We start from the raw sequence: 56,989 nt of genomic DNA, 5'->3' as shown, positions 1-56,989 counted from the left end.
TCTCCGTCACCTATGGCGCGGGCGGTTCCACCAAGGCGCCGACGCTGGATGCGGTGCGCCGGATGATCGGTGACAGTCATCTGCCGACCGCCGCGCACCTGACCTGCGTGGATGCCAGCCGTGACGACGTACATCAGGTCGTTGAAGAGTTTCGCAATGCTGGCGTTCGCCATTTCGTGGCGCTGCGCGGCGATCCGTCGACCGGTATCGGCACGGACTACAGGCCGCATCCGCAAGGTTACGAGAATGCCGCCGCTCTGGTGAAGGGGCTACGCGATATCAGCGATTTCGAGGTTTCCGTTTCTGCCTATCCCGAAAAGCACCCGGAGAGCGCCAGCGATGCGGTCGATATCGATATGCTGAAGCGCAAGGCGGACAACGGCGCAACGCGGGCGCTGACGCAGTTCTTCTTCGATAATGACGTGTTCGAGCGCTACATGGAGCGGGTTACGGCTGCCGGTATCACCATTCCGGTGGTTCCGGGTATCATGCCGATCCAGAACCTGACCCAGCTCAAGCGTTTCGCCGGCCGCTGCGGTACCAGTGTGCCCAGTTTTCTGGATGAGCGTTTTGCAGGTTATGATGACGATCTCGAGGGACGCGCCCGCGTTGCGGCGGAAGTTGCTGCCGAGCAAATCGCTGATCTTCAACGGCGCGGTGTCAACGAGTTCCATATCTACACGATGAACCGTGCGCCGCTGGTCGATGCGGTGCTTGAGAACCTCGGTCTTGAGCGTTTGCGCCGCAGCGCCGCCTGATTTCAGATATTCCATTTACGACTTGAAAAAAGCGCAGGCCCGACAGGACCTGCGCTTTTCAAACTCGTGTCATCTACGGTTCTTTTCTGCGTTTGGTCTTCACGTCTCGTCAGATGAAAAGCATCATCGCTACGAACAAAAACGCCAAACCGACTGCCAAGGCATTGAGAGATTTTGTAAGTCCCATGGGTGCCTCCTGTTGTTGACAGGTTCGATAATATGACCGTTTTGTGGCACTTGAAAAGCGGTTTCTGTGATGCGGTGCAGCATGCTTTGTCGCCGCTTAAAAAAGTAATTTCTGTAATTCATTGAAAATAAAAGATTATTTTCTCATCACGCAGTGCTTCATATCTTTAAAAAAAGTAAATGACCGGGGTGTTATCCCCAGTCATCCGGTCGAGATTAACAGTTTAAGCCTTGATTCCGGCCGATAGATTAAAGGCCCGAAGGTGCGATTAACACAGGTTAAAGCGCCTGGAGAAGTGCCTGGGTCGGCCATCCATCCGCAGGGATTCCGAGACGCTGCTGTTCCTTCTGGATGGCGACGCGGGTGCCGGAACCGAGAATTCCGTCCACCTTGCCAACATCGTGGCCGCGCGCTTCAAGCTTGGTCTGCAACTCTTTCATCGTCGCGTCATCGAAGCCCGGATCGGGATTGCCCTTGTTATAAACAGGGGCGCCCATCAGACGGTTGGCGAAATAGGCAGCCGAGGTCGTGTAGATGAACGACTGGTTCCATTCCAGATAGATGTTGAAGTTGGGATAGGTGAGGAAGGTCGGTCCCTTGCGGCCCTGCGGCATGATGAGGGCTGCGGGCAGGGAGGCGAAATTTTTGTTACCGTCGCGCGGGGTCACGCCAAGGGTAAACCAGTCACCGGCGGTAAGCGAACCGCCAAGGCCGGATTTTTCCCAGGGCAGGTTTTCCGGTACGGAAACTTCCTGCATCCAGGGTTCGCCCTTCTTGAAGCCGAGGTGCTGGATGAATTTCGCCGCCGTGAGGATCGCATCCGGTGCGCTGCTCTTGACGTTGACATGGCCATCGCCATCACCATCGATGCCGAAGGCGATGATGTCCTTGGGCAGCATCTGTACCTGGCCGATTTCACCGGCCCACGCACCCGTGTTGGACGTGGGGTCGAGATCGCCGTGCTGGACCATTTCGATGAGGGCCAGCAATTGCGGACGGAAGAGTTCCGGGCGGCGGCAATCGTGCGAGAGGGTCACCAGCGCGTTACGGGTGTTGAAATCGCCCTGGACGGCGCCGAAATCGGTCTCCATGGCCCAGAAGGCAGCAATGACGCCAGCCGGTATGCCGAATTCGTTCTCGGCACGGGCAAAGGTCGACGAGAGCTCCTGCAGCTTCTTGCGGCCGATATCGAGACGGGCCTGGCTGACGGTGCGCTGGGAAAATTCGAGGAAGGTCTGGCGGAAGACGCCCTGTGCGCGGTCACGCGAAAGCACTTTGGGGTCTATCTGCGCGCCGGCCAGCGCCTTTTCGATGGCAGCGGCCGGAACACCCTTGGCAGCGGCCTCAGCCTTCACGCCCTCAAGAAATGCGCCGAGATCACCGCCGCAGGCAACCTGCTTTGGATCGTCAGGCGAGGCCACAGGCGGTGTGGCAAGGGCGGAGCCGGTGGAGAGAAGCGACAGAGCGGCGGCAAAAATGATGCTGCGCGACCGAAAAGTGGGCATGGGAATTTCCTCGATAGGTTGTTAGCCCGCTTTACCCACATGTTTGCGACAAAAAAACGGGTCCAGCGATCTGCCGGTGCAGAAGAACGCCGATTTTTCGAATGTGTTGCTTCTTGGCCGTATTATTTGGCCGAAGCGATCCATTTCCGCCAGTTTTTCTCACTTCCGGCGAAGACATTGATGTCGGTTGGGCCGTTGACACCCGGCACGACGCCGGTGGCCGTATATTGCCAGAAGGCCCACTGCCGGTCTTCGTAAATCTTGGCGGGATGCGCGGCGACGGAGCGCACCCAGAAATGGTAATTCTTGAACTGGCCAACGAGGTTGTCGCGGTGGAAGTCGACCGAGGTGTAGATGATCGGGCGCTTGCCGTAATGGGCCTCGAGGCGGTCGAGGAAACGCTGCATCTCGGCACGGACGATGCCAGGAGCCGGGCGCGTCTTGCAGGTGGGGGAGGAGGGGTTCCATTCCACATCGAGAACCGGCGGCAGGGTGACGGCTTCCTTTGGCACGTTGCTGATGAACCAGTCGGCCTGAGCGTCCGCTGTCGAGCAGAAGTAGTAGAAATGGTATGGCGCGTGCAGGATATCTGCCGCCGCCGCACTGCGCCAATGGTCGCTGAATTTCGGATCGATGCGGTCTGAGCCTTCGGTGGCCTTGATGAAGACGAAGGAAACGCCGGATTTGCGAACGGTCCGCCAGTCGACGTCGCCATTCCATTTGGACACGTCGATGCCATGCACCTCGTGGCGATGCGGGTTGTTCGTGCCAAAATCCTGTGGGTCGGTATCGGAGAATTTCGGCTTGGAAACAGAAGCCGTTTCAAGCAGGTCATAGCTCGTGGACGTACAACCGCCGATCAACAACATAGCCGACAAAAGTGCCGATAGACGCAGCCGCATTGGAACCCTGATGAATTATTGTTGCCCATCCACGGCCGCAAAATGGCGCGCCGCATCTCCCGATTTACCCATAACATGGTAAACAAGCCGTTATGGCAAGAGGCAGTGGCCTTTTTTCGGCTCGCAAGTCGCTGGATTCCAAGAGATTTGCGGTCTTTCAGGCGAGCGAAATGCCTGAGCACCTCACTGGCGTATACTTGTAGGACCGTCGGCTGGCAGCGTCTCGCCCGCATTTGCAGAGGCGAGGCGCCGTAACCCTTGAAGATCAGGCGTCTGTCAGAATGCGGCTGACTTTTGGCTGCACTTCGGCGACCGGAAGCGTGATGACGGCCCGCCAGGCGTAACCCCGGGCAATCTCCTCGAATTCGAGATTACCGTCAAAACGGCCTGCCATGTTGGCCAGAACGTAACGGAGATTGGCGCGGGGCGCGACGTGGAAGCGGGTGAGCCATGCCTGCAAAAGTGCGCGGAACCACTTGGGCAATTGTTCCTGCTGGCCGAAATCGACGATGTGCAGCGAGCCGCCGGGCTTGAGAGCTGTCAGCGCCTGTTCGATCGCCTTTTCCCAGTCCGGTATCATCGAAAGCGCATAGGGGATCATGACTCGGTCGAAACCGTCCGGCTGACCGAATTCTGCGGCGCGGAAAGCGGTGGCGTCGGCCACGCGCAGAACGGGGCGTTCCGTCTTTCCGGTAAAATTCTCGGATGCGGTCAGCAGCATTTCGGCGGAGATATCGAGACCGAACAGTCTTGCTTCCGGAAACTTGCGGCTGGCCAGCAGCAGGTTGCGGCCGGTACCGCAGCCGACTTCAAGCAGCGTGCCACCCTTGGGCACGTCGAGGCCGGAAATGGTCCTGTCGCGGCCCAGAAGGTAATATTTGCGGGTAATATCGTAGATATGCCGCTGGTGGCGATACATGCGGTCCATCAGGCTCGCATGCGCCTCATCCGCAAGGCCGACATTCTCGCCGATGGTTTTCATGCCAGAGCCCTCTGATAGATATGGAAGCCGCCATAGATGGCCGAACGGTCCATGGCGTTGAGCTCATTGGAGCGTTCCTCGAGATAGATCCACTGGTTGCGGATATCGGCCGAGAGACGGCCTTCGATCACGCTCTTTTCGGCAGCGGTGCGGAAGATGACGCGGGCGCCGGGAGCGGCGGTGCGGCTGATCTGCGACCACAATTCGTTGAGCTGCACATCCGTCATCCAGTCCTGCGCATCGAGCAGAATGTAGCGATCGACGCCGTTTGCCGGCTTTTTGGAAAGCAGCTCGGTATAGGTGGCGTGGTGCACGGCAACGCGGGCGGTGTTGTTGCGGATCGTCTCGTAATATTCCCGCTTGAGATAAGCGGGCAGGGCACCCTCATGCGGCTCGGGATAACGGCGCGCGAAGGCCTGCCAGGCGAAATAATTGTCGCTGAGCGGAAAGTTGCAGGCAAGCTTTTCAAGCCGCTCCTTGAGGACGGAGGCGACTGTGCCGTCGTTGGAAAGGCTTGCCAGCTCGTCATATTGGCGGGGCGGAATGCCAAGGCCGAACAGCGAACTTTTTCGCTTCGTCAGCCAGCGCACCACCGGCTTGTCGAACAGCGGTGCGACCTTGCTGTCGAAGAATCGACGCTGTTCATCCAGCGTGCGGCTATTGGCCATTTCGGTCAGCTTGACGCCGTGCAGGCGCGCCATAAGGTGGCCGGCGCCGATGAAACGGCCGAGCAGACCGGTGCGGTATATGTTCCTGTCGAATACCGAGATGCGGCGACGGCCGGACAGGGTGCGCTTCGACCAGTAGGCCTTGGTCGTGTCGTCGAGATGGTCGGCGATGAAGCGGTCGTAGCCGTGACTATTGCTGCGCGTATTGGCGCGGCCGAACTGGCGAACCACATCCTGATGGGCCGGGAGATGGCGGAAAGCCGCAAGCTTCAGTTTGTTGAGGGCGATGTGATGCGGGTTAAGATCCACCACATCGATGCTGGCAGGGTTGCGGGAGAGGTAGGCAAGCATGTTGCAGCCGCCCGAGCCGATGGTGACGATGCGGTGGCCTTCAGCAAGCTCCATCGCTTCCATATCGATTTCCGGGTCTTCCCAGATTTGCGGATAAACCAGACCGGAAAAGAGAACCCCGAAGAACCGTTCGGAAAAACCGCTTTTCGAGAGCGCCTTGTGCTGGAGCAATGCGGACTTCAGTTTCGTATTCTTGCTGAAGCCGGTCTTGGGTGCCGCACTCGTCATATGTTCACCTCTCAATAGATTGAGAGGCGTCTACAGTCACGACGCTACAGTTTGATGACAGGGGTTGTGGGCCGACGTAACGAATCGAAAAGGCGGTGTGAAACCAACTCAGGTCTCAAGCTTAGATTTGGATGTGACGTCGTCCTCGGGCTTGTACAGAGGATCCAACCACATATCGTAAAATCAAAAGCTTGCAGATCCCAGGGACAAGCCCGAGGAGACGAAAGTGACGTGCTCGACGTTTTTAAGAAAAGCTGCTTTGCTGCATTGCAGTCCCGGCGCTGCTCAAAGGCTTACTTTCGCAGAACGTGCAGCATGCCCTTGCGCTTGGCGTCGTAATAATAACCGCGTGCATAAAGCCTGACAGCATTGTCCCGGTTGTTGTCGGCAACAAGCCAGGCGCCGCTCAGATATTTGACGGCATATTTGAGGTTGGTTTCGGCATCGAACAGGCCAGAGGCGGGACCATCAAAGCCCATGGAGCGGGCCGTGGCGTGCTTGATCTGCATCAGGCCGAAGTGGCCGCCATTATAGGCGCCGGGATTGTATCTGCTTTCACGCTGCACCACGCGATGCACCAGATCTTCCGGCACATTATACATGACAGCGTATTTCGAAATAAGCCCGCTCAGCTTTTCACGTCCGGCCGGCGCGGATTTGTACGGCGCCGTCATCGTTTCGTTCTGCCGGATAGCGGCAAGGGCGGCGTTGGTCGGACCGGCCGCATAGGCCAGAACCGTGCTGTCCGGCTTCGGCAGGGGAATGACTTTCCGTTCCGCGGTCAGTTCGGTACCGATCGACGGCGTTCCGGGCGGCGGCGGTGCGGGCGGGAAGCTGCCCTTGACGGCAACCACCTGCGGCAGGTCGGCGGCAGAGTTGTGGGCCGCCGGTTTCGCGGCGGCACTTGCGGTTTCGATCGCTGCGGCTGCCGGCGTTGCGGCGTGCGGTGCAAGAGCCGCAGCCGTCGTCGGCGCGGCTGTCGTTACTGTTGCCTGCGCGACCTCTGTCTGTTGTTGCTGCGGCTGCATCTGGGTTGGACTTGCCACTGCAGCTGCAATTTCGGCAGCCGGCGGCAGCGCCACGCGGCCACCCTTGACGGCGGCGACGGTTGGAAGCGATTCGGGCTGGGAAGAGGCTGCCACTTCAGTGGCATGTGCTGCCGGTGCGGCGGTATCAGCCGGGGTACCAGCCGTTTCCGACTGTGCGGAGGCTTGTGCCGGTGCGGTTTGGTTGACTGCAGCTATTTTCGGGCCGTTCGGCCCTTCCTTTGCGGCATATTCGACGCTGGTACATCCGGCCAAAGCCAGTGCAAGGCCCACCGTGGAAGACAGAAGAAGTGCGCTTCTTCCGCGGAATTTTGCCGAATTTCGCATGTTGCCGCCTTCGTTATGCCTGTCTGTCGATACCCCCGCGTCGAGCGAAGCAGGCAGTGTCCCATCGAGCCTTCATTAACCTATTGTAAGGATAGCGGCAAGCCGGGACGTGGCGTCGTGGTTTTTCAGGCGGCGATGCGGCGGTATCCGGCGCTGACGGCACGGCCAGAAATGAAGTGAGTGCGGTATTTCGGCCGGATTTTTTTGTTGCCGGACATGCGGCGCACCAGTGCCAGCGTGGAGCCGGCGAAGAGTGCCTGCGCTGCCAGAATGCCAAGTGCCAGCAACAGGATTGCTGCCTGCGCTACGGCCAGCGTTTCGACCGCATTGCCGGAGGTGGAAACGAATTGCGGCAACAGTGCCAGGAAGAACATGAAATAGCGCGGACGCAACGCTGCAATGGCGTAGCAATCACGGAAAATGCCGCTGGATGATTTGCCGGGCAGATTGTCATTGTCTGCATTGGCTGCCTGGGCGGCGGGGGTGGCAAAGGTCCATAACAGGAAAAGAATCAGCCAGCCGATACCCGTCCACTGAACGATTTCCACAAAGGCATGCGGCAGATAGGCAAGGCCAGCCGCTGGAATCGCAGATATCGTCATGGCTGTGACGATGCCAAGCGAGCCGCCAGTGACGGAGGCAAACACCGTTTTTCTGCCGCGGATAGCAGCATAGGAGGCGACAGAGAATACAAGGGGAGAGGGAAGTGCGAACACAACGGCACATGCTGCACAAAAAACCAGCCACGCCTGTCCAGACATTCTCTTCCTCCTTGCCCTCCCTGTCGCCGCTTTCTCCAGCCTATCGTAAAATTAGGCCGCTGTGAACGGTTGACCGACGTGTTCCATCACTTCGGTAAACCATTTTGCAGACAGGTCGAAATGCTTTCCGCCCTTGATACGCGGAAACTCGATGGTCCGCAATTTACCCTTTTGGTCTTCGTCGTGGCCGGTGACGCCCGAAACCTTGTTCAGCGCGCTTTCGACGGCAAGATCGACCATGCCCTGGATGAGGCGCAGATCATCGCCATTGGCGGGAGCGGAGCGGGCGAAGTAACCGGATTTCTGGACCATGGAGCGTTCGGCGCCGATGAGGCCGGCGAATTGCTTCTGGAACCAGCCGCCGACATTGATGGTGTCGATCTTCACATGGCCGAAGGCATCGCGCTTGACGGCTTCACCGGCGGCTTCGCGTTCGGCAACGATGGAATCGAGCCCCGCACCTTCGGAAACGAACAACGTGACGTAGCCGTGTTTGTCCATGATCGCCTTCAGCCGTTCGGCTTCCGCTTCGATGTCAAACGCCATTTCCGGCAGGTAGATGCCGTCTATGTTCTTCATCTGCGTGTTCATCATCAGTCCTTCGACATATTCATTGCCGTTGGTCTTCTGGATGTAGGCGCGGGCGGTCGCAGCCGTCAGCCAGCCGCAATGGCGGCCCATGACTTCGTGGATGACAAAGGTCTTCGGCGCAGCACTCTGCTCGTTGCTGACATTGTCGAAGAAGGAAGCGCCCACTTCGGCCGCGGTCCATGCGCCGAGCGACTGCCTGATCGGAACCACGTCGTTATCCACGGTCTTCGGCAGCCCGACGACGGTCAGATCGTAACCGTTGGCGCCGAGATAGGCGGCAAGGTCGGCGGCCGTCGTGTTGGTGTCGTCGCCGCCGATTGTGTGGAGAATGGTGATGCCGTCGGCAGCCAGCCGTTCGGCGGCAACGCGCAGCGGATTTTCACCCTCTTTCACCAGCCCGCGCTTGGCACAATCGGCAGCGTTGGTGAGCTTTACGCGGCTGTTGCCGATCGGCGATCCGCCATAACGGTGCAGCAGATGCGCCTTTTCGCGCATGTCCTTGTTGATCTCGATCCGGTCGCCCAGAAGCACGCCCTGATAGCCGGAACGATAGGCCACAATGTCAATATCAGGCGCGACGTCGCTATAACGCTCGATCAGGCCGCCAACGGCTGAAGAGAGACAGGGAGCAAGCGCCACCTGCGGTCAGCATTGCGACTTTCTGTTTGGCCATTGTGGCTCTCCTTTGCTTGGATAGAAAGATATGTCTGGCAAATGGATGCGACAGCCACGTGTAGGTGTAAAGTGAATTTATCACGAAAAATGCCGATTTCTCGCGGCTTTTCAGCAGCTTGGGCAAAGAAGCCGAATATAATCGTTTCAATCGCCTCCAACCTTGCACCAGGCTTCGCCGTCTGTGGAAAACCGTTGCTCTCCCGTTTGCCGCCCCCTTGCTCCTGAAGAAAAACTGTCGCAAAAATGAATAAAAGTTAATGCCGCAGCGGCGCCGCGCATATTGCATTCACGGCGATATGCCGTCATGCTTGGCGTCATGATGTTCGATTTCGCCTGTTTGCATATTTCATCCCTGTGGGAACGGCTGCTCGGCGCGATCGGTGACGCGGCAGGCAGCACGCTCGGTCGCGTGGTAGAGGCGATCCGCACCCTTTTCGAGGGAGATCCGGAGACCCGCCGCAAGGTTTCTTTTTCCGTGGCCATTATCGCGCTGTCGGCAAAGATGGCCAAGGCAGACGGTGTCGTGAACGATGCCGAAGTGCGCGCCTTCCGGCAGATTTTCGATTTTCCTGAAGAAGAAGCCAGAAACGTTGCCCGCCTTTATAATCTCGCACGCCAGGACGTTGCGGGATACGAGGCCTATGCCGAGCGTCTTGCCGGTCTTTGCGGCTCCGGCCATGACAATTGCGAGATGCTGGAAAGCGTCATCGATGGCCTGTTCCACATCGCCAAGGCAGACGGCTTGATCCACGAGCGGGAACTGGCGTTCCTCGGCCGTATCGCGGAAATCTTCCATATTACCGAAGATCATTTCGAAACGATCATGGCACGGCACGTCCATATGGATGGGCGCGATCCCTATCGCGTGCTTGGCGTTTCGCCCTCGGACGACTTTCTGGATATTCGCAAGCGTTACCGTTCGCTGGTTGCCGAGCACCATCCGGACAAGCTCATCGCGCGCGGTGTGCCGATGGAATTGCACGCTGCCGCGAATGAGCGTATGGCGGCTCTCAATGCCGCCTATGAGGCCATCGAGAAAGAACGCCGCGTCGCATGAGTGAATTTCTGCCGGATTTCAACCCGGATTTCGGGGGCGCAACCATTGCGCCTTCTCCCAACCATGGCGAAAGACAGGGCGTGGCAGGCCCGGATATCATTCTCCTGCACTATACCGGCATGACGACCGCCGATGGCGCCCTTTCGTGGCTCTGCAATCCCGAAAGCCAGGTCTCCAGCCACTATTTCGTTTTTGAAGACGGGCGTGTCATGCAGCTTGTTGCGGAAACACGCCGCGCCTGGCATGCGGGCAAAAGCAGCTGGGCGGGGGAGGCGGATATCAATTCCCGCTCCATCGGGATTGAAATCGCCAATCAAGGCCACCCGGGCGGCCTGCCGGAATTTCCGGAAAAACAGGTAGCTGCCGTCATCGAATTGTGTCGCGATTGCGGCCAGCGGTGGTCTATCGCCCCTGAAAGGGTGCTTGCGCATTCCGATGTGGCGCCGATCCGCAAGGTTGATCCGGGTGAAAAATTCCCATGGGACATCCTGTCGCGGCACGGTGTCGGTCATTGGGTAGAGCCAGCGCCGATCCGCGGCGGACGTTTTTTTCAGCGCGGCGATCACGGCCAGCCGGTGGAAGCACTCCAGTCCATGCTATCCATTTACGGATATGGCGTTGAAATAACAGGCGCATATTGCGAAAAAACAGAAGGTGCCGTGGCCGCCTTTCAGCGGCATTTCCGCCCGGCGCTGGTGGATGGTATCGCGGATATTTCCACGATCGACACGCTGCATCGGCTGATTGCCAGCCTTCCGAAATTTTCGGCCGTTTGAACGCCGTTTCTGGAAAAGCCTTCCCCGTTTCCCGGTCGCGCAAGTCGATTTTTTTGTTGTGCCACAGTTAATCCGCATTGAGGAAGTCTAAGAGCCGCAGTGGACGCGGTGCTGTTCTTCAGGGGAGCTTGCCGTCAATATCAATCAAGGAGACTGGACGGTAGAAGGTCGTAATCGACTTTCCGCGCGCTGGACGTTTTTATCGTTTCATTGTTCCGGTTATCCGATCTGGAGACTATTTCAACAGATGAACAGAGTTTTTGTTGCTGTCGCAGCGGGCGTTGCTATGCTCGTTTCGCAGGCGGGGATTGCTTTTGCCAAAGACGAGGACGTCAAGACCAAAACCGTGACGCTGGGGACCTTCTTCCGTACGCCCGGTTATCCCGTTCCCGAAAAGAGCCTGCCTTCGTCGCTCAAGAACGACTATTCCGATCTGATCGTCAAATATGCCAAGCGTTACGGCGTCCCCACCAATCTGGCCCATGCCGTCGTTTCTGTGGAAAGCAAGTTCAACCCTAGGGCTCGCGGCAGCGCAGGCGAGGTCGGGCTGATGCAGATCAAGCCGGCAACGGCGCGCATGATGGGCTTTCGCGGCACGACCAAGGCTCTCTTCGACCCCGAGACCAATATTCGCTGGGGCATGCAATATCTGGCAACCGCCCACCAGCTTGGCGGCGGTGAGGTTTGCAGCACGATCCTGCGTTACAATGCCGGCCATGGCGCCACCCGCATGAACCCGGTGTCCAAGCGTTATTGCGGCAAGGTCCAGGCGCTTCTGGCCAGCTGAGGTCCTTTGCTGAAGCGTGTCGTGAGGTTTCAGATTGGCGATAAGCTTTAAGTTCTTGTTTTATCGCATCTCGTTATTGCAAAACCGCTGCACGCTCTTGCGCGGCATGTTTCGGACGTCACGAAAATCGATTCCGGTTTATGCGTTCATGCTGTAGTCAGGAGCAAACCTGATGCGGAGCATGACATGCCGGATTTCAAATATATAGTGGTCGGTGCCGGAATGATGGGTGCGGCGGCAGCGAGGCACCTTTCGGCGCAAACGGATGGCGTGGCGCTGATCGGGCCGGATGAACCCGCCGATCGCAAGACCCATACCGGTGTGTTTTCAAGTCACTATGACGAGGCGCGCATCACCCGTGGTTTCGATGGCGATCCCGTCTGGGCGGAGCTGGCGCAACGCTCCATCCGGCGCTATGCCGAGATCGAAGCAAAAAGCGGCATCCGTTTCTTCACCGAAGCGGGCTGTCTGTTTACCGGAAACGGCAAGGGGCTTGCCGGAGACTACGTTTCGCGAGCCTTGGTCTCGACTGACCGCCTTGGTCTTGGCGTGGAAACGATCGGCGGCGATGCGCTGGCTGGCCGGTTCCCGATGTTTTCCCTGCCGTCGGATCACGACGGTTACTTCGAGGCGCAGAATGCCGGCCACGTCAATCCGCGTGCGCTTGTGAGGGCGCAATCCACTATTGCTGCTGCGCAGGGCGCGCGACTGATCCGCGAGACGGCGGTGCATGTTCGCGATACCTCCCAAGGTGTGGAAGTTTCCACCAGGGAAGGGGCCGTACACACGGCCGAAAAGGTCATAGTGGCCGCTGGCGGTTTCACCAACATGGCTGATCTTCTGCCTTCCCCGGTCGATATGGCGGCAACGGGCCGCACCATCGTGTTTTTCGAACTCGACGAAGCAAGGCAGGCCCTCTTCGGCTCCATGCCCTCGACCATCGTGCTTGCGGAGACTGAGGACGATATCGTCTATATTCTGCCGCCTGTGCGTTACCCCGACGGCAAGGTCTATCTGAAGATCGGCGGTGAGAGCGAAAAGGGCAGGCTGGAAACGCTGGCCGAAGCAGTCGGCTGGTTTCATTCCGACGGCACGCCGGGCGAAGTGGAATTCCTGACGAAGCGGGCGCTATCGCTCATGCCGGAACTTGCGGGCTGCCCCGTGACCTCTGGTTCCTGCGTCGCATCCATTACCCGTAGCGGTTATCCATATATCGGCTATACGCAATCTTCCAATATCGCGGTTCTGACCGGTGGCAATTTCGTTTCCGCCAAGTCTTCCGACGAAATCGGGCGGCTAGGTGCGGTGCTGCTTCTGGATGGCCAGCTGACCGAGAGTGATTTTGCCGCCGAAATGTCGCCGGTTTTTATCTGACATTCAGCAGCGAAGCGGCTACAAAATCGCAGCTGTACTAGAGCGGGTTGAGGCGAAGAGGGCGGCATGTCGGGACATTTCAAATATATCGTTGTCGGTCGTGGCATGATGGGTGCTGCCGCCGCCCGCCATCTGGCGGAAAACACCGAAGGTGTGGCCCTGATCGGCCCCGGTGAACCTGCCGACATCAAGTCACATCCGGGTGTTTTCGCCAGCCATTATGATGAGGCGCGCATTACCCGCACCATTGATGGTGATGCGGACTGGGCACTGCTCGCCAACCGCTCGATCGCGCGCTACACCGACATCGCGGCAAGGAGCGGCGTGGAATTTTACGCTCCCGTCGGCTGTCTGATGGTTGGGCCTGAACGCGGTGGCGACAATCCCTTTGTCGACAACGTCTGTGAGGCAGCGGCGCGTCTGCGGGTTTCCACGGAAATGCTTGACGATGCAGGTCTGAAAAGCGCCTTTCCCTATTTCTCCTTCGAGCCGGGCTGCGAGGGCGTGTTCGAAAAGGACAACGCCGGTTACGTCAATCCGCGCGCGCTGGTGAAGGCGCAGAGCGTTCTGGCAGACAAAGCCGGCGTTACGCTCATCGACGATATAGTCGTCTCGACGCGGGAAGAGGCTGGCCGTGCACGCGTCGAGACGGCCTCGGGTGCGGTTTATACGGCAGACCGGGTGCTGGTCGCTGCGGGTGGCTTCTCGATCACGAAGGATTTGTTGCCGCAGCCCGTCGCTCTCAATGTCTATGCGCGCACCGTCGCCTTCTTCGAGGTAGACGAGGCGGAGCTGGGACAATATGCGGGCATGCCGTCGCTGATTTACGAGCCGCGCGACACGACGAAACATATCTATCTCCTGCCGCCCGTCCGTTATCCCGATGGCAGGTTCTATCTGAAAATCGGCGGCGATCCCGATGATAAGAAGCTCGATAGCGATCCCGAAATCCGCGCATGGTTCCGTTCCGGCGGGCGCGAAAGCGTTCGCGACCATCTCTCCGCCATCGTCGGGACCTTGGTGCCATCCATCGACCGGTCGCGCATTTCCATGGCCGCCTGCGTGGTGTCCAAAACGCCGGGCGGTTATCCGGCCATCGGCTTTACGACGTCACCGCGCATTGCGGTTCTGACTGGCGGCAACGGTACGGCGGCCAAGAGTTCCGACGAGATCGGGCGGTTAGGCGCCCTGTTGCTGCGGGATGGAAAAATTGGCAACGACGCCTATGCAACGGATTTCAAGCCTGCATTTCTTTGATCTTCCGTTACGCTTTTCGGTGGCTTTCGCCAAAGAACATGGGTATTGACGCCATGCCAGTTGGCTGGGCAGCCGCGCTTTACCAATGTCGAAAGACGGTAAGGTGAGGAAAGTCCGGGCTCCACGGAAATACGGTGCCGGATAACGTCCGGCGGGGGCGACCCCAGGGAAAGTGCCACAGAGAGCAAACCGCCATGCCTGGCATGGTAAGGGTGAAAGGGTGGGGTAAGAGCCCACCGCGCCGCTGGTGACAGTGGTGGCAAGGTAAACCCCACCGGGAGCAAGACCGAATAGGGATGACACGGGGCGCGGGCGAAAGCCTTCGTCTACAGCCGGTTTCCGGGCCCGTCATCCGGGTGGGTTGCGAGAGGCGGCATGCAAATGCCGTCCCAGATGAATGGCTGCCACGTTCCGGGTCAAACCGGGGCCATACAGAACCCGGCTTACAGGCCAACTGGCGATTTTCCTGCCGCTTTTTTCGGTGGCGATCAGCCCTCGATGATATGGGGAACGTAGCGGGAGAGATTTGCGGTGATAGGTGACGCGTCCTCGCGAATCCCGAGCCCGCAGGGCCGATCGGCGACGATCCAGCTTCCTAACACGGCGTATCCGAAATCGCTCTTGAACAATGGTGCGTATGCCTGAAAAACATACCCCTCTTGGCCATAATTGCCGGGGGCCGATAAAATTTCGCGTCGGTTTCGGTAAAGGCTGACATTTTCGCCTTCACGCGAGAGAAGCGGCTTCACCACGTAATCCCGTAATTCATATATTTCAGGATCATCTGGGAAGAAACTCGGGAGCAGATTCGGGTGATTGGGATGCCGCTGCCAGAGCAAAGGCAGCAGGCCTTTGTTCGACAGCACGGCTTTCCAGGCCGGCTCGATGAAAATATCGCCTTGTGCAGGCAGATGCGTGGCAAAGGATTCTCGTAACATGTATTCCCAGGGATAAAGCTTGAAGCAGCGTTCGATGACGCGACTTTGAAGGTCAGCATAACGCCCGCACGCATCGATGCCGATGTCTCTGATATCGAGGAATTGGGCACGGTGGCCCGCCTGAATGGCGCAGTCCATGAGATAAATCGTCGTGCCGCAATCCTCGGCGTTGTCGCTCACCGCCGCGAAATGGAAAATCCTGTCTCGCGAGAATTGACCAAAGGCCTCAATCAAAGCTTCCTGAACCGAGTTGAACTGGTCGGTTTGCGGCGGGAGCGTTCCAAGGGCGACCTGATCGGTCAGCCAGTTATATTGGAAATATCCCGTTTCGAATACGGAAGTGGGCGTGTCGGCGTTGTATTCCAGCAGCTTTGCAGGGCCATGCCCGTCATAGGCAAGATCGAAGCGGCCATACAGGTGGCGGTCGCACCGCCGCCAAGAATTTCGAATGACATCATGGTGATCGCGGGGGATGGCAAGACGGGTTAAAGCCTCCTCACTGTGTACGATGTCGGCGACGAGATCCATGCACATGTCGTGCAGGATCTGGCTCGGTTCTTCGATGTCGCGCTCGATTTCAGCCAGTCCAAAGCAATAGGCTGCATCGTCCACCCAGTAAGGCTCGCCATGCATTTCATGGAAGGAGAAACCGACAGCATTGGCTTTCTCGCGCCAATCCGGGCGCGGCGGGACTGTGATGCGGCGCATGTCAGCTTCCTGAAAAGGAGTGGCCGCCGAATCCACCACGGCCCTTGACGTTCGTTTTGGCGTTGGACGTCTTCACGTCATTCGCTAGCGCGCCTCCTCCTGACGTGATTCCCCCGCCGCCTTGGTCCTGTTCACTGGCCGTCACATCCGGTATGACGAGGTCGCCGTTGCGTTTTCGATAGGCCGACATCGCACCGTTGGAACCCGACTCGCTGTTTTTCTGCCTGCGGCGATAGTTGCTGTAGTCTGCAAAGTTTTCGATGGACCGAGGCATAACAAAACCGGCGGGTGAGGGTGTGAAGACACCTATGCCGGTGGGGTTAGTGGAATTGAGATTTTGTTTCAGCTCAAAGCAGTTTCCCGCGCCGTATTCCATTTCACATGCGACCATATTGAGAAATTTAGGTGCAGTGGCGAGGTGATGTTGGCCGGCGTCTTCGGATGCCGCTTGGCAAGCCTTGGGATAGACACCGGAGGCAACGCATTTTTCAACTGAGGTATAAAGAACCTCTTCCTCCGATGAAAAAGCCATAAAAAGGCCTATTGCGGCAATCGTACCGAGGGCGAGACGCGGATGTTCTGTCACGTCCAAATACATGTCTGTTCCTCAATAGGCCATGCAGGCTGCGTTTAAAATCCCGATGACCACAGCGATGCCGCCGCTCCAGAGCCCGGCCGCAACGTTATCCTCGGTGATTTTCAGGTGCAGGTCGGTCATGGAGAGTTTGGCGATGTAGAATGCGAGAACCTGTACCAGCAGGCCGATCACTGCCCAGACGATATAGTCGGGGAGGCTGACGGAATTAGCCGCCGCCGAGGCGAGCGGCAGGCTGAAGCCGATCAGTGCCCCCAAAAAAGCGACGACGGCGGCAAAGTTGCCGGCCTTGATCAACTCCCCCTCGCGGTGGGGAGTAAGGCGGGTGTAAATAGCGGAAAAGGTTGCCAGGCAGAGCAGGCCGATCAGAAAATAACTTAAGAAGGCAGGTAAGCCTGCCACGTAATTCGGCATTATTGTCTCACAATGAAAAACACAACTTCAGAAATCAAAATCAATTGAAAGTTTAAAAAGTCAAGCGTCGCGGCGTTGTTGTTTGTTGAGAGTGACGGTTCTGGCTGAGCGCAACATGCGCATTGCTTCTGCGTCAAATCGAACCTCTGCAACTGGTCTATCGCTAAATCACACAGATAGCCGTAACGCCAACCAAGCTGGCATTCCCACGGCAGCATCAGAGCGCCTTTTGCGATTTAAGTGGCGCGTGTTCGGCGAGGGTCGCCAAGTGTCTGTTTCGCAAACAAAAAAATGGCATATCGACCCAAGTTTTATTTGTTCCCGCTGGCACATGAGTTCGCGCAGTAAACCATTCGTTAAACTTAACGGCTTATGAATTTCCGATGCGGAGTCGGTATCGTGCCGGCTTCTCCCATTGACGCCCATAGTGTCCCATGGTATCCCAAATGCACACCACACTGGGTCGTGTTTTTGACCCGCAATCGCTGAAACGAGTGAGGAGCCTGCAACGGGCTGCTGCAGGGCATGTCGCCCTGACGCTTGGCGATGTGTCGTGCGTACCGGTGTTGTCTGTGGGGCGGATGATTCGCTTTGCGGAATGCGGTTTTGGCGAGTTGAGTAATGGACCGCTTTTTATCGAACGTAACGAACAGGATCGACGCCAAGGGGCGCGTTTCGGTTCCGTCTCCGTTTCGTTCGGTGCTGGCACAGCGTGGGATTCAGGAGCTTTATTGCCTTCAGGATTTCGCGTTTCCGGCAATCAGTGTCGGCGGTCCGGATTTGCTGGAGCGCTACGAGCGGCAGATCGCGTCCATGGATGCCTTCTCGCCGGAGGCGAACGCAATGTCGCTGCTGGTACACGGCGGCGGCGTTTTCATGAAGCTCGATCAGGAAGGTCGGTTGATGGTGACGGATTTCGTCCGGGAATTTACCGGCATATCCACGGATGTCACCTTCGTTGGACGAGCGGATCATTTTCAGCTTTGGCAACCGCAGGCGTTTTTGGCGGCGCAGGCGGCAGCAAGAGCGGGGCGCGGTTTTTCGGCTGCACGCCCCGCATAGGACGGGGACACGGAATGGCGGCGAATTCTGGCGGGCGATCTTCTGATGCCGGTGAGGGACCTCAGCGTCACATCCCGGTCCTGCTTCGCGAAGTGATCGCTGCGCTCGAACCCGCATCTGGCAAGGTCATCCTCGACGGCACTTTCGGCGCCGGCGGCTACACCCAGGCAATTCTCGATCAAGGTGCCAATGTCATCGCGCTTGACCGCGATCCGAACGCGATCGCCGGCGGCCAGGCCATGGTTGCTGCAAATGGCGGCAGGCTTACCCTCATTCAATCGCAATTTTCCGATCTGGCAAGGCACGCGCCGGAAGGCGGTCTTGACGGCGTGGTTCTCGATATCGGCGTTTCCTCCATGCAGATAGACGAGGCAGAGCGCGGTTTTTCCTTCCAGAAGAACGGTCCTCTCGACATGCGCATGTCCAGCTCCGGCGTTTCGGCGGCGGATGTCGTCAATCGCGCCAAGGTCGGCGATCTCATCCGCATCTTCGGTTTTCTCGGCGAGGAAAAGCAGCCGGGCCGCATCGCCCGCGCCATTGAAAAGAGGAGGGCGGAAGAGCCCTTCCGCACCACGCGCGATCTGGCGGGCCTCATTGAAATCGTTACGCCGCGCAAGGCTAAAGACAAGATCCATCCCGCAACACGGGTGTTTCAGGCGCTGCGCGTTTTCGTCAACGACGAACTCGGCGAATTGGCGCAGGCCCTGTTTGCTGCCGAGCGGGCTTTGAAGCCCGGCGGCCGGCTGGTTGTCGTCACGTTCCATTCGCTCGAAGACCGCATCGTCAAGAAATTCTTCTCCGAACGTTCCGGAAAGGCGGCGGGTTCTCGCCATCTGCCGATGGTGGAGGACAAGCCCGCCATTTTCGAAAATATCGGCAAGCCGATGGTCGCTGCAAGCGACGAGGAGGCGGAGATCAATCCGCGGGCCCGTTCGGCCAAGCTGCGCGCCGGCTTGCGCACGGCGGCACCTGCCCGGGCGGCAGATTTTTCAATTTTCGAACTTCCCGATCTCGCCAGCCTTGAAAAGATGGGAGGCTGATATGCTGCGCACATTCGATGTCGTGTTGATGGGGGTCATGGTCGCTGCGGCGGTGGTGACCTATTCGATCAAGCACAAGACCGATCTCAAGTTGGAACAGGTCCGCAAGCTCGAGACCGAAATCAAGCTCGAAAAAGACACGATTGATCTTTTGCGGGCAGACTGGGCACTGCTGACGCAGCCGAACCGCCTTCATCGTCTCGTGAATGCCTATCAGGACGAGCTTGGCCTTTCGCCGACGCTGCCGACACAATTGGCGCAGCCGCGCGAATTGCCGATGCTGCGCTCGCAATTGCCGCAGCCGCCCGAGCCGGAAGGCATGAGCGTTGCGGATGTCATCGCCGCTGCCGTCAACGGCTCCAAGCCGGGCGCTACGCTGGGGGGAGCTGCCAAGAAGAAATCACCGCCCGCCGGCCAGATTGCCGCCAATGGCGCTCCTGTTCCAACACCGCGGGCGCGTGTTTCCCGTCCCACGGCGGCTCCGGCTCCTGCCGTCGCCGCTGTCGCAGGCGATGAAGATGGCGAAATGGATGAAACCATAACTGGATCGGTGGACCGCTGATGTCTTTTCTCTCCCGCGTCATGGTTCTGAAGAGCAAGGCTCACTTTTCCGCCAGCACCACCGGCATTCACACTGACCATGCTGCTTTCGAGGGCGCTCGCAAGAAGAGGGCGGCCCAGGCGAAAAGCCGCGTCGGTCTCATCATTTTCGGCTTCATCGCCTTTTACGGCGTCGTGGGCGGCCGTCTGGTGCAATATGGCCTTGCCGAGCAGGAAACGGTTTCGAGCATTGCCCCTGCCGACCGGCTGATGGCGTCGCGTCCCGATCTTCTTGATCGTAACGGCGAGGTTCTGGCGACCGATATCCGCACCGTGTCGCTGTTTGCAGAGCCGCATCGCATCGTCGATATCGACGAAGCCATCGAGAAGCTGCGCACTGTATTGCCAGATCTCGACCAGCGCGGCACCTATCAGAAGCTTTCCTCCAATTCGCGCTTTCAGTGGCTGCGCCGTCAGTTGACGCCGAAGCAGCAGAGCCAGATCCTGGCGCTCGGCATTCCCGGTGTCGGTTTCCGCCCGGAAAAGCGCCGCTTCTACCCTGGCGGGCCAACAGCTGCCCATGTTGTCGGTCACGTCAATATCGACAATCGCGGTGTTGCCGGAATGGAACGTTACGTCGACAGCCAGGGACTGGCCGATCTGACGGCGCTCGGCATGACCAGCGATCAGCCGCTGGAGCCGGTGAAGCTTTCCATCGATCTACGCGTCCAGTCCATCGTGCGTGAAGTCGTGACCTCGGCCATTACCAAGTTCCAGGCGATCGGCGCGGGGGCTGTGGTTCTGGATGTGCATACCGGCGAAGTGCTCGCTATGGCCTCCGTGCCGGATTATGATCCGAACAACCCGGCAGAAGGTGCCAAGGAAGGATGGCTCAACCGCATGTCGAACGGCACGTTCGAAATGGGCTCCACCTTTAAATCCTTTACCATTGCCATGGGTCTCGATTCGGGTCGCGTCCGCCTGGGCGATATGTTCGACGCGCGTTATCCGATCCGCATTGGTGGCTTCACTATCAAGGACTTCCACGGCAAGGGCCGCATGCTCTCGGTGCCGGAAATTTTCCAGTATTCGTCGAACATCGGTACGGCAAAAATCGCCGACACCGTGGGGACCGAAGGACACAAGGAATTCCTGACGCGGCTTGGCCTTCTGACGCGCATGCAGACCGAACTGCCTGAAGTGGCGCTGCCTTCGCAGCCCCGCGAATGGAAGAAGATCAACTCGATCACCATTTCATTCGGCCACGGCGTTTCAACAACGCCGTTGCAGACAGCAGTTGCCGGTGCCGCGCTCGTCAATGGTGGGAAGTTGATCGAGCCGACATTCCTGCCGCGCACGCGCGAACAGGCGGATCAGGTCGCAAAACAGGTGCTGAAGCCCGGCGCCAGCAAGGATATGCGCTTCCTTTTCGAATGGAACGGTGTCAACGGTTCTGGCCGTAATGCGCGCGTCGACGGTTTCAATGTCGGCGGCAAGACCGGTACGGCTGACAAGGTCGTCAATGGGCGTTATGTGCATGACAAGAACTTCAATGCCTTCCTTTCGGCCTTCCCGATGGACGACCCGCAATATGTGGTGCTCTCCTTCATCGACGAACCGAAGACGGACAAGGGCAATGGCGCGGCACTTGCAGGCACCTCGGCTGCGCCGATGGTGCACGATATCATCAGCCGCACGGCGGCAGTGCTGGGCGTGAAGCCGAAGTTCGGCAAGGATGGCTCGGCCTTGCTCGTGTCTTATTGATTGTTAGAGCTTATGGTGTTCCGGCGAGATCGCGCCGGGGGGACAAGACGGACACAGTCGATGAATTTGCGAGATATATCCGGGACGGCGTTTCCGGAATTGAATGAATTGCTCCTGTCTGAGATAGGGGCAATCGAAATCGGGGGAATTACCGCAGACAGCCGCAAGGCTGCGCCCGGCAGCCTGTTCGTGGCGGTTGCGGGAACCAAGGCGGATGGCGCGGCCTATGTGAAGGACGCGGTCGCCAAGGGTGCGGTTGCCGTCGTTTCCGGGCATGCGGTGGATGCCGATGTGCCGGTCCTTGCTGTCACTGACCCGCGCCTCTACCTTTCGCTCGCCGCTTCCCGTTTTTATGGAAAACAGCCGGAAACCATGGTCGCCGTTACTGGCACCGCGGGAAAGACCTCCGTTGCCTCCTTCGTGCGGCAAATCTGGGCTTTTGCTGGCCATGCCGCCGCCCAGATCGGCACGACGGGTGTCATCGCTCCCGGCCGCGAAGATTATGGCGCGCTTACCACACCGGATCCGGTGACGCTGCATGCGCTTCTCGCCGAGCTTGCTGCCGAAGGCGTGACCCATGCGGCCATGGAAGCTTCGAGCCACGGCCTCGACCAGCGTCGCCTTGATGGCGTGAAGCTCGCTGCGGCCGGTTTCACCAATCTCGGCCGTGATCACATGGATTATCACCCGACAATCGAGGACTATATGGCCGCGAAGATGCGGCTGTTTGACACGCTGATGGAAAAGGGCGCGCCAGCCGTCATTTTTGCCGACGACCCTTGGTCGGATAAGGCCATTCGCGCCGCCGCGGATGCAGGCCTCAATGTGCGCACCGTTGGCCGGAAGGGCGATTATCTAACGCTGAAGCGTGTAGAGCATTTCCGTCACAAGCAGCTGATCGAAGTGCACCATGACGGCGTGATCCACGAAGTCGACATTCCGCTGGCCGGCGATTTTCAGGTAGCCAATGCTCTCGTCGCCGCCGGTCTTGCCATGTCCACCGGCGTTTCCGCCCCAACGGCCATGAAGGCGCTTGAAAAGCTGATCGGTGCTGCCGGTCGCCTGGAACTTGTGGGCCAGACGAAGAACGGTGCGCTTGCCTATGTGGATTATGCCCACAAGCCGGATGCGCTTGAAAATGTTCTGACCTCGGTCAGGCCCTTCACCTCCGGCCGCATCATCACCGTCTTCGGCTGCGGCGGCGACCGTGACAAGGGCAAGCGCCCGATCATGGGCGAAGTGGCGACACGTCTTTCCGACATCGTCATCGTTACCGACGACAATCCGCGCTCGGAAGACGCTGCAACGATCCGTTCCGAAGTCATGGCGGCTGCGCCGGGTGCGTTGGAAATTGGCGACAGGGCAGAGGCGATCCGTCATGCGGTGTCGCTGCTTTCGAACGGCGATACGCTGATCGTCGCGGGCAAGGGGCATGAAGAGGGGCAGATCGTCGGTTCCGTGACGCTGCCGTTTTCCGATCATGAACAGGTGCGTACCGCGCTGGAAGGATTGAAGATTTGAATTGGTTATGGACAGTCGCCGACATGATCGCCATCACGGCAGGGCGTCCCGTCGGGAACCTGCCGACCGGTATCACCGGCATTTCCATCGACAGCCGGACTGTGAAGGCTGGTGAAGCATTTTTCGCCATCAAGGGCGATAGGGTCGACGGCCATGACTATACCAGTTTTGCTGTCGCCAATGGTGCGGGCCTGCTGGTCGTCGCCGAAGGCAAGCTGCCGGCCCTCGGCCGCCTGACCGTGCCCATGATCGTCGTGGAGGATGTCCTCGCGGCGCTTGGCAAGCTCGCCATTGCGGCGCGTGAAAGGACCACGGCGCGGATCATCGCGGTGACCGGTTCTGTCGGCAAGACGACGACGAAGGAAATGTTGCGGCAGGCTCTGGCGCCTTCGGGCCGGGTTCATGCGGCGGTGGCGTCCTTCAACAATCACTGGGGTGTGCCGCTGACGTTAGCGCGCATGCCCGCCGATACTGAATTCGGCGTTTTCGAAATCGGTATGAACCACTCCGGCGAAATCCGTCCACTGGTCAAGATGGTACGTCCGCATGTCGCGATCATTACCACCATCGCGCCAGCTCATTTGGGCAATTTCAAGAACATAGAAGAGATCGCGAGCGCCAAGGCGGAGATATTCGAAGGGTTGGAGGAGGGCGGCTTCGTCATCCTCAACCGTGACAACGCCCAGTTCGAGCAACTTGAAGAAGCGGCGCAGGACCAGGGTATCGAGCATATCCTGACCTTCGGGCAGCATGCCAAGGCCGATTTCCGGCTGGCCGATTTCGAAAGCACGTCCACGGGCTCGACCATCTGGGCGATCCTGAACGGCGAAACGAGCGAATTGCACCTGAACGTTCCCGGCAGGCATATTGCCGACAACGCCATGGCGGTGCTTGGCGCTGTAGCCGTTACCGGCGCCAATCTCGACCGCGCTTTCGAGGTGCTCGGAACGCTCGAGGCAGTCAAGGGGCGCGGACAGCGCCATCGCTTGACGATTGAAAGCGGCTCCTTCCTGCTGATCGATGAGAGCTACAACGCCAACCCCGCCTCCATGCGGGCGGCGATTGCCGTGCTTGCGGAAACAGAAACGCAGGGTTATGGCCGTCGCGTTGCCGTTCTCGGCGACATGCTGGAGATGGGCGAATTCTCAGCCCAGCTACACGAGGAACTGGCCGGACCGCTGCTGGCGGGTGGTATCGAACATGTCTGGCTGGCGGGGGAGGCGATGGCCGCCCTTCGCGATGCGCTTCCGGACAGTGTAACTGTCATCTGGTTCCCGACGACAGCTGAACTTGCCGATTTTGCCCTGCAATGGGTGCAACCGGGCGATGCGCTGATGGTAAAATCGTCACTTGGGCTGGGTTTCGGCAAGATTGTCGCGGCACTGCTTGACAAGTATCCGGCATTCCCCGAGACGGAACGCCAAGTCTGAAATAGCCTTTTGAAAGGGCAATTATGCTGATCTGGCTCGTCGAACTGTCGGATAAAATTCAAGTCTTCAACCTCTTCCGGTACATCACCTTCCGGGCGGGTGCGGCGATGTTCACCTCTGCGTTGATCGTCTTCCTTTTCGGACCGGCGATCATCAATTCGCTGCGCGTGCGCCAGGGCAAGGGCCAGCCGATCCGCGCCGACGGGCCGCAGACGCATTTCAAGAAGGCTGGCACGCCGACCATGGGCGGGCTGATGATCCTTGCCGGTATTCTCGGCGGTTCGCTGCTCTGGGGTGACCTGTCGAACGTCTACGTCGTCGCCGTTCTGATGGTGACGCTCGGCTTCGGGGCTATCGGCTTTTATGACGACTATCTCAAGGTGACGAAGCAGAGCGACAAGGGCTTTTCCGGCAAAGCCCGTCTCGGCATCGAATTCCTGATTGCCGCGATTGCCGTGTTCTTCATGATGAAGGTGGCGCTTGCTTCCGCACCGCATGGCGGCACGCTCGGAAGCTCCATCGCCTTTCCGTTCTTCAAGGAACTCGTGATCAATCTCGGCTATTTCTTCGTGCTGTTCGGTGCTTTCGTGATTGTCGGCGCCGGCAATGCGGTTAACCTGACCGACGGTCTCGATGGTCTCGCCATCGTACCTGTCATGATTGCAGCCGCCACCTTCGGCGTGATTGCTTATCTCGCCGGTAACGCGGTTTTCGCCAATTACCTGCAGATCAACTTCGTGCCCGGAACGGGTGAGCTCGCTGTCATCGTCGGCGCGGTGGTCGGGGCTGGTCTCGGCTTCCTGTGGTTCAACGCGCCGCCCGCCGCCATCTTCATGGGTGATACGGGTTCGCTGGCGCTCGGCGGCCTCATCGGCTCCATCGCTGTCGCCACCAAGCACGAGATCGTCATGGTCATTGTCGGCGGCCTGTTCGTGATGGAAACGCTCTCGGTCATCATCCAGGTTTTCTGGTTCAAGCGCACGGGCAGGCGCGTTTTTCTGATGGCGCCCATCCACCATCATTTCGAGAAAAAAGGCTGGACGGAAAGCCAGGTGGTCATCCGTTTCTGGATCATTTCCGTCGGTCTGGCGCTGCTCGGCCTAGCTACGCTGAAGCTGAGGTGAGCGATGATCCCGGTCTCGTCGTTCAGAGGTAAGAAGGTCGCGCTTTTCGGGCTTGGCGGTTCGGGCCTCGTCACGGCCCGGGCACTGGTTGCCGGCGGCGCGGATGTCGTTGCTTTCGACGATAATCCCGACAGCGTCGCCAAGGCTGAGGCCGAAGGGATAACGACGGCTGATCTTCGAACGATAGACTGGCATTCCTTTTCGTCTTTCGTGCTCGCACCCGGCGTGCCGCTGACGCATCCGAAGCCGCACTGGTCGGTCGATCTTGCCCGGGCGGCGGGCGTCGAGATTATCGGCGATATCGAGCTTTTCATTCGCGAGCGCCGGGCGCATGCGCCGGATTGCCCCTTCATCGCCATCACCGGCACGAACGGCAAATCCACGACGACCGCACTGATTGCCCATATCCTCAAGGCTTCGGGCCGCGATACACAACTCGGCGGCAATATCGGCACTGCCGTGCTGAGCCTCGATCCGCCGAAAGCGCAACGTTTCTATGTCGTTGAATGCTCGTCCTACCAGATCGATCTGGCGCCGACGATCAATCCGACGGCCGGTATTCTGCTCAATCTGACGCCCGACCATCTCGACCGGCACGGCACCATGCAGCATTATGCCGATGTCAAGGAACGGCTTGTGGCCGGCAGTGGCACGGCAATTGTCGGCGTTGATGACAGCTATTCCACGCTGATCGCCGACCGCATCGAGCGTGCCGGCGTGAAGGTGGAGCGCATTTCCAAGCGCAATGTCGTTTCCGAAGGTCTTTATGCCGAAGGCAGCCGCATCCTGCGGGCGCATGGGGGCAAGTCCTCGCTGCTGGTCGATCTCGACGGCATCCAGACGCTTCGCGGCAGCCACAATGCCCAGAATGCAGCGGCTGCAATTGCCGCATGCCTTGCCGTCGGCGTTTCCGAAGAGGACGTTCGCGCAGGTCTCAAGTCCTTCCCCGGCCTAAAACATCGCATGCAGCCGGTCGGTCGGCGCGGCAATGTCACTTTCGTCAATGACAGCAAGGCAACCAATGCCGATGCAGCAGCACCGGCCTTGTCGAGCTATGAGCGCATCTATTGGATCGCGGGCGGTCTGCCAAAGGCCGGCGGCATTGCCAGCCTTGCGCCCCTGTTTCCGCGCATCGCCAAGGCCTATCTGATCGGCGAGGCGGCGGCGGAATTTGCAGCGACGCTCGGCGAAGCCGTGCCTTACGAAATATCCGGCACGCTGGACAAGGCGGTGCAGCATGCGGCGGCGGATGCGGAAAAAGATGCGACGGCCGGCAATATCGTGATGTTATCCCCGGCTTGCGCAAGCTTCGACCAATATAAGAACTTTGAAATCAGAGGTGATTCGTTCGTCGCGCAGGTTGCGGCGCTCGATGGCATGACGATGCTCGTTCACTCTGGAAAAGGGGGCTGAGGCCATGGTAAGCCGAGTTGATCGCGGTCCGGTCGCGGAATGGTTCTGGACCATCGACCGTTTCTTTCTGGCTGCGTTCATCGCGCTGATGGGCATCGGCCTGATGCTGTCATTTGCGGCATCGCCGGCGGTCGCCGAACGCATCGGTCTCAACAGCTTCTTCTTCGTGGAACGTCAGGCGATGTTCATGGTGCCTTCGCTGGCGATCATGATCGGTCTTTCCTTCCTGTCGCCGCGTCAGGTCCGGCGCGTGGCGGTGATGATGCTGATCGCGTCGCTGCTGATGATGATTTTCGCGCTGTTCTTCGGTATCGAGGTCAAGGGCGCACGACGCTGGATTTCCATCGGCAGCTTCTCGATCCAGCCATCGGAATTCATGAAGCCCGCCTTCGTCATTGTCTGCGCCTGGCTGTTTGCCGAACGCGCGCGTCACCCCGAAATTCCCGGCAATCTCTTCGCTATCATCACCTTCGGTATCGTGGCGGCACTTCTGATCGCCCAGCCCGACTTTGGCCAGACCATCCTGACATCGGTGGTGTGGGGCGGCATGTTCTTCATGGCCGGTGTTCCGTGGTTCTGGATCATCGTGCTCGGCGGCCTCGGCGTTCTCGGCATCGTCTCCGCCTATCTGCTCCTGCCGCACGTCGCCGGCCGTATCGACCGTTTCTGGACCGGTGAGGGTGATACCTTCCAGGTGGATACGGCGCGCGAGGCGATCATTCGTGGCGACTGGTTCGGTCGCGGCCCGGGTGAGGGCATCGTCAAGCGTATCATTCCCGACAGCCATACCGACTTCATCTTCTCGGTGGCGGCGGAAGAATTCGGCATTGTTTTCTGCATGTTCCTTGTGGCGATCTTCGCCTTCATCGTGTTGCGCGGCCTCTCGCACGCCTTCAGGGAAAAAGACGATTTCTGCCGCTTTGCCGTGGCCGGTCTGGTCCTGCAGATCGGCATGCAGTCGATGATCAATATCGGCGTTAATCTGGAGCTGATGCCCGCCAAGGGCATGACGCTGCCGCTCATTTCCTATGGTGGTTCGTCGATGATGGCGATCTGCGTCACGGCAGGCTTCCTTCTGGCGCTGACACGCCACAGGCCGGAAAAGAGGGCGCAGGAGCGCAGCTTCTTCCGCGTCGGTTCCGGCGTTCCTGCGGAGTAAATGATCATGAGCAAGGGTATTGTTCTGCTCGCCGCCGGGGGTACCGGCGGCCATGTCTTTCCAGCCGAGGCCTTGGCGCACACGCTGAAAGCGCGCGGTTATCAGGTGCATCTGGTCACCGACAGCCGTGCCGAGCGTTATGCGGGAAAGTTTCCGGCGGAAGAAATTCACGTCGTTCCATCCGCCACCATTGGTTCGAAAAACCCGATTTCCGTGGCGCGTTCGCTGTGGAAGCTGTGGACAGGGCTGCGTTCAGCGCGCCGGCTGATCACGAAGCTGAAGCCGGTTGCGGTCGTCGGCTTTGGCGGTTATCCCACCGTGCCGCCGCTGCTTGCCTCGACCGGGCTTGGCGTGCCATCGATCATTCACGAGCAGAATGCGGTGATGGGTCGAGCCAACAAGGCGCTGGCGGCCCGTGTGAAGGCGATTGCCGGCGGTTTTCTGCCGCCCGCCAACGGCCAATATTCCGACAAGACGGTTGCGACCGGCAATCCCGTGCGCCCGGCGGTGCTGGCGGCGTCAGAGATACCCTATACGCCTTCACAGACCGGCGAGACGTTCCAGCTCGTGGTTTTCGGCGGCAGCCAGGGAGCGCAGTTCTTTTCCAGCGCGGTTCCCGCGGCGATCTGCCTGTTGAAGGACGAGCAGCGCAAGCGCATCGTCGTGACCCAGCAGGCGCGCCCCGAAGACAAGGACAGTGTGATCTCCTCGTATCAGAAGCTGGGCGTGAAGGCGGATGTCTCCCCTTTCTTCGGCGATATGGCCTCGCGCATCGGTGAGGCCGATCTGGTCATCAGCCGTTCGGGTGCGTCGACGGTATCGGAGCTTTCGGTCATCGGCCGACCCTCGATCCTTGTGCCTTATCCGCATGCGCTGGATCACGATCAGGCGGCCAATGCGGCAGCGCTTTCGGCAGCCGGCGGTGCAAGCGTTATCAAGCAGTCGGAACTGTCGCCGCAGAAGCTTTCCGGCCTTCTGTCCTCGGCGCTGTCCGAGCCGGATCGGTTGTCCGCAACGGCGGCGGCGGCCAAGGCGACAGGAAAACCGCATGCGGCGGATGTGCTGGCCGATCTGGTCGAGGCGATTGCGAGCGGAAAGTCCGTACAGGAATTCAAGAAGAACATTGAAGGAGTTGAGGCATGAAGATGCCGAAAGCCATAGGCCTTGTCCATTTCATCGGCATAGGCGGGATCGGCATGAGCGGCATTGCCGAAGTGCTTCACAATCTCGGTCATCGCGTACAGGGCTCCGACCAGGCCGACAGCGCCAATGTGCAGCGTCTGCGCGACAAGGGCATCGAGGTCTTCGTCGGCCACACGGCGGATAATCTCGGTGATGCCGAGGTCGTGGTCGTTTCCACCGCGATCAAGAAGAACAATCCGGAGCTGATCGCCGCGCGGGAAAAACACCTGCCGATCGTTCGCCGTGCCGAAATGCTGGCCGAGTTGATGCGTTTCCGCAACGCCATTGCCATCGGTGGCACGCACGGCAAGACCACGACAACTTCGATGGTCGCGACCCTGCTGGAAGCCGGCAATCTCGACCCGACCGTGATCAACGGCGGCATCATCAACGCCTATGGCACCAACGCCCGCATGGGCGAGGGCGAGTGGATGGTGGTGGAGGCCGATGAATCCGATGGCACATTCCTGAAGCTTCCGGCCGATGTGGCCGTGATCACCAATATCGACCCGGAACATCTTGACCACTACGGCAATTTCGACGCCGTGCGCTCTGCTTTCCGGCAATTCGTGGAGAATGTTCCGTTCTACGGCTTCGGCGTCATGTGTCTCGACCATCCCGAGGTGCAGGCTTTGGTTGGGCGTATCGAAGACCGTAAGGTCATCACCTATGGTGAGAACCCACAGGCCGACGTGCGGTTTTCGAATGTGCGCATCGATGGCACGCGGTCTATCTTCGATGTGGAAATTCGCCGGCGCCGCACCGGCAAGATATTCTCCTTCACCGATCTCGTCCTACCGATGCCCGGTCGCCACAATGTTTCGAACGCAACGGCTGCGATTGCCGTCGCCAATCGTCTCGGTATTTCGGAAGCGGACATCAAGAAGGGCCTCGCCTCCTTTGCCGGCGTCAAGCGTCGTTTCACGCTGACGGGCGAAGCCAATGGCGTGCAGGTCTTCGACGATTACGGCCACCATCCGGTTGAGATCAAGGCTGTGCTCGCGGCTGCGCGCGAAGCCTGCAAGGGCCGCATCATCGCCGTGCATCAGCCGCACCGCTACAGCCGCCTTTCCAGCCTGTTCGATGATTTCGCGCATTGTTTTAACGATGCCGATACGATTATTCTTGCTCCGGTCTATGCAGCGGGCGAAGATCCGATCGAGGGCGCAAGCTCGGAAGCGCTGGTCTCCGCAATCAAGGCTGCCGGCCATCGCGATGCCCGTTTTCTCGAAAAACGGGAAGATCTCGCGTCAGTGGTTGCAGGCATTGCAGATCCGGGCGATTTCGTGGTTCTCTTGGGGGCCGGAAATATCACGCAATGGGCGGCAGCGCTGCCTTCGGAATTGAAGAGCATATCAGGAAAGTCTGAATGAGACAGGTCGATGGGGTTAAATTGCTGGGGAGGCTCGGCGACGGGGTAAAGGAATTGCGGGGACGTCTGACACCGGATGCGCCCATGGACCGCGTGACGTGGTTCAGAGCCGGCGGTCTTGCGGAAGTCATGTTCCAGCCGCACGATACCGACGATCTGGTTACATTCCTGAAAATCCTTCCGGAGGACGTGCCGTTGACCGTGGTCGGTGTCGGCTCGAACCTTCTGGTGCGCGATGGCGGCATTCCAGGTGTCGTCGTCCGTCTTTCCGCCAAAGGTTTCGGCTCGGTGGAGCTTTCGGGTGAAAACCGCATCAAGGCAGGTGCGATCTGCCCGGACAAGCATATTGCCGCGATGGCCATGGATAATGGCATTGGCGGTTTCCATTTCTATTACGGTATTCCCGGCTCCATCGGCGGCGCTCTGCGCATGAATGCGGGCGCCAACGGCGGTGAAACGCGTGAGCGTGTCGTGGAGGTTTATGCGGTGGACCGTCAGGGCAACCAGCATGTGCTCTCCAATGCGGATATGGATTACAGCTATCGCCACTCCGGCGCCGATGCTGGTCTGATCTTCACCGGCGCCCTGTTTGAGGGTTATCCGGAAGACCGCGCGAAGATCCGCGCCGATATGGACGCCGTGCGTCACCACCGCGAAACCGTGCAGCCGATCCGTGAACAGACCGGTGGATCAACCTTCAAGAACCCCGAAGGTCATTCCGCCTGGGAGCTGATCGACGAAGCGGGCGGTCGCGGTCTGGTCATCGGCGGTGCGCAGATGTCATCGCTGCATTGCAATTTCATGATCAATACCGGCCATGCGACCGGTTACGATCTGGAATATCTGGGCGAGACCATTCGCAAGCGCGTGTTCGAGAAGTCGGGAATTCGGCTGGAGTGGGAAATCAAACGGCTTGGGCTATTCATGCCGGGTCGTGAAGTGGAGCCCTTCCTCGGCGCCTGAAATTTGCGATGCCTCGCGATTGCCATGAGCAACTGCGTTAGCCGTTTCATATCTCTCCTGGCAGCACCAAGCGGCCAGGAGTTTTTGTTTCATATCATCCTTGGCGAAGGGTAACGGTCGATCAATAGTTTTTATCTATAAGCAGTATTTAGATTACGGGAGAGGCAGCGTTGCGCCACTCTACTGCTTGGGTGATATTTATGAGCATTTTCATTGCCGATCGCGTAAGCGGACACTTCTCACGTTTTTTAAGCGAACTCGTCGCGATAACGACTTTCACCGTGGCGACACCGGATGGATGGCGGCGGCTTGACCCGGTACAGTCATCATTTCGATTGGCTTGCCTGATCGCTTCCATAGCCGCCGTTATCTGTGTCGTTGCGATCCTGACGATGGCGCAGTTGGACCTGGTCTCGGACTTGAGCAATGGGCTCACAATCGGCCTGGTCCTTAGTACGACAATCTCTTTCACCGTCGGTTTTTTAATTTGCTGGCTCAATGCGAGGCAGATGCAGTTACTGATCCAGTCACACGAGCGTTTTGCGCAGCTCAGCCAGACTGATGCTCTGACAGGTCTTCACAACCGGCTAGGTCTTTATTCGAATTGCGTTCATCTGAGCACGCCGTATTGCGTCGCATTTATCGACATTGATCATTTTAAGTCCGTGAATGACAGGTACGGCCATTTGGCTGGTGACATGGTTATCTCCAGTGTTGCCAAGACAATTCGGGAAGGTTTCGATGAAGCCGCTCATGTGGCGCGGATGGGCGGTGAAGAGTTTGTCGTCGTCCACACCCTCGCCCCGGACCGGTTCCTGGAACAGTGCGAAGGCGTCCGTGAGAAGATCGCGACGACAACGGTTCATTTTCAGGATTTGCAGATCAGTACCACCATCTCGATAGGTGTGGCCTTGCGCGGGAACAGGGAGATTTTCGAGAAGGTCATGCACAGTGCGGATATGGCGCTCTACGAGGCGAAACGTGGCGGGCGTAATCGCATCTGTTCGTCGGGCGCGAAAGGTGGCCGTCAAATTATCGCTTGAGGATCATCACAGACGAAAAAAAGCCGCGAAAGGTGATTTCGCGGCCTCGATCTTTTAGTGGCCTGTCGCTCAGACTTCATCCTTGCGGGACAAAAGAATGCAGGCGAGCGTGATGAGGGCGGATACGCAGAGGTAATATCCGACATATCCCATGCCGTAATTCACCTGCAGCCATGTGGCGATGTAGGGCGCCAGCGATGCGCCGAAGATGCCGGCCATGTTGAAGGTGATGGACGAGCCGGTGTAGCGCACCCTTGTCGGGAAGGGGGCGGCAAGCGCCGTTCCAATCAGGCCGTAGGTCATGCCCATCAGCGTCATCGCAAGAGCCGCGAAGATGAAGATCGAACCTTCGCCGCCTGTCATCAGGGTAGGCAGCAGGAAAGAGAACAGGCCGATCAGCACCGTCGTCAGGATCAGGATTTCGCGACGGCCGAAGCGCTCAGCGAGCTTGCCGGCGATCGGGATGAAGATGCCGAAAACGATGGAGCCCATGATCTGCACTTCGAGTGCGTCGAGGAACGGGATTTTCAGAACCTTGACGTTGTAGGACAGCAGATAGGCGGTACCGATATAGAACAGCACGAAAGTAGCCAACGCCACGAAAGTGCCGAGCGCGAGGCTGCGCTTGTGGTTGCGGAACAGTTCCACGACCGGCACGGCAACACGTTCTTCCTTTTCGATTGCCTTCTGGAAGGCAGGCGTTTCGGTGATCGACAGACGGACCCACATGCCAACCGCGATCAGGATGATCGAAGCGACGAAGGGAATGCGCCAGCCCCAGCTCAGAAGCGCTTCCTGCGACATGAAGTGCAGCAGGATCCAGAAGACGCCGGAGGAGAGGAACAGACCGACGGGCGCGCCGAGCTGCGGAAACATCCCGTACCAGCTGCGCTTGCCGGGAGGAGCGTTTTCCGTGGCCAGCAGGACCGCGCCACCCCATTCTCCGCCAAGACCGAAGCCCTGACCGAAGCGGCAAAGCGCCAGCAACAGAGGTGCCAGAACACCGGCTGTCTCATAGGACGGCAGAAGGCCGATCACGACCGTCGATACGCCCATGGTCAGCAGAGCGGCGACAAGCGTAGCTTTACGGCCGACGCGGTCACCATAATGGCCGAAAACGACGGCGCCGAGCGGACGGGCGAAAAAGGCGATGGAGAAGGTGGCGAAGGATGCCAGAAGTGCCGTCATCGGATCATTGTTCGGGAAGAACAATGTCGGAAACACGAGCACTGCGGCCGTGGCGTAAACGTAAAAATCGAAAAACTCGATGGTCGTGCCGACCAGGCTGGCAGTGAGAACTCGTGCAGGCGAATTTGTCTTTACAACGTTCGAATTGCCAGCTGTCGGCGATACCGGAGATATCGCGTCAGTCATGGTTTTGGTCCCATTTTTGGATGATTGCATGTCATGCCTTGGGAGGCATTGACTGCGTTAACGCAATTTTTGTTCTTTTGGAATGCTAAAAAAGAAATAATGCGGACAATGTGATCGGCTGGTGCGACAGGGACCGCAGCGTGTGCGAGGACGTAGCCTCAAGATTGAGAGACTGATTCAGGCGACGGATTTAAAACGCTGAAACGTCAGATAATTTTCGCTGGGGAAAAGCGTCATCTGTTAACGTTTTCGCCTTGTCTTTATCAGGGTTAGAAGTGTGCGGCACCCTCGTTCTATTTCCGATCATTGAAAACCTGCATGTTGCAATCCGTGCAACTCTCTGATTCCAAGGAGGTAATTCGGATCGATGCTGATTCTTTAATGGAACTGGCATGTTGGGCGCGGCGGTTAACGAAAGTAAACGATTCATTAACCTTAATGGCGTTTAACTGATCTCAAGGATCATGTGCCAGAATCACCGTTCGTCAAATTCGGTTGGTTCCGGTGCGGTGCGTAGCGGAGATTTGGTGTCAGAGGTATCGATGGGCGGCAAGCACGTAGCTGTTCTTTTGGGTGGGTTTTCGTCGGAGCGGCCGGTCAGCCTCTCGTCCGGGAACGCTTGCGCGCTCGCCCTTGAGGGCGAGGGGTACAAGGTCACCCGGGTCGATGTGGGGCGCGATATCGCCGCCGTACTCGGCGAGCTGCGCCCGGATGTCGCCTTCAATGCGCTGCATGGCCCCTTCGGTGAAGACGGCACCATTCAGGGCATTCTCGAATATCTCGCCATTCCCTATACCCATTCCGGCGTGCTCGCTTCTGCACTCGCCATGGACAAGGCGCAGGCCAAGAAAGTGGCTGCGGCTGCTGGCATTCCGGTGGCTGACGAACGCGTCATGAACCGGTTCGAATTCACCAGCGAACATCCGCTTGCGCCGCCCTACGTCGTGAAGCCGGTGCGCGAAGGCTCGAGCTTCGGTGTGGTGATCGTCAAGGAAGACCAGTCGCATCCGCCGCAAATCCTTACCTCGTCCGAATGGCGTTACGGCGATCACGTCATGGTCGAGCGTTACATCCATGGTCGCGAACTGACCTGCGGCGTGCTCGACGGCGAGGCGCTAGGTGTGACGGAAGTGGTGCCGCTGGGTCACAATTTCTATGATTATGACGCTAAATACGCAGCCGGTGGCTCAAAGCATGTCATTCCGGCAGAAATTTCACCAAAAATTTACCAAAAAATTCAAACACTGGCGGTTATGGCGCATCGGGCGATCGGGTGCCGTGGCGTAAGCCGTTCAGACTTTCGTTACGACGACCGCTTCTCAGAAGATGGCGAAGTTATCTGGCTTGAAGTGAATACGCAGCCGGGCATGACGCCGACCTCCCTGGTGCCGGAAATGGCGGCCCATGCTGGCCGCTCCTTTGGTAACCTTGTCAGCTGGATGGTGGAGGACGCTTCGTGTTTGCGGTGACCGGCAAAAAGTCGACGGCAAAAAAGCGCGAGCAATTCGTGGCGACGGCAAATGCCGACGATCGCAGGGTGCTACCGCGTCCGCTGCGTCGTTTCGTGCGTTTCGGCGTCAGCCTTGCGACCGGACGCATCCACATTCCCGCCCATACCGGCACGATTTCGGCTGTTGCCTTTTACGCGGTAATCGGGCTTTACGGCATGTCGCTTGGCGGACATACGAATATCGTCACCCAGACCACGACATCGGCCGCCGGTTTTGCGGTTGAGGACGTCAAGGTATCAGGCAATTTGCAGACATCGGAAATCGAAGTCTTCCAGCTTCTCGGCCTTGACGGCAGCACCTCCCTGATTGCGCTTGATATCGATGCGGCACGCCGCAAGCTCGTCCAGCTTCCCTGGGTCGAAGATGTCGATATCCGCAAGGTCTATCCGAAGACGGTTGAGGTTCGCCTGAAGGAGCGTGAAGCTTTCGGCATCTGGCAGCATGGCACGGAACTGTCGCTGATCGAAAAAAGCGGCAGCGTGATCGCGCCGCTGCGTGACAATAAATTTGCCGCCCTGCCGCTTTTCGTCGGACGTGACGCGGAAACGGGTGCTGCCGGTTTCGTAGCGCAACTGGCCGATTGGCCGGAAATTCGCAACCGCGTTCGCGCCTATGTTCGCATTGCCGGCCGCCGCTGGGATCTGCATCTCGACAACGGCATCGTCGTCAAGCTGCCGGAAGAGAACCTGCCGCAGGCACTGCAATTGCTGGCACGGCTCGATCTCGAGGAAAAGGTTCTGTCGCGTGATGTCGCTGCCGTCGATCTGCGTCTGACGGACCGCACCACGATCCAGTTGACCGAAGGCGCAGCAGAGCGCCGCCAGACGGCGGTAGATGCACGCACGAAGGCACTCAAGAAAGCGGAGAAGAACACATGAGCTTTTTTGGTTCTTCCCATTTCGGTCTGCCTCGCCTGAAGCCGCTGTCTTCCAAGCGCAGCCACATCGTCTCGGTGCTCGACATCGGCTCGACCAAGGTCGTTTGCATGATCGGACGGCTGACGCCGCGCCAGGAAAGCGAAATCCTGCCGGGTCGCACCCACAAGGTGGAAATCATCGGCATTGGTCACCAGCGCTCGCGCGGTGTGAAATCCGGCGTGATCGCCGATCTTGACGCGCTCGAAGGCGTGATCCGTCTTTCGGTGGATGCGGCCGAGCGCATGGCAGGCCTGACCGTCGACAGCCTGATCGTCAATGTTTCCGCCGGCCGGCTGGCAAGCGACATCTATACCGCGAGCATCGATCTCGGCGGACAGGAAGTGGAAGCAAGTGACCTGCGCAAGGTTCTGGTGGCGGCGAGCCAGCAGTCCATGCGTCAGGACCGGGCGATCCTGCATTCGCTGCCAACAGGCTATTCGCTGGATGGCGAGCGCGGCATTCGTGATCCGCTGTCGATGTATGGCGATCTTCTCGGTGTCGACATGCATGTGGTGACTGTCGAACGCACGGCGCTGAAGAACCTCGAGCTTTGCGTCAATCGCGCGCATCTCTCGGTCGAGGGCATGGTCGCAACACCCTATGCCAGCGGTCTCGCGGCATTGGTCGATGACGAGGTCGAGCTTGGCTGTGCGGCCATCGACATGGGCGGCGGCACCACGACGATCTCGGTTTTCGCCGAAGGCCGTCTCATTCATACCGACGCGATCGGCCTTGGCGGCCATCACGTTACGACAGATCTTGCACGAGGCCTCTCGACACGAATCGAAGATGCGGAGAGACTAAAGGTGGTGCATGGTTCGGCTTTGCTGAATGGCGCGGATGAGCGCGACATGATTTCGATCCCGCCGATTGGCGAAGATGATCGCGATCAACCATCGCAAGTTTCAAGGGCACTTGTTACCCGCATCGTGCGGGCGCGTATCGAAGAGACGCTGGAATTGATCCGTGATCGTATCCAGAAGTCCGGCTTCAGCCCCATCGTCGGCAAACGTGTTGTCCTGACGGGCGGCGCGAGCCAGCTGACGGGGCTGCCGGAAACGGCACGGCGCATTCTTGCCCGCAACGTTCGTATCGGCCGCCCCATGGGGGTTGCGGGTCTTCCGGTTGCGGCAAAGGGACCGGCATTTTCAACCGCATGCGGACTGATGATTTATCCGCAGGTGGCGGACATCGAAATTCATGCGGCGCAAGGCGGAATGTTCTCGCCGTTTGGTACGGGTAGCGGCCGGATAGCCCGGGTAGGGCAATGGCTGAAAGAGAGTTTCTGAGTGGCCTCGTAGCGTGAGCCTGAGGTTTCCAAGTTGAGTTTTCAAGAATCGGCCAGCGGGGCGATGCGGCCAGAGAAAGAAGGAATGGTAAAATGACGATACAGCTGCAAAAGCCTGATATCACCGAGCTGAAGCCACGCATCACTGTTTTCGGTGTGGGCGGCGGTGGCGGTAACGCTGTCAACAACATGATCACGGCTGGCCTCCAGGGTGTCGATTTCGTCGTCGCCAACACGGATGCGCAGGCTCTGACCATGACGAAGGCAGACCGGGTCATCCAGCTCGGCGTCAACGTCACCGAGGGTCTCGGTGCCGGTTCCCAGCCGGAAGTCGGACGCGCCGCTGCTGAAGAATGCATCGATGAGATCATCGATCACCTGAACGGCACCCACATGTGCTTCGTCACTGCCGGCATGGGTGGTGGTACCGGCACGGGTGCTGCACCTGTCGTCGCACAGGCTGCCCGCAACAAGGGCATTCTGACGGTCGGCGTCGTTACCAAGCCGTTCCATTTCGAAGGCGGTCGCCGCATGCGTCTTGCCGAACAGGGCATCGAGGAACTGCAGAAGTCCGTCGATACGCTGATCGTCATTCCGAACCAGAACCTCTTCCGCATTGCCAACGACAAGACGACCTTTGCCGATGCCTTCGCCATGGCTGACCAGGTTCTCTATTCCGGCGTTGCCTGCATTACCGATCTGATGGTGAAGGAAGGTCTCATCAACCTCGACTTCGCTGACGTTCGCTCGGTCATGCGTGAAATGGGCCGCGCAATGATGGGTACTGGCGAAGCTTCCGGTCCGGGCCGTGCGATGCAGGCTGCGGAAGCGGCAATCGCCAACCCGCTGCTCGACGAAACCTCGATGAAGGGCGCACAGGGCCTCCTGATCTCCATCACCGGCGGTCGCGATCTTACCCTGTTCGAAGTCGACGAAGCGGCTACCCGTATTCGCGAAGAAGTCGATCCGGATGCGAACATCATCCTCGGCGCAACCTTCGACGAGGCACTTGAAGGTCTCATCCGCGTCTCCGTCGTCGCGACCGGCATCGACCGCGTTGCGGGCGTTGGCGAACAGAACGTTGCCGATATGCGCGCCGCAGCCGCCAAGCCGCTTATCCGTCCTTCCGCGGCCGTTGCTCCCGCTCCGGCCGCAGTTCAGCCTGCACAAGCAGTATCGCAGGCACCAAAGACCGTAGACCAGATCGCCCAGACCATCCGTTCGGCGGAAGCCGAAATGGAACGTGAACTTGGTTTCGCAGCACACCAGCAGCCCTCTCAGGATTTCCGTCCGCAGAGCAAGCTGTTTGCATCCGCTCCGGCTGAAGCACCGGCAGCTCTCCGTCCGGCCCAGCCGGTTCAGCAGGCTGCTCCGGCACCTGTTGCCCCGGCACCGGTCTATCACGCGCCGGAACAGGTTGCCGCTCCGCGTCTGCAGCAGCCGCAGGCTCCGGTCTATCAGGAGCAGGCTCCTGTTGCCCGCCAGCCCGAGCCTGTCCGCATGCCGAAGGTTGAAGACTTTCCGCCGGTCGTGAAGGCCGAGATGGATCACCGTGCCCACGCAGCTCCTGCAGCCCAGGAAGAGCGTGGTCCGATGGGTCTTCTGAAGCGCATCACCAACTCGCTTGGCCGACGCGAAGAGGAAGAAGTTCCTTCCGAAATGATGGATGCGCCGAGCATGGCGCCGCAGCAGCGCCGCGCACTTTCGCCGGAAGCCAGCCTCTACGCTCCGCGTCGTGGCCAGCTTGACGATCACGGTCGTGCGACGCCTTCTTCGGCAAGCCACCATGACGACGACCAGCTGGAAATTCCGGCCTTCCTGCGTCGCCAGTCCAACTAACAGCGATTCCGTTCGCCTCTCCAAACGCCCGGGTCACACGACCCGGGCGTTTTGTTTTATTGTGCGTTATTAACAGTAAATTAATTCATCTTTTCAATGGCTTGTGCGTGTAACAATCCGAAACGAACAGTGATTTGTCCTGGCACTTTCATGTGCGTATGTATGAGGCTGGGTAAGGGAAAACATTGACCTCGCCGGCTGTTGAAACCGGCTTGAAAAACTTGAACGGCGCTGAATATACGGCGCGGTTTTCAAAACAAGGCATATACGCATGACTATCGGACTGCTCGGATTTCAGACGACTATCGCAAATGCTGTTCAGCTCAAGGGCATTGGCGTGCATTCCGGCAATCCGGCTTCGATGACGTTCCAGCCCGCAGAAGCAGGAACGGGCATCGTGTTTCAGCGCCTTCATGAAAATGGCAGCGTAACCGAGTTGAAGGCGGTGTCTTCCAATGTCGGCAATACCGATCTGTGCACCGTGCTCGGCCGCTCGCTATCCCAGTCAGTGGCAACGGTCGAGCACGTCATGGCTGCCATCTACGCCATGGGCCTCGATAACCTCGTTGTTGAGGTCGACGGTCCGGAAGTGCCGATCATGGACGGCAGCTCTGCGCCATTTATCGATGCGATCGAATCGGCTGGCATCAAGAACCTTGGTGTGAAGCGCCGCTATATCCGCGTCATCAAGCCGGTGCGCATCGATCCGGGTGCATCTTGGGCGGAGTTCCGCCCTTACGACGGCACGCGGTTCGAGGTCGATATCGATTTCGACACGCCGCTAATCGGCAAGCAGTCCTGGAAGGGCGACCTGACGGCGGATACGTTCAAGAACGAGCTTTCGCGCGCCCGCACCTTCGGCTTCATGCGTGACGTGGAGCGCCTGTGGGCTGCCGGTTACGCACTCGGCTCCTCGCTTGAAAACTCTGTTGTCATTTCCGACGACAACAGCGTCATCAACATGGAAGGCCTGCGTTATGCCAAGGACGAATTCGTTCGCCATAAGACGCTGGACGCCGTGGGCGACCTGGCACTTGCCGGTGCGCAGTTCATCGGTTGCTATCGCTCCTATCGCGGCGGCCACAAGGTCAATGCCAACGCGCTGAAGGCTTTGCTGAGCGACCGCTCGGCCTATGAGATCGTGGAGGCTCCGGCCGCCCGCAACCAGGTACGTGCCCGCGAATTCGTCCCGGTCAACATGCCGGAATTTGCACCCTGGTCCGCTTGAGTTTGTTTGCAGGCTATTGATTGACAGGAAAAGCCGCTCCGTTTCGGGGCGGCTTTTTCACGATGAGGGGCAGGATGTTTCGTCATACCGCCTGATATTCATGCGATTGCATGGGCCGATGCCATAAAAATGCGTTAATGCATCATCATTGCGTTGCCCTGCAGATGCTTTTATGGCTAGAAACGCCAGTGCAAAGCCGATGCTTATGTATTTGCGCGGGAAGTGGGAACTGTCGAATGAAGCATGTAGGGTCTGGTGCAATGAAGGGTACGATGCGGGGGATCGCCGTTTCGTTGATGTTGGTCGGTGCGAGTGTTGCCGTCACGGCCTGCCAGTCCGATCCGGATATCGACATTACCAAGCTCGGCGTCGAGACCGATCCGCCAGACGTTCTGTACAAGCAGGGGCTTGCAAACATGAACGCCGGCAACATGACGGAAGCCTCGCGCAAGTTCGAGGCGATCGACAAGCAATATCCCTTCACCGAATGGGGCCAGAAGGCGCTTGTGATGCAGACCTTCATCGCCACTCGCACCAACAAGAACGACGTGGCCATCGCGTCGGGCAGCCGCTTCCTGCGCCAGTATCCGCGCTCCAAGGATGCCGCGTACGTTCAGTACATGATCGGTCTTGCCTATTCGAAGCAGATTTCCGACGTGACGCAGGACCAGCGCGCCGCGCAGCGCACGGTCGAGGCGATGAGCAAGGTGGTCAACGACTACCCTGATTCGGAATATGTCGCCGACGCGCAGGCCAAGATCCGTTTCGCCCGCGACCAGCTCGCCGGCCGCGAAATGCAGGTCGGCCGTTATTACCTTGAGCGCAAGGAATATCTCGCCGCCGTTTCACGTTTCCGTATCGTCGTCGAGCAATACCAGAACACCAACCAGATCGAGGAAGCGCTGGCCCGTCTGACGGAATCCTATTATGCGATGGGTCTTTCCGACGAGGCGCAGACTGCTGCCGCCGTTCTCGGCAACAACTATCCCGACAGCCAATGGTATGCGGATTCCTACAAGCTGCTGAAGGGCGGTGGGTTGGAGCCGCGTGAAAACAAGGGGTCCTGGATTTCGCGCGCCGGCAAGAAGCTTATCGGCGCCTGAGACAGGGCATAGGCCATGCTGGTCCAGCTCTCGATTCGTGACATCGTTCTGATTGAAAGGCTCGACCTCGGCTTTGAGGCGGGCCTTTCCGTGTTGACGGGTGAGACGGGCGCGGGCAAATCCATTCTGCTTGACAGCCTGTCGCTAGCCCTCGGCGGCCGCGGCGATGGCGGTCTGGTGCGCCACGGGGAAGAGAAGGGGCAGGTCACTGCCACTTTCGAAGTTCCGAACAGCCACCCCACACGGCATCTCCTGCGCGAAAACGGTCTGGATGACGATGGCGACCTGATTTTCCGCCGCGTGCAATCCGCAGACGGACGCACCAAGGCCTATATCAACGATCAGGCCATCAGCGTGCAGATGATGCGTCAGCTGGGGCAGCTACTGGTCGAAATTCACGGCCAGCACGACGACCGCGCTCTTGTCGATACCGATGCCCACCGCACGCTGCTGGATGCTTTTGCCGGGCTGAGCGACGATGCCCGTGCCGTTCAGGGTTTCTACCGCACATGGAAAGACGCCGAGCGGGCGTTGAAAACCCATCGTGCCAAGGTTGAGGCTGCTGCCCGAGAGGCGGACTATCTGCGTTCCTCCGTCGAGGAGCTTGAGGTGCTCTCGCCGCGCGACGGCGAGGAGGAGGAGCTTGCCGAACGTCGGGCGGTGATGCAGAAATCCGAACGTATTGCCGGTGATATCGCCGAAGCGAGCGAGTTCCTGAACGGCAACGCCTCGCCAGTGCCCATGATCGCATCCATGATGCGGCGCCTGGAACGCAAGAGCCACGAGGCGCCGGGATTGCTGGAAGACACCGTGCAATTGCTGGATGCCGCGCTCGACAGCCTTTCCAACGCGCAGATGGAAGTGGAGGCCGCACTTCGCCGCACCGAGTTCGATCCACGCGAGCTGGAGCGGGTGGAGGAACGGCTGTTTGCGCTACGCGCCGCCGGACGCAAATATAATGTCGCGGTGCCTGATCTACCGGCGCTCGCGGAAAAAATGGTCGCGGATCTCGCCGACCTCGATGCGGGCGAAGAAAAGCTCGGCAAACTTGAAGCCAACCTCGGCGTTGTGAAAGCCGATTTCGACCACGCGGCCAAATCGCTTTCCGAAAAACGCCACAATGCGGCGAATGCGCTTTCCGAAGCTGTCATGGCGGAGCTTCCGGCGCTCAAGCTGGAGCGGGCACGTTTTACCGTCGAAGTCAGCTCCGACCCGGAGCAAGCGACGGCTGACGGTATCGACATCGTGGAATTCCACGTTCAGACCAATCCTGGAACGCGGCCCGGCCCGATCATGAAAGTCGCTTCTGGCGGCGAATTGTCCCGTTTCCTGCTGGCGCTTAAAGTCGCGCTGGCTGATCGTGGTTCGGCACCGACACTGGTGTTCGACGAAATCGACACGGGCGTTGGCGGCGCTGTGGCAGATGCCATTGGCCAGAGGCTGCGTCGTCTGTCGAAAACCGTGCAGGTTCTGTCCGTCACCCACGCGCCCCAGGTGGCCGCGCGGGCGGCCACACATCTTCTCATTTCCAAAGGCCCCTCCGGCGACGGCACCGAGCGCATCGCCACGCGTGTCGCTACCATGGAGCCGAAACATCGCACCGAAGAAATCGCCCGCATGCTTGCCGGTGCCTCGGTGACAGATGAGGCGAGGGCTGCCGCCGCCCGCCTGCTTGCCGCCAAGGATTAACGGCTGACGGCCACCGCCACGCCGGAGCCGATCATGACGCCGCCCGCCGCCCGGTTCACCCTGCGGACGATTCTTGGCTCACGCAGCAGCTTTCTTGCCCGCACAGCCAGAACCACATGAGCGCCGATCACAACCCCCTCCACCACGACGATGACGGATGCCAGCGCCAGAAGGTGATCGACCGTCAGCGAGGCGCCGACAACGTTCGGTAGCAACGCCACGTAAAAGAGCGGCATTTTCGGATTTCCGAGATTGAGCGCGGTTCCCGTGGCGAATATCGAAAGAAGGCTATGGCGGCCATTCATGGGTTGCAGATCGGGAACCACAGGTTCCGCTGTCCAGAGTTTGAAGCCCATCCAGATGAGATAGGCCGCGCCGCCATAGCGCAGCACCGCCATCACTGTTCCCATTTCGGCTGCGAGGATCGACAGGCCGAAGGCTGCAAGCGTGAGGAATATCAATATTCCTGCCACGGTTCCGGCCCCATAGGCGAGGCCGGAGGCGGCACCATGGGTGATGGTGCGGGCGACGATCGTCATATTGTCCGGGCCGGGGCTGGCCGCGAACACGAAGAAGGCTGCTGCAAAGGCAATGAGGGTGGTGAGTTCCATGGGGGCTCCGGCTTCCGTTTCATCCGGATGCTCAGAATAGCGGATTCCCGCCTGTTGAAAAGCGAGGATAGTTTTGCGTTTGCCAATAATTCGCTAAAAGCATTGCAGATTCATCCGTGAGGCTTCTTCCATGTCGAAAGACCAGATTCCCGTCGAAAACCTGACCGAGCTTGAGGCCTCTTCCGAGCTGGCATTTCTGGCAGCCGAGCTTGCCCGCCACGATGCGCTTTATCATGGCAAGGACGCGCCGGAAATTTCGGACGCGGACTACGATGCGCTGAAGCGGCGCAACGATGCCATAGAGGCGGCTTTCCCGGCGCTGGTGCGGGCCGACAGCCCTTCGAAGAAAGTCGGCTTCACGCCGCTTCCCACCTTCGCGCCCATCGTGCATGCGCGGCCGATGCTGTCACTCGACAATACGTTTTCTGAAGGTGATCTGCGCGATTTCGTCAGTTCGGTTTACCGCTTCCTCGGGCACCTGCCGGATGATTCGATTGCCTTTACCGCCGAACCGAAGATCGACGGACTTTCCATGTCCATCCGCTACGAGAGCGGCAGGCTGAAGACGGCGGCAACACGTGGCGACGGCACGACGGGCGAGAACGTCACCGCCAATATCAAGACCATCAAGGAAATTCCGAACCAGCTGCCTGCCGATGTACCCGATGTGGTGGAGGTGCGCGGCGAGGTCTATATGGCCAAGAGCGACTTCATGGCGCTCAATGCCCAGATGGAGGCCGATGGCAAGCAGACCTATGTGAACCCGCGCAACACGGCCTCCGGTTCGCTGCGCCAGCTTGACGCCAATGTGACGGCGAAACGCAAGCTGCGGTTCTTTGCCTATGCGCTTGGCGAGGTCTCGAATGGCGGCCAGCCGACGCGGATTGCCGACACGCAATATGGTATCGTCGAGAAATTCCGGGAATGGGGTTTCCCGGTCAATCCGCTGATGAAGCGATTCACGTCTGCCGAACAATTGCTTGAACATTATAATGAAATCGGCGTCGCGCGACCCGATCTCGATTACGATATCGACGGCGTGGTCTACAAGGTCGACCGGCTTGACCTTCAGGAACGGCTGGGTTTCCGTTCGCGCAGCCCGCGCTGGGCCACCGCACACAAGTTTCCGGCCGAGCAGGCCTTCACCACGGTCGAGAACATTGAAATCCAGGTAGGGCGCACCGGCGCGCTGACACCGGTTGCGCGTCTTACCCCGATTACCGTCGGCGGCGTCGTCGTCACCAATGCGACGCTACACAATGCCGATTACATCGAGGGTATCGGCAATAGCGGCGAGCGCATTCGGCCCGAGGATCATGATATCCGCATTGGCGATACTGTCATCGTGCAGCGTGCAGGCGATGTCATTCCGCAGGTGCTGGATGTGCTTCTGGAAAAGCGCCCGGCTGAGGCGGTGAAATATGCGTTTCCGGAGAAATGTCCTGTGTGCGGCAGCCATGCGGTGCGGGAGCGCAATGAAAAGACCGGCAAGCTCGATTCGGTCACGCGATGCACCGGCGGTTTCGTCTGCCGGGCGCAGGCGGTCGAGCATCTGAAACATTTCGTTTCGCGCAATGCCTTCGATATCGAGGGATTGGGTAGCAAGCAGATCGATTTCTTCTTCGAAAGCGAGGATCCGGCCCTCTCCATCAAGACCGCGCCTGATATTTTCACGCTGAAGGCGCGGCAGGAGGCATCGCATCTTACCAAGCTCGAAAACATAGATGGCTTCGGCAAGGTCAGCGTCAAGAAACTGTTCGATGCCATCGATGCTCGCCGCGAGATCGATCTGCATCGGCTTATCTTCGCTCTCGGCATTCGTCATGTCGGTGAAACCACGGCGAAGCTTCTGGCGCGTTCCTATGGCACCTATGAGCATTTCGAGGAAGCCATGAAGGCGGCAGCCGACCCGGCGAGCGATGCCTGGGCCGAACTCAACAGTATCGATGGCATCGGCGAGGTCGTGGCGCGCGCCATCATCGAATTCTACAAGGAACCGCGCAATCTCGATGTCATCGACCGGCTGATACGGGAGCTGCGGCCGAAGGAGGCCGAGAAGCCCTCGACCGAAGGCAGCCCGGTAGCGGGCAAGACGGTGGTCTTTACCGGGTCTCTGGAAAAATTCACGCGCGACGAGGCCAAGGCCCGTGCGGAAAGTCTGGGCGCCAAGGTGGCCGGTTCCGTATCGAAGAAGACGGATATTCTGGTGGCCGGGCCGGGGGCAGGTTCCAAGCTTGCCAAGGCGGCGGAGCTGGGCGTTCAGACCATGGACGAGGACGAGTGGCTGGCGCTGATCGGTGGCTGAAGCACCGTCATCGCCTCGCTGTTTTGCGCCGCTATGGGTCTCATCCTGAAACAGGGAACGGGACATGGATGACCGCATCGTCATCTCTACGAAGCACGTTCGAGCGCTGATCGCAAGCCAGTTTCCGCAATGGGCGGGGCTTGATGTCAGGCCGGTGGAACTGAGCGGCTGGGATAATCGCAGCTTCCGCCTTGGTGATGATATGCTCGTTCGCCTGCCGAGCGCTGGCCGCTATGTGGCACAGGTGGAGAAGGAGCATCGCTGGCTGCCGAAGCTTGCGCCTCTTTTGCCTCTTCCGATCCCAAAGCCATTGGCGATTGGTGCGCCGGGACAAGATTATCCGTTTCCATGGTCCGTTTATGGCTGGCTTGATGGCGAGCCTCTCGCCCGGCATCTTGGGCATATAAATCTCGCAACAATAGCCGTCGACGTAGCAGCGTTTTTGAAATCCCTGCAGGGCATCGATGCGACGGATGGTCCGCTTGCGGGCGAGCACAATTTCCACCGCGGTGGGTCGCTTGCAGTCTATGACGGCGAGGCGAGGGCGGCGGCGTTGCGCCGTGCCGATGAGGTCGATCAGAGGCTGGCCACGGAAATATGGCAGCTTGCTCTTTCGAGCAGCTGGCAGGGCCAGGGCGTTTGGGTGCATGGCGATATTGCCGAAGGCAATCTGCTGGTGAGAGATGGCCGCCTCTCAGCCGTCATAGACTTCGGCAGTTCCGGGGTCGGAGACCCGTCTTCCGATCTCATTCTGGCATGGAACGTGCTCGACGCCGAAAGCCGGAACGTCTTTCGCCTGGCGATGGATCTCGACAATGCCACATGGCAGCGCGGGCGCGGCTGGGCGCTGTGGAAGGCGTTGATCACGCTTGAGGCTCAACGTGGACGTGATGAGAAACTGGCCGAATGGTCACGTCGGACCATTCGGGAAGTGATTGCCGATCATTTGTCCGCCTGAAACATCAGCGCAGACGCGCCATGACGTAGGCGTCGACATATTTGCCGTCGCGATAGGCATCGTTGCGCAAGGTGCCCTCGCGTTCGAAACCGAGTTTCTCATAGAGCCGGAGGGCGGCGAGATTGTCGGTGAAGACATTCAGTTCGATGCGACGGATATCATGCCAGTTATCGGCCGCGTCGATGAGTGCCGTCAGAAGCCTTGAACCGACGCCCTTTCCGGCGAAATCGTCGTGAACGGACATCGCAAGATCGGCGACATGGTACTGTCTGCCCGCTCTGCGATATAATCCGGCGTTACCAACGAGTTTTCCGTGCCACTCCGCGACGATGACGATGTCGGTAGGGGCTCGGTTTTCTATCGATTTTCTCGTCTTTTCAATTGCCTGGAAAGGCTGCCGAAGGGTGCCGTGCCGGACGCCGGGAAGGTTGAGCATTTCCGTCAATGCTTCGACGTCTTCAAGCCGGGTCGCACGCAGGACAACGTCCTTCAGATCAAATGGCTTGTTTGTAATATCCGCTGGTTTCATGTTCATGCCTGTCTCCTTGTGGCGCGTTCGGAGCAGGCGTGACACCCCTGCTCTTATCGGCAGGGGTGGATGTTGATCGCTCAGTGCGCGGACATGCCTTTCCCTGCCGGTTGACCGGTCATCGTCATATGGCGGGTGGTCGTCGTTTTGATAGCGATCATGATGGCGAGAATGCTTTTACGAACTGTCACTGTCAAGCGGGTGCCTTGCGCAGGAAATCTCTTAGTTTTGCCGGCAGCCTGCCGTCAATCGCGGCAAGGCCGGCGGCAATCATCGCCATTCCAGCGAAGTGCTTGATTTCCAGCTGTTCTCCGAGAATGAGCGAACCGAGAAGGATGGCGCTGACGGGAATGAGGAAGGTGACGAGCGCGAGATTGGTGGCGCCGGCAGTTGCAAGGATGCGAAAGAAGATGAGGTAGGCCAGGGCCGTGGACAAGAGCGCGATACCGATGAGTGCGCCCCAGGTGCCGAGGCTCGGCATGGCAAGCGTCCAAGGCTTGTCAATGAGGAGCGCGGCGGGGATCAGCATCAGTGTCGAAGACGATATCTGGCCGGTGGCGGTCATCAGTGGCGGCACGCCCATGGCCTTGAAGCGGCGGCCGAATATGCCCGCGAAAGAATAGGAGATCGCTGCGCCGAGAATGGCAATCTGACCCCAGAGGCCGGAGATCGCACCGCCAAAGGCTGCCGGGCCGATCATCGTCGCCACGCCGGCAAAACCGATGAGAACACCCGCCAGCTTGTTGCCCGTCATCTTCTCGTCGGCTGTGAGGAAATGGGCGACGATGACGGTAAAGAGCGGCGTCGTCGCATTGAGGATCGAGGCCAACCCGCTGGCAATATGGGTCTGGCCCCAGACGATCAGGCAGAAGGGAATGATGTTGTTGAGCAGGCCCATGCCGAAAAAGGCGCGCCATACGGCCCATTGCCGTGGCAGATGAAGGCCCATGATGCGGCAGACGATCAGCAGTGCCGTGGCAGCGAGGCTGACACGCAGCGTGACGATGGTGACGGGCGGCAGTTCCTTGACGGCAATGCCGATGAAAAAGAACGATCCGCCCCACAGCAGCGAGAGCGCCACAAGCATCCCCCATTCGCTGGCATCCATCTGTTTTTGTATTGCCACCTTCGTCTCTCCCACCGCTGGAAAATTGAAATAGTCACAGAGAACGCCACGTTCAGCCACCCGATATCGGTTGAGTTTAGCTCAATCAGTCGTCTGGCAATCTTGGTTCCGTCCGTGCCCGTTGCATCTATTTACTCCTCATATTTTGCTGTTTTCAAACGATAGTTTCTCGTCGGATAATTGAGCTCAGCTAAACCATGGTTGCAGAACTCCCTTCCTTGAAAGGATTGCAGGCCTTTGAGGCTGCGGCGCGCTACCGCAGTGTCACGCTTGCCTCCAACGAGTTGAACGTCACCCCCGGCGCGGTCAGCCTGCAAATCCGGGAGCTGGAAGCCCGCCTTGGCGTGCAGCTGTTTGTCCGCAAGCCGCGCAGCATCCAGCTGACGAGGGAAGGGGAGCGGTATTACGGTTCCCTTCGCACCGCATTCCGAATGATGCGCGAGGCGACGGCGGAACTGACGGCGCGATCAGAGATTACGGTCTTGACGTTAAGCTGCACGCCAACTTTTGCGGTGCAATGGCTGATGCCGAGATTGCCCGGCTTTCAGCAACAACATCCGCAAGTCGATGTTCGTATCAGCGTGACGAACCGGCTGGTGGATTTCTCAAGGGACGATGTCGATCTGGCCGTGCGTCACGGTTTTGGTCGCTATGAAGGGCTGGAAAGCATCCGATTCATAGACGACAGCACCTTGCCGGTCTGCTCACCACAACTTTTTGAAAAATATGGCCCGCTTCGGGTGGCCGGTGATCTGAAATGCGTGCCGCTTCTGCACGATGAAAACCGCAACGAGTGGCGGCGCTGGCTGGAAACGGCGGGGGCTACAGAGGTCGATGCTTCCGGGGGCACCGTGTTCATCGACAGCAACGGCGCGCTGGACGCGGCCAAGGCCGGGCATGGTGTTGCGCTGACGCGACGCTCGCTTGTTTCCCGCGAACTTGCCGAGGGAGCGCTGATAGCTCCCTTCGGCACGGACATTGCCAGCACGCTTGCCTATTTCCTGGTTTATCCGCGGCGCATGCTTGATAATCCCGATCTTGTGAGGTTGCTTGACTGGATGCTTGCGGAAGCGGGGTCTACCGAAGCCGGTTCTCTTTGACGCCAATCCGGTCTATGCCGGAATGAAACAACGGGAATCACTCTTGAAAACCATCGCCATCGATTTCGAGACCGCCAATGAGGAACGGGGTAGCGCCTGCTCCATCGGGCTTGCGTGGATAGAAGACGGTGAGATCGTTCGCGTCGAGGAACGGCTCATCCGGCCGAAGGACATGCGGTTCTCGCCCTTCAATATTGCCGTGCACGGTATTCGCCCTGCCGATGTAGAGGATGCGCCGGAATTCCCTGATGTGATGGAAGAATTCATCGACGATTTCCACGGCGCCACGATGATTGCCCACAATGCCGCCTTCGATTTCAGCGTCATGCGGGCATCCTTCGACAAATACCGGCAGTCCTATCCTGATCTTTCCTATCTGTGCAGCGTCAAGATTGCCCGCCATGTCTGGCCGCAGCTGGCGTCGCACAAGCTGAATGTGATTGCCCATCACCTCCAGCTGCGTTTCGTGCACCATAACGCCGCCGAAGATGCTGTCGTCTGCGCTGCGGCATCGATTGCGGCGGCCAGGGCGTTGCGCGTTGACCATATCCGTGACCTGCCGGAAAAGATCGGCATGGTTGCCGGCCGTCTCACTCCCACGGGCTATCAGCCGTGCAGCATGAAAAAACGTGTTGTCTCGCGGGTTGCGTAACCGTTCCCGGCACTTATGTTTGAAGTAGCATAACGGAGAACATGCGATGACGATGAAAACGCTCTCGGGTTTGTTTGCAGGCTTTCTGGTATTGTTTCCGGTGACGGTTGCGCATTCGGAGGTCGTCGGTAAGGTCGGTGTCGATTGGATCGGCAACGATATCGTCATCGAGGCTATTGCCGATCCCAAGATCAAGGGCGTGACCTGCCATGTCACTTATTTCGATCGTGGCGTCATCGACCGGCTGAAGAATGGCAATTGGTTTGAGGACCCTTCCAACAACGCCATTTCGTGCAGCCAGACGGGTCCGGTCGAAATCGGTGATATCGATCTGTCGAAGGGCGGCGAAGAGGTGTTCCGGCAGGGCATGTCGCTGGTGTGGAAGAAGCTGGTCGTAAGTCGCGTTTACGACAAGGCGAATGACACGCTGATCTATCTGGTCCATGCGCGCGAGCTGAAGGATGGCTCGGCCAAGATGGCGATTTCGACGGTGCCTCTCTATAACCAGCAGGTGACGTGGGAAAAGGGCAAGCCTTGAGGCTTTGCCCTTGGTACTGCTGACACCATAATTGACCCGCGACGTCATCCTTGGGCCGTCCCGAGGATCCAGTCACGTATCGTAAAGTCGATAGGTTGTAGATGCTCGGGAAAGGCCCGAGCATGACGGAGGAGAGGTTTCCGACCCTGCCGTGCCCCTCAGGGCAAGCTGTGGAACCTGCGCGTTATATTATCAAAACCTCACCGGCTCTATCAGGCCGCTTCGCGCGCCAGCTCGTCGGCAATCACGGTGTCGAGGTTGAGGAAGCACACCATGCTCTTTTCCAACGCCACGATGCCGCGGCAGAAATTGCGCTGTTCTTCGGGAATGATGTCGGGCGCGGGCTGCAGGTCTTCGGAGCGGATGGTCATCATGTCGGAGACCTGTTCCACCAGAAGTCCGACCAGCTTGCCGCCGATATCGGTGACGATGATGGCGGAGCGCTCGGAGGGTTCGGTCATTTTCATGCCGAGGCGGCCTGCCATGTCGATGACGGGGATGACGGCGCCGCGCAGGTTGATGAGGCCGAGAACATAAGGCGGCGTGTGCGGCATCGGGGTAACCGGCGCCCAGCCGCGGATTTCGCGGATCGCCATGATGTCGATGCAGAATTCCTGACCGCCGAGATGGAAGGAAACGATTTCGAGATATGCGCCGGATTGCTTGATGGCGTTGGACATGACGGCAGGTTTCCTCTGGCGGCTCTTAGGCAGGCCCATGCATGATTGAGCTTTATGCGGTGGCCGGAATAGACCGGGAGACATCATGTCGGAACTTAAAAACCGCTATGGCCATATTGCACAGCAAGATTTTAAACTTTCCCTAACAATTGGCGGTGCCGCGCTCGCAAAACCCAGTATTTTGGCGGTTTTCGTGCTGGTGCAAACAGGTTATAACAGACGCATGAACGCACTCGTTGCCAATCCGCTGAAGTTTATTCTTGCAAGCCTTGCGGTAGCGGCCTCGCTTGCCGTCGTGCTTCTTGCCTTCGATGGCTGGGTGCGACACGGCACGGATATTTTCCTCTCCGCCGTGCAAAGCGGCATCGCTTGGTGTCTGTAATCTGCCGTCCCGTCCCGGCTTTGTGACAAATCAGCGCGGTTTACGCAAATACGCCCAGTTGATTTGCCGTCGCCACCGCTGTTCGTTATCAGACGATGGAGGCCCACGTCATGCGGCCGGGCTTCGGGGGTAGGATTAGGACAATGAGAAATATTCGCATCGTATTGTGGGCCGTGGTTGTCGTTCTTGTCGGTGTCGTCAGCTGGTTGACGCTCGAAATGACCAAGACCCGTGAGGAAATGGTGGAAACGGCCTATGGCGTGCCGTTCGAACTCACGGCGCAGAACGGTCAGCCGATCACCGAAAAGGCGTTTCAGGGCAAGCCCACAGCGCTCTTTTTCGGTTTCACCCATTGCCCGGAAGTCTGCCCAACGACGTTGTTCGAGCTGAACGGCTGGATGGAGAAGGTAGACCCGGCCGGCGACAAGCTGCAGGCCTATTTCGTATCCGTAGACCCCGAGCGCGATACGCCTGAGCTCATGCAGCAATATGTCTCCAACGTCTCGAAGCGGATCACCGGCATCACCGGTCCGGCCGACAAGATTGCCGAAACGCTGAAAGGCTATCGCATCTATGCCAAGAAGGTGCCGGTCGATGACAAGGATCCGAATGGTGACTACACCATGGATCACACGGCTTCCGTGATCCTGCTTGACGCCAATGGTCGTTTTTCCGGCACCATCGCCTATGGCGAAAACCCGGATGTTGCCGAGCAGAAGCTCCAGAATCTGCTGAAGGGGTGAACGAGACGGCATAATTGTGCCTGGCTTATTGGACTGGCGGAGGTTTTGTGGCAAATGCAAGCCTTAAGAACCTTAGCTAGAGAAAGCAGCCTGCCGTGAGCGAAATCCGACTTTACGTCACCACGACCGAAATCAAGGCCGGTGAAATCCTCGATCTCATGTCGGACTATTTCGGCGAGGAGGATGTCGCGATCGCCACCACCGAGGTGGATGAGAAACGCGACATCTGGGAAGCTTCGGTTTACCTGATGGCCGAGCAGGAAGACGAATTCCGCGAGCGCATCGACACCTTGCTGGCACCGGCCTTTCCTGGCCTCGCCATCGAAAAGGAGATCGTTCCCGACATCGACTGGATCGCCAAGTCGCTCGAGGGGCTGAAACCGGTACGGGCAGGGCGCTTCATCGTTCACGGCGCGCATGATCGCGATAAGATCAAGCCCAACGATCTGGCCATCGAGATCGAGGCCGGTCAGGCTTTCGGCACCGGCCATCATGGCACGACAGCGGGCTGCCTTGAGATGATCGAGGATGTTCTGCGGGCGCGGACCGTGCGCAATGCGCTCGATCTCGGCACCGGCAGCGGTGTATTGGCAATTGCCGTGCGCAAGATGCGCCATATTCCGGTACTCGCAACGGACATTGATCCCATCGCGGTGCGCGTGGCCAGGGAGAATGTGCGGCTGAACGGCATCGTCTCCGGGCTGGCGCTTGAAACCGCTCCGGGTTTCCACTCCGACGCTTTCCGCAAATACGGCCCGTTCGATCTCATCATCGCCAATATTCTGGCGCGGCCGCTCATCAAGATGGCGCCGCAGCTTGTCACGCATCTGGCGCCCGGCGGCACCGTCATCCTGTCGGGAATTCTCGCATCGCAGCGCTGGAAGGTGCTTGCGGCCTATAATGGCGCGCGGCTCTCCCACGTCCGCACCATATGGCGCAATGGCTGGGTCACGCTGCATCTGCGCAAGGACTGACGCTTTAGCAGCATCCGTTTCCGGACAAAGAAAAGGCGGCGCTTTCGCGCCGCCTGAAAACCCGCGAGCATATTGGAGGAGAATCGCTCAAGCGGGTCGACGTATTCCTGTTCCTGCGCGGTGGAGGGAGGATCGCCGCGCCCGAAGTGATCAGAATACGTAGCTGGACTTTGCGGTGCGGCGAAGTTCGGCGCGGTTCATGCCGAGCGCTTCGAGCGACTTGTCGTCGAGGTTAAGCAGGGCTGCGTTGACATGACGGCTGACCTGACGCTCGCGTGCTTCAATGACACGATCGAAAGCGGTGCGGAGGAAAGATTTTGCCATTGCTTCAAATCCTTGTTTGCCAGGAGAGTGTGTCTCTCGCTGTGTTGGCTTGAAGATAAGCGATGTGTTTTTGTTTGGTTAGGGGTCTTGCTTCAAGGTAGGTATGCGTTTTTCACATGTCTTCGGCTTTTCAATATTACTTATTTAGGGAAAATTGCTCAATTTAGCGGCGTCTTTTCTCGGCCTTTGGGGTAAATGGCAGCGCACGTGCCTGTCGTAATGGTTGATGGCACATATGGCTTGAAACCGGGTTTGCCGGCATGGCATTGTCGTTGCGCGCCAATGATTTGACGGCGTTACCGACCGCTTTCCTCATGACAGTTCCCGAAAGATGCCCATGTTCCAGACCTTCGAAAACAAATCCGCGCCGCAATTCGGCAAGGCCCGCGTCGAGGCGCTGCGTGCCAGTTTCGACGCCCTTGGTATCGATGGTTTCCTGGTGCCGCGTGCCGATGAATATCAGGGCGAATATGTACCTGAATCATCTGAGCGTCTGTCATGGCTGACCGGATTTACCGGCTCTGCGGGCATTGCGCTGGTAACGCGCGCAGAGGCGGTGGTGTTTGTCGATGGTCGCTATACCACGCAGTTGAAGTCGCAGGTCGATCAATCGGTGTTCAGCGGTGGTGATCTGGTCGGTGCCCCGCCTTCCGTCTGGTTGTCGGAGCACGGGGCTGCGGGCTTTCGGCTCGGGATCGATCCATGGCTGCATACCGGCGCTGAATTGAAGCGGTTGGAAAAGGCGCTTGCGGGGAAGGGCGGTTCCGTCGTCCTGCTCGAAAACAACCCACTCGATGCCCTGTGGCACGACCGCCCGTCCGAACCGCTGGAGCCTGTCGTCATTCAGCCGGAAGCCTTCACCGGCAAGCTGGCGAAGGAAAAGATCGCCTCGCTGGCGGAGACGGTGTCTGCCAAGGGAGCCGATGCCCTGCTGGTGACAGATCCGTCTTCCATTGCCTGGATTTTCAATATTCGCGGCAACGATGTGCCGCACACGCCGCATCCGCTTGCCCGCGCCATCATCTATGCGGATGGCAAGGCTGATATTTTTCTCGACAAACGCAAGACCGGTATCGAGGCCGAGGCCTATCTGGCACAGCTGGCGACGCAATTGCCGCCATCGAATATCGCCGATCGTCTGCACGCCATTGCCAGCGCCAAGGGCCGCGTTATGGTGGACGCCGATCTGACGCCTGTGGCGCTGACAGGGGCGATTACGGCGGCGGGTGGCACCTTGATCGAGGAGGCCGATCCCGTCCGCTTGCCGCGCGCGTGCAAGAACGCGGCGGAGCTTGCCGGCTCGGCAGCGGCACATGTGCAGGACGGCGCGGCTATGGTTGAATATCTGTGCTGGCTGGATCGTCAGCAACCGGGCAGCGTTACCGAAATCGCGGCCGTGAAGGCGCTGGAGGCTGCGCGCGCCAAAGTGGGGCAGTCTCTCCAGAATCCTCTGAAGGACGTGTCTTTCGATACGATCTCGGGCGCGGGCGAACATGCCGCCATCATCCATTATCGCGTCACCACCGATACGGACCGGACACTTGGCGATGGTGAGATGTTCCTCGTCGATTCCGGCGCGCAATATGTCAACGGCACCACTGACATCACCCGCACCGTGGCAATCGGCAATGTCCCGGAAGATCAGCGGCGTTTCTTCACGCTGGTGCTGAAGGGCGTGATCGCCATCAGCGACGCACGGTTTCCCAAGGGAACGCGCGGTTGCGATCTCGATCCCCTGGCGCGTATCGCGCTGTGGAAGGCCGGTGCGGATTATGCTCATGGCACCGGCCACGGCGTCGGCTCCTATCTTTCGGTGCATGAAGGGCCGCAGCGTATTTCTCGGCTTTCGACGCAGGAACTTCTGCCGGGCATGATTCTGTCGAATGAGCCCGGTTATTACCGCCCCGGCGCTTTTGGCATCCGCATCGAAAACCTGATCTATGTGCGCGAGGCGGCGGAAGTCGCGGGCGGCGATCAGCCGATGTTGTCCTTCGAGACCCTGACCTGGTGCCCTATCGATCGCAGGCTGGTCGTCACGGCACTTTTGACCGACGACGAACTGGACTGGCTGAATGCCTATCACGCCGGCGTTCTGGAAAAGCTCTCGCCTTTGATCGCGGATGAAGAGGTGAAAGCGTGGCTTGTTGCGGCGACGCAGCCTCTGGAGCGGAGCGCTTAAAGGATAGAAAAGTGCCTGATGGCGACGACGATGGCCCAGCCAATGGCCAGCATCGTCAGGCCGGGGAAACGCAGGCAGACCAGAAGAGCGGCCACCATGGCGATCTTCACCTCGTATCCGCCTTCAAAAAAGGCGGGTGCGACAAGGGTCGTCAAAACCGCCACGGGAACGGCGTTCAATCCCGCCTCCATGCGCGGCGGGATGGATTTCATCCGCGTCATCAGAACATAACCGCCGATGCGGGTAAGATAGGTGGCGACGGTAGCGAGCGCGATCAGGATCAGCGTGTCGGCGTGCAGCAGATCGCTCATGGCGTTTCCACCTTGCTTTCAGAATTGGCCTCGCCGGTTGGTTTCGGCGGATAGACGACTGCGACGAGAATGCCGGCAAGCGCGCCGAGGCTGACATGCCAGGGCGAGCCGACGATGTGATAGGCAAC

Annotated in this window: 52 protein-coding genes, 1 other RNA gene and 1 pseudogene (2 of these 54 cut by a window edge); 36 read left to right on the top strand and 18 right to left on the bottom strand. The window is 58.9% G+C overall.

Features of this window, described 5'->3' with window-relative positions:
* Positions 1-758, top strand: partial view of a methylenetetrahydrofolate reductase [NAD(P)H] gene (metF, locus tag RBH71_RS22590; protein WP_003513283.1) — the 3' portion only. 148 nt of this gene lie to the left of the window's left edge; 758 of the gene's 906 nt are visible here — the last part of the coding sequence; the start codon falls outside the window, past its left edge; the stop codon is at positions 756-758.
* Between the two features lie 465 nt (positions 759-1,223).
* On the opposite strand, the gene RBH71_RS22585 is transcribed toward metF, so the two are convergent.
* The 7 genes and pseudogenes from RBH71_RS22585 to RBH71_RS22555 form a co-directional block, all read right to left on the bottom strand.
* Complete coding sequence (locus RBH71_RS22585; RefSeq protein ID WP_003513276.1) at positions 1,224-2,450, bottom strand: lytic murein transglycosylase; 1,227 nt, start codon at positions 2,448-2,450, stop codon at positions 1,224-1,226.
* Between the two features lie 122 nt (positions 2,451-2,572).
* The gene (locus RBH71_RS22580; RefSeq protein ID WP_035251825.1) at positions 2,573-3,352 is read right to left on the bottom strand and encodes a GH25 family lysozyme; all 780 of its coding nucleotides are present in this window, start codon (positions 3,350-3,352) and stop codon (positions 2,573-2,575) included.
* A gap of 265 nt (positions 3,353-3,617) precedes the next feature.
* Entirely contained in the window at positions 3,618-4,334 is a 717-nt protein-coding gene (locus RBH71_RS22575) for a class I SAM-dependent methyltransferase (protein ID WP_003513272.1), read from the bottom strand.
* Positions 4,331-5,581 carry a DUF3419 family protein gene (locus RBH71_RS22570; protein WP_003513269.1) on the bottom strand — a complete coding sequence of 417 codons (1,251 nt, stop codon included), beginning with the start codon at positions 5,579-5,581 and terminating at the stop codon, positions 4,331-4,333. The genes RBH71_RS22575 and RBH71_RS22570 overlap by 4 nt, the downstream gene beginning before the upstream one ends.
* A 293-nt stretch (positions 5,582-5,874) precedes the next feature.
* Positions 5,875-6,954 carry a lytic transglycosylase domain-containing protein gene (locus RBH71_RS22565; RefSeq protein ID WP_003513268.1) on the bottom strand — a complete coding sequence of 360 codons (1,080 nt, stop codon included), beginning with the start codon at positions 6,952-6,954 and terminating at the stop codon, positions 5,875-5,877.
* A gap of 125 nt (positions 6,955-7,079) precedes the next feature.
* Positions 7,080-7,715, bottom strand: a complete 636-nt coding sequence (locus RBH71_RS22560) for a LysE family translocator (RefSeq protein ID WP_003513266.1) — start codon at positions 7,713-7,715, stop codon at positions 7,080-7,082.
* A 51-nt stretch (positions 7,716-7,766) separates the two neighbouring features.
* Positions 7,767-8,979, bottom strand: a pseudogene (locus tag RBH71_RS22555) (pyrophosphate--fructose-6-phosphate 1-phosphotransferase).
* Between the two features lie 318 nt (positions 8,980-9,297).
* Between RBH71_RS22555 and RBH71_RS22550 the strand changes: the two are divergent.
* From RBH71_RS22550 to rnpB, 6 genes are all read left to right on the top strand, one after another.
* Positions 9,298-10,038 (top strand): J domain-containing protein, encoded by a 741-nt coding sequence (locus tag RBH71_RS22550; RefSeq protein WP_013636520.1) that lies wholly within the window; start codon positions 9,298-9,300, stop codon positions 10,036-10,038.
* The gene (locus RBH71_RS22545; protein ID WP_003513260.1) at positions 10,035-10,814 is read left to right on the top strand and encodes an N-acetylmuramoyl-L-alanine amidase; all 780 of its coding nucleotides are present in this window, start codon (positions 10,035-10,037) and stop codon (positions 10,812-10,814) included. The genes RBH71_RS22550 and RBH71_RS22545 overlap by 4 nt, the downstream gene beginning before the upstream one ends.
* 247 nt (positions 10,815-11,061) lie before the next feature.
* Positions 11,062-11,601: a lytic transglycosylase domain-containing protein gene (locus tag RBH71_RS22540; RefSeq protein WP_003513258.1), complete on the top strand. Its 540-nt coding sequence runs from the start codon at positions 11,062-11,064 to the stop codon at positions 11,599-11,601.
* 186 nt (positions 11,602-11,787) lie between these two features.
* Entirely contained in the window at positions 11,788-12,975 is a 1,188-nt protein-coding gene (locus RBH71_RS22535) for an NAD(P)/FAD-dependent oxidoreductase (RefSeq protein WP_003513257.1), read from the top strand.
* Positions 12,976-13,041: 66 nt separating this feature from the next.
* Positions 13,042-14,232: an FAD-dependent oxidoreductase gene (locus RBH71_RS22530; RefSeq protein WP_003513256.1), complete on the top strand. Its 1,191-nt coding sequence runs from the start codon at positions 13,042-13,044 to the stop codon at positions 14,230-14,232.
* A 56-nt stretch (positions 14,233-14,288) separates the two neighbouring features.
* Positions 14,289-14,694, top strand: an RNA gene (gene rnpB / locus RBH71_RS22525) — RNase P RNA component class A.
* Positions 14,695-14,720: 26 nt separating this feature from the next.
* Here the strand turns inward: rnpB and RBH71_RS22520 are convergent.
* The 3 genes from RBH71_RS22520 to RBH71_RS22510 are packed head-to-tail and all read right to left on the bottom strand — an operon-like array spanning position 14,721 to position 16,887.
* Positions 14,721-15,878: a glutathionylspermidine synthase family protein gene (locus tag RBH71_RS22520; protein WP_003513255.1), complete on the bottom strand. Its 1,158-nt coding sequence runs from the start codon at positions 15,876-15,878 to the stop codon at positions 14,721-14,723.
* Between the two features lies 1 nt (position 15,879).
* Positions 15,880-16,476, bottom strand: coding sequence for a DUF1190 domain-containing protein (locus RBH71_RS22515; RefSeq protein ID WP_003513247.1), 597 nt, complete (start codon positions 16,474-16,476; stop codon positions 15,880-15,882).
* A 9-nt stretch (positions 16,477-16,485) separates the two neighbouring features.
* Positions 16,486-16,887, bottom strand: a complete 402-nt coding sequence (locus RBH71_RS22510) for a DUF350 domain-containing protein (protein WP_003513245.1) — start codon at positions 16,885-16,887, stop codon at positions 16,486-16,488.
* A gap of 621 nt (positions 16,888-17,508) precedes the next feature.
* Between RBH71_RS22510 and mraZ the strand changes: the two genes are divergently transcribed.
* From mraZ to RBH71_RS22445, 13 genes are all read left to right on the top strand, one after another.
* The gene (gene mraZ, locus RBH71_RS22505) at positions 17,509-17,949 is read left to right on the top strand and encodes a division/cell wall cluster transcriptional repressor MraZ (protein WP_003513235.1); all 441 of its coding nucleotides are present in this window, start codon (positions 17,509-17,511) and stop codon (positions 17,947-17,949) included.
* A 14-nt stretch (positions 17,950-17,963) separates the two neighbouring features.
* Complete coding sequence (rsmH, locus tag RBH71_RS22500; RefSeq protein WP_013636514.1) at positions 17,964-18,989, top strand: 16S rRNA (cytosine(1402)-N(4))-methyltransferase RsmH; 1,026 nt, start codon at positions 17,964-17,966, stop codon at positions 18,987-18,989.
* A 1-nt stretch (position 18,990) separates the two neighbouring features.
* Complete coding sequence (gene ftsL / locus RBH71_RS22495) at positions 18,991-19,551, top strand: cell division protein FtsL (protein ID WP_003513232.1); 561 nt, start codon at positions 18,991-18,993, stop codon at positions 19,549-19,551.
* Entirely contained in the window at positions 19,551-21,293 is a 1,743-nt protein-coding gene (locus RBH71_RS22490; RefSeq protein WP_003513230.1) for a peptidoglycan D,D-transpeptidase FtsI family protein, read from the top strand. Before ftsL ends, RBH71_RS22490 begins: the two co-directional genes overlap by 1 nt.
* A gap of 60 nt (positions 21,294-21,353) precedes the next feature.
* Complete coding sequence (locus RBH71_RS22485; RefSeq protein ID WP_003513228.1) at positions 21,354-22,814, top strand: UDP-N-acetylmuramoyl-L-alanyl-D-glutamate--2,6-diaminopimelate ligase; 1,461 nt, start codon at positions 21,354-21,356, stop codon at positions 22,812-22,814.
* On the top strand, positions 22,811-24,244 hold the full coding sequence (locus RBH71_RS22480; protein ID WP_003513227.1) for a UDP-N-acetylmuramoylalanyl-D-glutamyl-2,6-diaminopimelate--D-alanyl-D-alanine ligase: 1,434 nt from the start codon (positions 22,811-22,813) through the stop codon (positions 24,242-24,244). The genes RBH71_RS22485 and RBH71_RS22480 overlap by 4 nt, the downstream gene beginning before the upstream one ends.
* 23 nt (positions 24,245-24,267) lie before the next feature.
* Positions 24,268-25,368: a phospho-N-acetylmuramoyl-pentapeptide-transferase gene (gene mraY, locus RBH71_RS22475; protein ID WP_003513226.1), complete on the top strand. Its 1,101-nt coding sequence runs from the start codon at positions 24,268-24,270 to the stop codon at positions 25,366-25,368.
* A gap of 3 nt (positions 25,369-25,371) precedes the next feature.
* Positions 25,372-26,781 carry a UDP-N-acetylmuramoyl-L-alanine--D-glutamate ligase gene (gene murD, locus RBH71_RS22470; protein ID WP_003513225.1) on the top strand — a complete coding sequence of 470 codons (1,410 nt, stop codon included), beginning with the start codon at positions 25,372-25,374 and terminating at the stop codon, positions 26,779-26,781.
* Positions 26,782-26,785: 4 nt separating this feature from the next.
* Positions 26,786-27,940, top strand: coding sequence for a putative lipid II flippase FtsW (gene ftsW / locus RBH71_RS22465; RefSeq protein WP_003513223.1), 1,155 nt, complete (start codon positions 26,786-26,788; stop codon positions 27,938-27,940).
* Positions 27,941-27,946: 6 nt separating this feature from the next.
* Positions 27,947-29,083: an undecaprenyldiphospho-muramoylpentapeptide beta-N-acetylglucosaminyltransferase gene (gene murG, locus RBH71_RS22460; RefSeq protein WP_013636510.1), complete on the top strand. Its 1,137-nt coding sequence runs from the start codon at positions 27,947-27,949 to the stop codon at positions 29,081-29,083.
* The gene (gene murC, locus RBH71_RS22455; RefSeq protein WP_323687495.1) at positions 29,080-30,495 is read left to right on the top strand and encodes a UDP-N-acetylmuramate--L-alanine ligase; all 1,416 of its coding nucleotides are present in this window, start codon (positions 29,080-29,082) and stop codon (positions 30,493-30,495) included. Before murG ends, murC begins: the two co-directional genes overlap by 4 nt.
* Entirely contained in the window at positions 30,492-31,457 is a 966-nt protein-coding gene (gene murB, locus RBH71_RS22450; protein ID WP_003513214.1) for a UDP-N-acetylmuramate dehydrogenase, read from the top strand. Before murC ends, murB begins: the two co-directional genes overlap by 4 nt.
* A gap of 200 nt (positions 31,458-31,657) precedes the next feature.
* Positions 31,658-32,500, top strand: coding sequence for a GGDEF domain-containing protein (locus RBH71_RS22445; RefSeq protein WP_244420489.1), 843 nt, complete (start codon positions 31,658-31,660; stop codon positions 32,498-32,500).
* Between the two features lie 69 nt (positions 32,501-32,569).
* Here the strand turns inward: RBH71_RS22445 and RBH71_RS22440 are convergent, their stop codons facing one another.
* Positions 32,570-33,874 carry an MFS transporter gene (locus tag RBH71_RS22440; protein WP_003513212.1) on the bottom strand — a complete coding sequence of 435 codons (1,305 nt, stop codon included), beginning with the start codon at positions 33,872-33,874 and terminating at the stop codon, positions 32,570-32,572.
* A gap of 542 nt (positions 33,875-34,416) precedes the next feature.
* On the opposite strand from RBH71_RS22440, the gene RBH71_RS22435 reads away from it, so the two are divergent.
* From RBH71_RS22435 to recN, 7 genes are all read left to right on the top strand, one after another.
* Positions 34,417-35,343 carry a D-alanine--D-alanine ligase gene (locus RBH71_RS22435; protein WP_003513211.1) on the top strand — a complete coding sequence of 309 codons (927 nt, stop codon included), beginning with the start codon at positions 34,417-34,419 and terminating at the stop codon, positions 35,341-35,343.
* Positions 35,331-36,263: a cell division protein FtsQ/DivIB gene (locus RBH71_RS22430; protein WP_003513210.1), complete on the top strand. Its 933-nt coding sequence runs from the start codon at positions 35,331-35,333 to the stop codon at positions 36,261-36,263. The genes RBH71_RS22435 and RBH71_RS22430 overlap by 13 nt, the downstream gene beginning before the upstream one ends.
* Positions 36,260-37,591 carry a cell division protein FtsA gene (gene ftsA / locus RBH71_RS22425; protein ID WP_003513208.1) on the top strand — a complete coding sequence of 444 codons (1,332 nt, stop codon included), beginning with the start codon at positions 36,260-36,262 and terminating at the stop codon, positions 37,589-37,591. Before RBH71_RS22430 ends, ftsA begins: the two co-directional genes overlap by 4 nt.
* Positions 37,592-37,683: 92 nt before the next feature.
* Entirely contained in the window at positions 37,684-39,429 is a 1,746-nt protein-coding gene (gene ftsZ / locus RBH71_RS22420) for a cell division protein FtsZ (protein ID WP_003513206.1), read from the top strand.
* A gap of 271 nt (positions 39,430-39,700) precedes the next feature.
* On the top strand, positions 39,701-40,657 hold the full coding sequence (lpxC, locus tag RBH71_RS22415; RefSeq protein ID WP_323687494.1) for a UDP-3-O-acyl-N-acetylglucosamine deacetylase: 957 nt from the start codon (positions 39,701-39,703) through the stop codon (positions 40,655-40,657).
* 236 nt (positions 40,658-40,893) lie between these two features.
* The gene (locus RBH71_RS22410; protein WP_003513201.1) at positions 40,894-41,760 is read left to right on the top strand and encodes an outer membrane protein assembly factor BamD; all 867 of its coding nucleotides are present in this window, start codon (positions 40,894-40,896) and stop codon (positions 41,758-41,760) included.
* 15 nt (positions 41,761-41,775) lie between these two features.
* Positions 41,776-43,449 carry a DNA repair protein RecN gene (recN, locus tag RBH71_RS22405; protein ID WP_003513199.1) on the top strand — a complete coding sequence of 558 codons (1,674 nt, stop codon included), beginning with the start codon at positions 41,776-41,778 and terminating at the stop codon, positions 43,447-43,449.
* Here the strand turns inward: recN and RBH71_RS22400 are convergent.
* Positions 43,446-44,060, bottom strand: coding sequence for a LysE family translocator (locus RBH71_RS22400; RefSeq protein WP_003513197.1), 615 nt, complete (start codon positions 44,058-44,060; stop codon positions 43,446-43,448). The two genes, recN and RBH71_RS22400, sit on opposite strands and share 4 nt — an antisense overlap.
* Positions 44,061-44,190: 130 nt before the next feature.
* Between RBH71_RS22400 and ligA the strand changes: the two genes are divergently transcribed.
* Together ligA and RBH71_RS22390 are read left to right on the top strand one after the other, a co-directional pair.
* Positions 44,191-46,365, top strand: coding sequence for an NAD-dependent DNA ligase LigA (gene ligA, locus RBH71_RS22395; RefSeq protein ID WP_003513196.1), 2,175 nt, complete (start codon positions 44,191-44,193; stop codon positions 46,363-46,365).
* 64 nt (positions 46,366-46,429) lie between these two features.
* Positions 46,430-47,323 carry an aminoglycoside phosphotransferase family protein gene (locus RBH71_RS22390; RefSeq protein WP_111800998.1) on the top strand — a complete coding sequence of 298 codons (894 nt, stop codon included), beginning with the start codon at positions 46,430-46,432 and terminating at the stop codon, positions 47,321-47,323.
* 4 nt (positions 47,324-47,327) lie between these two features.
* Here RBH71_RS22390 and RBH71_RS22385 read toward each other — a convergent pair whose 3' ends face one another.
* A complete protein-coding gene (locus RBH71_RS22385; RefSeq protein ID WP_003513192.1) occupies positions 47,328-47,858 on the bottom strand; it encodes a GNAT family N-acetyltransferase in 531 nt (176 codons plus the stop codon).
* A gap of 187 nt (positions 47,859-48,045) precedes the next feature.
* Entirely contained in the window at positions 48,046-48,978 is a 933-nt protein-coding gene (locus RBH71_RS22380) for a DMT family transporter (protein ID WP_025594031.1), read from the bottom strand.
* A 197-nt stretch (positions 48,979-49,175) separates the two neighbouring features.
* Here RBH71_RS22380 and gcvA point away from each other — a divergent pair, with 197 nt between their 5' ends.
* From gcvA to RBH71_RS22365, 3 genes are read left to right on the top strand one after another with little or no spacing between them, the layout of a single operon-like run.
* Positions 49,176-50,078, top strand: a complete 903-nt coding sequence (gcvA, locus tag RBH71_RS22375; RefSeq protein ID WP_003513188.1) for a transcriptional regulator GcvA — start codon at positions 49,176-49,178, stop codon at positions 50,076-50,078.
* A 43-nt stretch (positions 50,079-50,121) separates the two neighbouring features.
* Positions 50,122-50,730 carry a 3'-5' exonuclease gene (locus tag RBH71_RS22370; RefSeq protein WP_003513186.1) on the top strand — a complete coding sequence of 203 codons (609 nt, stop codon included), beginning with the start codon at positions 50,122-50,124 and terminating at the stop codon, positions 50,728-50,730.
* A gap of 46 nt (positions 50,731-50,776) precedes the next feature.
* Positions 50,777-51,268, top strand: coding sequence for a CreA family protein (locus RBH71_RS22365; protein ID WP_003513184.1), 492 nt, complete (start codon positions 50,777-50,779; stop codon positions 51,266-51,268).
* Positions 51,269-51,480: 212 nt separating this feature from the next.
* On the opposite strand, the gene RBH71_RS22360 is transcribed toward RBH71_RS22365, so the two are convergent.
* Positions 51,481-51,948, bottom strand: a complete 468-nt coding sequence (locus RBH71_RS22360; RefSeq protein ID WP_003513183.1) for a chemotaxis protein CheW — start codon at positions 51,946-51,948, stop codon at positions 51,481-51,483.
* An 85-nt stretch (positions 51,949-52,033) separates the two neighbouring features.
* Between RBH71_RS22360 and RBH71_RS22355 the strand changes: the two genes are divergently transcribed.
* From RBH71_RS22355 to RBH71_RS22345, 3 genes are all read left to right on the top strand, one after another.
* A complete protein-coding gene (locus tag RBH71_RS22355) occupies positions 52,034-52,330 on the top strand; it encodes a hypothetical protein (protein WP_003513181.1) in 297 nt (98 codons plus the stop codon).
* A 143-nt stretch (positions 52,331-52,473) separates the two neighbouring features.
* Positions 52,474-53,073, top strand: a complete 600-nt coding sequence (sco, locus tag RBH71_RS22350) for a cytochrome oxidase assembly protein Sco (RefSeq protein ID WP_003513179.1) — start codon at positions 52,474-52,476, stop codon at positions 53,071-53,073.
* A 95-nt stretch (positions 53,074-53,168) separates the two neighbouring features.
* Positions 53,169-54,047 (top strand): 50S ribosomal protein L11 methyltransferase, encoded by an 879-nt coding sequence (locus RBH71_RS22345; protein ID WP_003513177.1) that lies wholly within the window; start codon positions 53,169-53,171, stop codon positions 54,045-54,047.
* Positions 54,048-54,197: 150 nt separating this feature from the next.
* Here the strand turns inward: RBH71_RS22345 and RBH71_RS22340 are convergent, their stop codons facing one another.
* Positions 54,198-54,371, bottom strand: coding sequence for a hypothetical protein (locus tag RBH71_RS22340; protein WP_003513176.1), 174 nt, complete (start codon positions 54,369-54,371; stop codon positions 54,198-54,200).
* A 337-nt stretch (positions 54,372-54,708) separates the two neighbouring features.
* Between RBH71_RS22340 and RBH71_RS22335 the strand changes: the two genes are divergently transcribed.
* Positions 54,709-56,550, top strand: a complete 1,842-nt coding sequence (locus RBH71_RS22335; protein ID WP_003513174.1) for an aminopeptidase P family protein — start codon at positions 54,709-54,711, stop codon at positions 56,548-56,550.
* Here RBH71_RS22335 and RBH71_RS22330 read toward each other — a convergent pair.
* Entirely contained in the window at positions 56,547-56,861 is a 315-nt protein-coding gene (locus RBH71_RS22330) for an AzlD family protein (protein WP_003513172.1), read from the bottom strand. The genes RBH71_RS22335 and RBH71_RS22330 overlap by 4 nt on opposite strands.
* Positions 56,858-56,989, bottom strand: partial view of an AzlC family ABC transporter permease gene (locus tag RBH71_RS22325; protein WP_003513170.1) — the final stretch only. The gene runs 588 nt beyond the window's last position; only the last 132 of its 720 coding nucleotides appear in the window; its start codon lies beyond the right edge, outside the window — the gene reads right to left on this strand; its stop codon occupies positions 56,858-56,860. The genes RBH71_RS22330 and RBH71_RS22325 overlap by 4 nt, the downstream gene beginning before the upstream one ends.

The sequence above is a fragment of the Rhizobium sp. AN68 genome, assembly GCF_030758035.1.
Lineage (GTDB): Bacteria > Pseudomonadota > Alphaproteobacteria > Rhizobiales > Rhizobiaceae > Agrobacterium > Agrobacterium tumefaciens.
Note: the sequence above shows the minus strand (reverse complement) of the source record. Positions and strands in the feature narration are given on the sequence as shown.

Bases quoted from the DNA above. Each gene is read 5' to 3' on its own strand.
- RBH71_RS22585 (WP_003513276.1), bottom strand. From the start codon at position 2,450: ATGCCCACTTTTCGGTCGCGCAGCATCATTTTTGCCGCCGCTCTGTCG.
- RBH71_RS22580 (WP_035251825.1), bottom strand. From the start codon at position 3,352: ATGCGGCTGCGTCTATCGGCACTTTTGTCGGCTATGTTGTTGATCGGC.
- RBH71_RS22575 (WP_003513272.1), bottom strand. From the start codon at position 4,334: ATGAAAACCATCGGCGAGAATGTCGGCCTTGCGGATGAGGCGCATGCG.
- RBH71_RS22570 (WP_003513269.1), bottom strand. From the start codon at position 5,581: ATGACGAGTGCGGCACCCAAGACCGGCTTCAGCAAGAATACGAAACTG.
- RBH71_RS22565 (WP_003513268.1), bottom strand. From the start codon at position 6,954: ATGCGAAATTCGGCAAAATTCCGCGGAAGAAGCGCACTTCTTCTGTCT.
- RBH71_RS22560 (WP_003513266.1), bottom strand. From the start codon at position 7,715: ATGTCTGGACAGGCGTGGCTGGTTTTTTGTGCAGCATGTGCCGTTGTG.
- RBH71_RS22550 (WP_013636520.1), top strand. From the start codon at position 9,298: ATGATGTTCGATTTCGCCTGTTTGCATATTTCATCCCTGTGGGAACGG.
- RBH71_RS22545 (WP_003513260.1), top strand. From the start codon at position 10,035: ATGAGTGAATTTCTGCCGGATTTCAACCCGGATTTCGGGGGCGCAACC.
- RBH71_RS22540 (WP_003513258.1), top strand. From the start codon at position 11,062: ATGAACAGAGTTTTTGTTGCTGTCGCAGCGGGCGTTGCTATGCTCGTT.
- RBH71_RS22535 (WP_003513257.1), top strand. From the start codon at position 11,788: ATGCCGGATTTCAAATATATAGTGGTCGGTGCCGGAATGATGGGTGCG.
- RBH71_RS22530 (WP_003513256.1), top strand. From the start codon at position 13,042: ATGTCGGGACATTTCAAATATATCGTTGTCGGTCGTGGCATGATGGGT.
- RBH71_RS22520 (WP_003513255.1), bottom strand. From the start codon at position 15,878: ATGCGCCGCATCACAGTCCCGCCGCGCCCGGATTGGCGCGAGAAAGCC.
- RBH71_RS22515 (WP_003513247.1), bottom strand. From the start codon at position 16,476: ATGTATTTGGACGTGACAGAACATCCGCGTCTCGCCCTCGGTACGATT.
- RBH71_RS22510 (WP_003513245.1), bottom strand. From the start codon at position 16,887: ATGCCGAATTACGTGGCAGGCTTACCTGCCTTCTTAAGTTATTTTCTG.
- mraZ (WP_003513235.1), top strand. From the start codon at position 17,509: ATGGACCGCTTTTTATCGAACGTAACGAACAGGATCGACGCCAAGGGG.
- rsmH (WP_013636514.1), top strand. From the start codon at position 17,964: ATGGCGGCGAATTCTGGCGGGCGATCTTCTGATGCCGGTGAGGGACCT.
- ftsL (WP_003513232.1), top strand. From the start codon at position 18,991: ATGCTGCGCACATTCGATGTCGTGTTGATGGGGGTCATGGTCGCTGCG.
- RBH71_RS22490 (WP_003513230.1), top strand. From the start codon at position 19,551: ATGTCTTTTCTCTCCCGCGTCATGGTTCTGAAGAGCAAGGCTCACTTT.
- RBH71_RS22485 (WP_003513228.1), top strand. From the start codon at position 21,354: ATGAATTTGCGAGATATATCCGGGACGGCGTTTCCGGAATTGAATGAA.
- mraY (WP_003513226.1), top strand. From the start codon at position 24,268: ATGCTGATCTGGCTCGTCGAACTGTCGGATAAAATTCAAGTCTTCAAC.
- murD (WP_003513225.1), top strand. From the start codon at position 25,372: ATGATCCCGGTCTCGTCGTTCAGAGGTAAGAAGGTCGCGCTTTTCGGG.
- ftsW (WP_003513223.1), top strand. From the start codon at position 26,786: ATGGTAAGCCGAGTTGATCGCGGTCCGGTCGCGGAATGGTTCTGGACC.
- murG (WP_013636510.1), top strand. From the start codon at position 27,947: ATGAGCAAGGGTATTGTTCTGCTCGCCGCCGGGGGTACCGGCGGCCAT.
- murC (WP_323687495.1), top strand. From the start codon at position 29,080: ATGAAGATGCCGAAAGCCATAGGCCTTGTCCATTTCATCGGCATAGGC.
- murB (WP_003513214.1), top strand. From the start codon at position 30,492: ATGAGACAGGTCGATGGGGTTAAATTGCTGGGGAGGCTCGGCGACGGG.
- RBH71_RS22445 (WP_244420489.1), top strand. From the start codon at position 31,658: ATGAGCATTTTCATTGCCGATCGCGTAAGCGGACACTTCTCACGTTTT.
- RBH71_RS22440 (WP_003513212.1), bottom strand. From the start codon at position 33,874: ATGACTGACGCGATATCTCCGGTATCGCCGACAGCTGGCAATTCGAAC.
- RBH71_RS22435 (WP_003513211.1), top strand. From the start codon at position 34,417: ATGGGCGGCAAGCACGTAGCTGTTCTTTTGGGTGGGTTTTCGTCGGAG.
- ftsA (WP_003513208.1), top strand. From the start codon at position 36,260: ATGAGCTTTTTTGGTTCTTCCCATTTCGGTCTGCCTCGCCTGAAGCCG.
- ftsZ (WP_003513206.1), top strand. From the start codon at position 37,684: ATGACGATACAGCTGCAAAAGCCTGATATCACCGAGCTGAAGCCACGC.
- lpxC (WP_323687494.1), top strand. From the start codon at position 39,701: ATGACTATCGGACTGCTCGGATTTCAGACGACTATCGCAAATGCTGTT.
- RBH71_RS22410 (WP_003513201.1), top strand. From the start codon at position 40,894: ATGAAGCATGTAGGGTCTGGTGCAATGAAGGGTACGATGCGGGGGATC.
- recN (WP_003513199.1), top strand. From the start codon at position 41,776: ATGCTGGTCCAGCTCTCGATTCGTGACATCGTTCTGATTGAAAGGCTC.
- RBH71_RS22400 (WP_003513197.1), bottom strand. From the start codon at position 44,060: ATGGAACTCACCACCCTCATTGCCTTTGCAGCAGCCTTCTTCGTGTTC.
- ligA (WP_003513196.1), top strand. From the start codon at position 44,191: ATGTCGAAAGACCAGATTCCCGTCGAAAACCTGACCGAGCTTGAGGCC.
- RBH71_RS22390 (WP_111800998.1), top strand. From the start codon at position 46,430: ATGGATGACCGCATCGTCATCTCTACGAAGCACGTTCGAGCGCTGATC.
- RBH71_RS22385 (WP_003513192.1), bottom strand. From the start codon at position 47,858: ATGAACATGAAACCAGCGGATATTACAAACAAGCCATTTGATCTGAAG.
- gcvA (WP_003513188.1), top strand. From the start codon at position 49,176: ATGGTTGCAGAACTCCCTTCCTTGAAAGGATTGCAGGCCTTTGAGGCT.
- RBH71_RS22365 (WP_003513184.1), top strand. From the start codon at position 50,777: ATGACGATGAAAACGCTCTCGGGTTTGTTTGCAGGCTTTCTGGTATTG.
- RBH71_RS22360 (WP_003513183.1), bottom strand. From the start codon at position 51,948: ATGTCCAACGCCATCAAGCAATCCGGCGCATATCTCGAAATCGTTTCC.
- RBH71_RS22355 (WP_003513181.1), top strand. From the start codon at position 52,034: ATGTCGGAACTTAAAAACCGCTATGGCCATATTGCACAGCAAGATTTT.
- sco (WP_003513179.1), top strand. From the start codon at position 52,474: ATGAGAAATATTCGCATCGTATTGTGGGCCGTGGTTGTCGTTCTTGTC.
- RBH71_RS22340 (WP_003513176.1), bottom strand. From the start codon at position 54,371: ATGGCAAAATCTTTCCTCCGCACCGCTTTCGATCGTGTCATTGAAGCA.
- RBH71_RS22335 (WP_003513174.1), top strand. From the start codon at position 54,709: ATGTTCCAGACCTTCGAAAACAAATCCGCGCCGCAATTCGGCAAGGCC.
- RBH71_RS22330 (WP_003513172.1), bottom strand. From the start codon at position 56,861: ATGAGCGATCTGCTGCACGCCGACACGCTGATCCTGATCGCGCTCGCT.